This window comes from Acinetobacter sp. YH12233, assembly GCF_013417725.1.
Lineage (GTDB): Bacteria > Pseudomonadota > Gammaproteobacteria > Pseudomonadales > Moraxellaceae > Acinetobacter.
In genome coordinates this window covers 1-57,671 of record NZ_VPDK01000014.1, presented here as the reverse complement: position 1 = coordinate 57,671, position 57,671 = coordinate 1, and the positions used below count along the sequence as shown (strand labels likewise).

At 42.5% G+C, this 57,671-nt stretch carries 48 protein-coding genes and 8 tRNA genes (1 of these 56 running past the window's edge); 22 read left to right on the top strand and 34 right to left on the bottom strand.

Annotation, left to right across the window (positions count from 1 at the left end):
- A protein-coding gene (locus FTV12_RS08250; protein WP_180014575.1) for a nitroreductase crosses the window boundary here: on the top strand, positions 1-285 show its 3' portion. The gene continues 423 nt to the left of window position 1, outside the view; only the last 285 of its 708 coding nucleotides appear in the window; its start codon lies beyond the left edge, outside the window; the stop codon is at positions 283-285.
- 79 nt (positions 286-364) lie between these two features.
- Here FTV12_RS08250 and FTV12_RS08245 read toward each other — a convergent pair whose 3' ends face one another.
- A complete protein-coding gene (locus FTV12_RS08245; protein WP_159123380.1) occupies positions 365-1,576 on the bottom strand; it encodes a multidrug effflux MFS transporter in 1,212 nt (403 codons plus the stop codon).
- 145 nt (positions 1,577-1,721) lie between these two features.
- Between FTV12_RS08245 and yccS the strand changes: the two genes are divergently transcribed.
- The 4 genes from yccS to FTV12_RS08225 all read left to right on the top strand — a co-directional run bounded on the left by yccS (position 1,722) and on the right by FTV12_RS08225 (position 8,321).
- Positions 1,722-3,896 carry a YccS family putative transporter gene (yccS, locus tag FTV12_RS08240; RefSeq protein WP_180011980.1) on the top strand — a complete coding sequence of 725 codons (2,175 nt, stop codon included), beginning with the start codon at positions 1,722-1,724 and terminating at the stop codon, positions 3,894-3,896.
- An 85-nt stretch (positions 3,897-3,981) separates the two neighbouring features.
- Entirely contained in the window at positions 3,982-4,542 is a 561-nt protein-coding gene (locus FTV12_RS08235; protein ID WP_004784963.1) for a YcxB family protein, read from the top strand.
- 184 nt (positions 4,543-4,726) lie between these two features.
- Complete coding sequence (locus FTV12_RS08230) at positions 4,727-7,429, top strand: sulfite reductase flavoprotein subunit alpha (RefSeq protein ID WP_180011982.1); 2,703 nt, start codon at positions 4,727-4,729, stop codon at positions 7,427-7,429.
- Positions 7,430-7,526: 97 nt separating this feature from the next.
- Entirely contained in the window at positions 7,527-8,321 is a 795-nt protein-coding gene (locus tag FTV12_RS08225; protein ID WP_180012021.1) for a YdcF family protein, read from the top strand.
- A 17-nt stretch (positions 8,322-8,338) separates the two neighbouring features.
- Here the strand turns inward: FTV12_RS08225 and FTV12_RS08220 are convergent, their stop codons facing one another.
- The 11 genes from FTV12_RS08220 to FTV12_RS08170 all read right to left on the bottom strand — a co-directional run bounded on the left by FTV12_RS08220 (position 8,339) and on the right by FTV12_RS08170 (position 11,202).
- Entirely contained in the window at positions 8,339-8,800 is a 462-nt protein-coding gene (locus FTV12_RS08220) for a DUF2750 domain-containing protein (protein ID WP_004784968.1), read from the bottom strand.
- 70 nt (positions 8,801-8,870) lie between these two features.
- A tRNA-Val gene (locus tag FTV12_RS08215) sits at positions 8,871-8,946 on the bottom strand.
- A 97-nt stretch (positions 8,947-9,043) separates the two neighbouring features.
- A tRNA-Asp gene (locus tag FTV12_RS08210) sits at positions 9,044-9,120 on the bottom strand.
- Positions 9,121-9,143: 23 nt separating this feature from the next.
- Positions 9,144-9,219: transfer RNA gene (locus tag FTV12_RS08205), tRNA-Val, on the bottom strand.
- A 30-nt stretch (positions 9,220-9,249) separates the two neighbouring features.
- Positions 9,250-9,326, bottom strand: a tRNA-Asp gene (locus FTV12_RS08200).
- 13 nt (positions 9,327-9,339) lie between these two features.
- Positions 9,340-9,415, bottom strand: a tRNA-Val gene (locus FTV12_RS08195).
- 21 nt (positions 9,416-9,436) lie between these two features.
- A tRNA-Asp gene (locus FTV12_RS08190) sits at positions 9,437-9,513 on the bottom strand.
- Positions 9,514-9,562: 49 nt separating this feature from the next.
- Positions 9,563-9,639 (bottom strand) — tRNA-Asp (locus tag FTV12_RS08185).
- A 30-nt stretch (positions 9,640-9,669) separates the two neighbouring features.
- Positions 9,670-9,745, bottom strand: a tRNA-Val gene (locus tag FTV12_RS08180).
- 510 nt (positions 9,746-10,255) lie between these two features.
- Positions 10,256-10,768 (bottom strand): cell wall-recycling L,D-carboxypeptidase ElsL, encoded by a 513-nt coding sequence (gene elsL, locus FTV12_RS08175; protein ID WP_159123377.1) that lies wholly within the window; start codon positions 10,766-10,768, stop codon positions 10,256-10,258.
- Positions 10,765-11,202 (bottom strand): YbaN family protein, encoded by a 438-nt coding sequence (locus FTV12_RS08170; protein WP_125278257.1) that lies wholly within the window; start codon positions 11,200-11,202, stop codon positions 10,765-10,767. The genes elsL and FTV12_RS08170 overlap by 4 nt, the downstream gene beginning before the upstream one ends.
- An 88-nt stretch (positions 11,203-11,290) precedes the next feature.
- Here FTV12_RS08170 and FTV12_RS08165 point away from each other — a divergent pair, with 88 nt between their 5' ends.
- The 3 genes from FTV12_RS08165 (at position 11,291) to dapE (ending at position 13,691) form a co-directional block, all read left to right on the top strand.
- A complete protein-coding gene (locus FTV12_RS08165; protein WP_004784973.1) occupies positions 11,291-12,166 on the top strand; it encodes a DUF1853 family protein in 876 nt (291 codons plus the stop codon).
- Between the two features lie 115 nt (positions 12,167-12,281).
- Positions 12,282-12,431: an entericidin A/B family lipoprotein gene (locus FTV12_RS08160; RefSeq protein ID WP_004784975.1), complete on the top strand. Its 150-nt coding sequence runs from the start codon at positions 12,282-12,284 to the stop codon at positions 12,429-12,431.
- Between the two features lie 123 nt (positions 12,432-12,554).
- The gene (gene dapE / locus FTV12_RS08155) at positions 12,555-13,691 is read left to right on the top strand and encodes a succinyl-diaminopimelate desuccinylase (protein ID WP_004784977.1); all 1,137 of its coding nucleotides are present in this window, start codon (positions 12,555-12,557) and stop codon (positions 13,689-13,691) included.
- Positions 13,692-13,751: 60 nt separating this feature from the next.
- On the opposite strand, the gene FTV12_RS08150 is transcribed toward dapE, so the two are convergent.
- The 6 genes from FTV12_RS08150 to pilG form a co-directional block, all read right to left on the bottom strand.
- Positions 13,752-14,210 (bottom strand): hypothetical protein, encoded by a 459-nt coding sequence (locus FTV12_RS08150; RefSeq protein ID WP_004784978.1) that lies wholly within the window; start codon positions 14,208-14,210, stop codon positions 13,752-13,754.
- Complete coding sequence (locus FTV12_RS08145) at positions 14,211-18,728, bottom strand: Hpt domain-containing protein (RefSeq protein ID WP_180033848.1); 4,518 nt, start codon at positions 18,726-18,728, stop codon at positions 14,211-14,213. It lies immediately after the preceding gene.
- A gap of 168 nt (positions 18,729-18,896) precedes the next feature.
- Positions 18,897-20,966: a methyl-accepting chemotaxis protein gene (locus FTV12_RS08140; protein WP_004784982.1), complete on the bottom strand. Its 2,070-nt coding sequence runs from the start codon at positions 20,964-20,966 to the stop codon at positions 18,897-18,899.
- 46 nt (positions 20,967-21,012) lie between these two features.
- On the bottom strand, positions 21,013-21,549 hold the full coding sequence (locus FTV12_RS08135) for a chemotaxis protein CheW (protein WP_159123371.1): 537 nt from the start codon (positions 21,547-21,549) through the stop codon (positions 21,013-21,015).
- Positions 21,550-21,554: 5 nt separating this feature from the next.
- On the bottom strand, positions 21,555-21,923 hold the full coding sequence (locus FTV12_RS08130) for a response regulator (RefSeq protein WP_004784985.1): 369 nt from the start codon (positions 21,921-21,923) through the stop codon (positions 21,555-21,557).
- A gap of 25 nt (positions 21,924-21,948) precedes the next feature.
- On the bottom strand, positions 21,949-22,332 hold the full coding sequence (pilG, locus tag FTV12_RS08125; protein WP_180011986.1) for a twitching motility response regulator PilG: 384 nt from the start codon (positions 22,330-22,332) through the stop codon (positions 21,949-21,951).
- Between the two features lie 283 nt (positions 22,333-22,615).
- Here pilG and FTV12_RS08120 point away from each other — a divergent pair, with 283 nt between their 5' ends.
- From FTV12_RS08120 to FTV12_RS08105, 4 genes are all read left to right on the top strand, one after another.
- Positions 22,616-23,260 (top strand): hypothetical protein, encoded by a 645-nt coding sequence (locus FTV12_RS08120; protein WP_159123370.1) that lies wholly within the window; start codon positions 22,616-22,618, stop codon positions 23,258-23,260.
- A 51-nt stretch (positions 23,261-23,311) separates the two neighbouring features.
- Entirely contained in the window at positions 23,312-24,439 is a 1,128-nt protein-coding gene (locus FTV12_RS08115; protein ID WP_166139290.1) for an efflux RND transporter periplasmic adaptor subunit, read from the top strand.
- Positions 24,440-24,457: 18 nt separating this feature from the next.
- Complete coding sequence (locus FTV12_RS08110) at positions 24,458-27,565, top strand: efflux RND transporter permease subunit (RefSeq protein WP_180016892.1); 3,108 nt, start codon at positions 24,458-24,460, stop codon at positions 27,563-27,565.
- Positions 27,566-27,662: 97 nt separating this feature from the next.
- On the top strand, positions 27,663-29,381 hold the full coding sequence (locus FTV12_RS08105) for a proline--tRNA ligase (protein WP_180011990.1): 1,719 nt from the start codon (positions 27,663-27,665) through the stop codon (positions 29,379-29,381).
- A 57-nt stretch (positions 29,382-29,438) separates the two neighbouring features.
- On the opposite strand, the gene FTV12_RS08100 is transcribed toward FTV12_RS08105, so the two are convergent.
- The 6 genes from FTV12_RS08100 to FTV12_RS08075 all read right to left on the bottom strand — a co-directional run bounded on the left by FTV12_RS08100 (position 29,439) and on the right by FTV12_RS08075 (position 37,332).
- Positions 29,439-30,854 carry a hypothetical protein gene (locus tag FTV12_RS08100; RefSeq protein WP_166139297.1) on the bottom strand — a complete coding sequence of 472 codons (1,416 nt, stop codon included), beginning with the start codon at positions 30,852-30,854 and terminating at the stop codon, positions 29,439-29,441.
- A gap of 16 nt (positions 30,855-30,870) precedes the next feature.
- Positions 30,871-33,045 (bottom strand): DUF6160 family protein, encoded by a 2,175-nt coding sequence (locus FTV12_RS08095; RefSeq protein WP_159123365.1) that lies wholly within the window; start codon positions 33,043-33,045, stop codon positions 30,871-30,873.
- A gap of 29 nt (positions 33,046-33,074) precedes the next feature.
- On the bottom strand, positions 33,075-33,791 hold the full coding sequence (locus FTV12_RS08090; protein ID WP_166139299.1) for a hypothetical protein: 717 nt from the start codon (positions 33,789-33,791) through the stop codon (positions 33,075-33,077).
- Between the two features lie 12 nt (positions 33,792-33,803).
- Positions 33,804-35,813 (bottom strand): hypothetical protein, encoded by a 2,010-nt coding sequence (locus FTV12_RS08085; RefSeq protein ID WP_180011992.1) that lies wholly within the window; start codon positions 35,811-35,813, stop codon positions 33,804-33,806.
- 233 nt (positions 35,814-36,046) lie between these two features.
- Positions 36,047-36,616 (bottom strand): dCTP deaminase, encoded by a 570-nt coding sequence (gene dcd, locus FTV12_RS08080; protein ID WP_004785008.1) that lies wholly within the window; start codon positions 36,614-36,616, stop codon positions 36,047-36,049.
- 122 nt (positions 36,617-36,738) lie between these two features.
- Entirely contained in the window at positions 36,739-37,332 is a 594-nt protein-coding gene (locus FTV12_RS08075; RefSeq protein ID WP_034701986.1) for a LysE family translocator, read from the bottom strand.
- A 648-nt stretch (positions 37,333-37,980) separates the two neighbouring features.
- Here FTV12_RS08075 and FTV12_RS08070 point away from each other — a divergent pair.
- Genes FTV12_RS08070 through FTV12_RS08060 form a run of 3 tightly spaced genes read left to right on the top strand, consistent with a single transcriptional unit; the run spans position 37,981 to position 41,482 of the window.
- The gene (locus FTV12_RS08070) at positions 37,981-38,985 is read left to right on the top strand and encodes a TAXI family TRAP transporter solute-binding subunit (protein WP_159124389.1); all 1,005 of its coding nucleotides are present in this window, start codon (positions 37,981-37,983) and stop codon (positions 38,983-38,985) included.
- Positions 38,985-39,470: a DUF1850 domain-containing protein gene (locus FTV12_RS08065; RefSeq protein ID WP_180011994.1), complete on the top strand. Its 486-nt coding sequence runs from the start codon at positions 38,985-38,987 to the stop codon at positions 39,468-39,470. Before FTV12_RS08070 ends, FTV12_RS08065 begins: the two co-directional genes overlap by 1 nt.
- Positions 39,467-41,482, top strand: coding sequence for a TRAP transporter permease (locus tag FTV12_RS08060; RefSeq protein ID WP_166139308.1), 2,016 nt, complete (start codon positions 39,467-39,469; stop codon positions 41,480-41,482). The genes FTV12_RS08065 and FTV12_RS08060 overlap by 4 nt, the downstream gene beginning before the upstream one ends.
- Positions 41,483-41,522: 40 nt before the next feature.
- Here FTV12_RS08060 and apbC read toward each other — a convergent pair whose 3' ends face one another.
- Together apbC and FTV12_RS08050 are read right to left on the bottom strand one after the other, a co-directional pair.
- Positions 41,523-42,782: an iron-sulfur cluster carrier protein ApbC gene (apbC, locus tag FTV12_RS08055; protein ID WP_180011996.1), complete on the bottom strand. Its 1,260-nt coding sequence runs from the start codon at positions 42,780-42,782 to the stop codon at positions 41,523-41,525.
- Positions 42,783-43,071: 289 nt separating this feature from the next.
- Positions 43,072-43,875 (bottom strand): hypothetical protein, encoded by an 804-nt coding sequence (locus tag FTV12_RS08050; protein ID WP_180011998.1) that lies wholly within the window; start codon positions 43,873-43,875, stop codon positions 43,072-43,074.
- A 314-nt stretch (positions 43,876-44,189) separates the two neighbouring features.
- Between FTV12_RS08050 and metG the strand changes: the two genes are divergently transcribed.
- A complete protein-coding gene (gene metG, locus FTV12_RS08045) occupies positions 44,190-46,250 on the top strand; it encodes a methionine--tRNA ligase (RefSeq protein ID WP_166139312.1) in 2,061 nt (686 codons plus the stop codon).
- A 196-nt stretch (positions 46,251-46,446) separates the two neighbouring features.
- Complete coding sequence (locus FTV12_RS08040; RefSeq protein ID WP_034581100.1) at positions 46,447-46,803, top strand: hypothetical protein; 357 nt, start codon at positions 46,447-46,449, stop codon at positions 46,801-46,803.
- 65 nt (positions 46,804-46,868) lie between these two features.
- Here FTV12_RS08040 and FTV12_RS16670 read toward each other — a convergent pair whose 3' ends face one another.
- Positions 46,869-46,985 carry a hypothetical protein gene (locus tag FTV12_RS16670; protein WP_373683639.1) on the bottom strand — a complete coding sequence of 39 codons (117 nt, stop codon included), beginning with the start codon at positions 46,983-46,985 and terminating at the stop codon, positions 46,869-46,871.
- Positions 46,986-47,250: 265 nt separating this feature from the next.
- On the opposite strand from FTV12_RS16670, the gene FTV12_RS08035 reads away from it, so the two are divergent.
- Together FTV12_RS08035 and FTV12_RS08030 are read left to right on the top strand one after the other, a co-directional pair.
- Positions 47,251-48,231, top strand: coding sequence for an MBL fold metallo-hydrolase (locus FTV12_RS08035; protein WP_180012001.1), 981 nt, complete (start codon positions 47,251-47,253; stop codon positions 48,229-48,231).
- Between the two features lie 449 nt (positions 48,232-48,680).
- Entirely contained in the window at positions 48,681-49,868 is a 1,188-nt protein-coding gene (locus FTV12_RS08030; RefSeq protein ID WP_180012003.1) for an ammonium transporter, read from the top strand.
- Between the two features lie 63 nt (positions 49,869-49,931).
- Here FTV12_RS08030 and FTV12_RS08025 read toward each other — a convergent pair whose 3' ends face one another.
- Both FTV12_RS08025 and FTV12_RS08020 read right to left on the bottom strand, forming a co-directional pair.
- Positions 49,932-50,555, bottom strand: coding sequence for a LysE family translocator (locus FTV12_RS08025; RefSeq protein ID WP_004785033.1), 624 nt, complete (start codon positions 50,553-50,555; stop codon positions 49,932-49,934).
- Positions 50,556-50,657: 102 nt separating this feature from the next.
- Positions 50,658-50,843: an NF038215 family lipoprotein gene (locus tag FTV12_RS08020; protein WP_180012005.1), complete on the bottom strand. Its 186-nt coding sequence runs from the start codon at positions 50,841-50,843 to the stop codon at positions 50,658-50,660.
- A 178-nt stretch (positions 50,844-51,021) separates the two neighbouring features.
- On the opposite strand from FTV12_RS08020, the gene FTV12_RS08015 reads away from it, so the two are divergent.
- The gene (locus FTV12_RS08015; RefSeq protein ID WP_180012008.1) at positions 51,022-51,882 is read left to right on the top strand and encodes a 1-aminocyclopropane-1-carboxylate deaminase/D-cysteine desulfhydrase; all 861 of its coding nucleotides are present in this window, start codon (positions 51,022-51,024) and stop codon (positions 51,880-51,882) included.
- 24 nt (positions 51,883-51,906) lie between these two features.
- Here the strand turns inward: FTV12_RS08015 and FTV12_RS08010 are convergent, their stop codons facing one another.
- A complete protein-coding gene (locus tag FTV12_RS08010; RefSeq protein WP_004785040.1) occupies positions 51,907-52,230 on the bottom strand; it encodes a hypothetical protein in 324 nt (107 codons plus the stop codon).
- Between the two features lie 188 nt (positions 52,231-52,418).
- On the opposite strand from FTV12_RS08010, the gene FTV12_RS08005 reads away from it, so the two are divergent.
- Positions 52,419-53,618 carry an NAD(P)/FAD-dependent oxidoreductase gene (locus tag FTV12_RS08005; protein WP_180012010.1) on the top strand — a complete coding sequence of 400 codons (1,200 nt, stop codon included), beginning with the start codon at positions 52,419-52,421 and terminating at the stop codon, positions 53,616-53,618.
- Positions 53,619-53,652: 34 nt separating this feature from the next.
- Here the strand turns inward: FTV12_RS08005 and FTV12_RS08000 are convergent, their stop codons facing one another.
- The 4 genes from FTV12_RS08000 to FTV12_RS07985 all read right to left on the bottom strand — a co-directional run bounded on the left by FTV12_RS08000 (position 53,653) and on the right by FTV12_RS07985 (position 56,557).
- The gene (locus tag FTV12_RS08000; protein WP_180012012.1) at positions 53,653-53,805 is read right to left on the bottom strand and encodes a hypothetical protein; all 153 of its coding nucleotides are present in this window, start codon (positions 53,803-53,805) and stop codon (positions 53,653-53,655) included.
- Positions 53,806-53,934: 129 nt separating this feature from the next.
- The gene (locus FTV12_RS07995; protein ID WP_180012014.1) at positions 53,935-54,102 is read right to left on the bottom strand and encodes a hypothetical protein; all 168 of its coding nucleotides are present in this window, start codon (positions 54,100-54,102) and stop codon (positions 53,935-53,937) included.
- Positions 54,103-54,169: 67 nt separating this feature from the next.
- Positions 54,170-56,005, bottom strand: coding sequence for a mechanosensitive ion channel (locus FTV12_RS07990; RefSeq protein WP_180012016.1), 1,836 nt, complete (start codon positions 56,003-56,005; stop codon positions 54,170-54,172).
- 198 nt (positions 56,006-56,203) lie between these two features.
- Entirely contained in the window at positions 56,204-56,557 is a 354-nt protein-coding gene (locus FTV12_RS07985; RefSeq protein ID WP_034702043.1) for a hypothetical protein, read from the bottom strand.
- Positions 56,558-56,964: 407 nt separating this feature from the next.
- On the opposite strand from FTV12_RS07985, the gene FTV12_RS07980 reads away from it, so the two are divergent.
- Positions 56,965-57,387, top strand: coding sequence for a hypothetical protein (locus tag FTV12_RS07980; protein WP_005237048.1), 423 nt, complete (start codon positions 56,965-56,967; stop codon positions 57,385-57,387).
- Positions 57,388-57,671: the final 284 nt, after the last annotated feature.

The window sequence follows — 57,671 nt, the reverse complement described above, 5'->3', positions numbered from 1 at the left end:
CTATTCTTCACCTTACATAAAGATTTGGGCGTAGGTTCAAAAATGGATATTTCCATGATGATTCAAAACGTGATGCTGGCTGCCAAGGCACGTGGTCTGGATACCTGTCCGCAGGCTGCCTGGAATCATTTTCATAGCATTGTGCTAGATGTACTGGGAGCAGGTGAAGATGAAGAGCTGGTCTGTGGCATGTCACTAGGCTATGCAGATCCAGACCATATCGTAAATACCTTTATCACCCCACGTGTCCCGGTAGAGGAATTTGCCGTTTTTGTAGATGAATAAGATTTGATAAGCCATGATCCAAGCATCAACTTTGAGCTGCTTGGATTGTCTGACAGAGATATAGAGTTCTTGCAGCTCCTTATTTCTGTTTAACTCTAGGCAGTTCTAATTTCAATACAGATCTAAAGGCTATAACTACAAAGATCGCCATTACCAAGGCCATATTGAATAAAGCATCCCACAGCATAAAGTTCAGCAAAACCCCACCCAACAAACCGCAGGCAAATTGCATACTGCCCATGATCGCACTGGCGGTTCCCGCACGCGCGCCCTGCTCTGCCATGGCCAGCGCCATCGCATTCGGTCCCACAAAACCAATCGAGGCCACAACGACAAATAAGGCCGCCATAACTAGGACAACAGATTCAATATTCAGATAGCCTAAAACCAGTAAAGCCAGGACACCGATTCCCTGTAAAGAAGCACCTAGTTTTAAACGACTTAATACTGAAAGATATTGAGCCAGATGCTTATTCAGGGTCGAGAACAGCATGATTCCAACGGCATTCCCCCCGAAAGCATAAGCAAACTGCTGTTCAGTGAGATGATAATGATCCATCAGAATGGCTGAAGAAGCGCTGATATAGCAGAACATCACCGCCCCAGAAAAACAGCCCACCAGCATCGGTCGTCTGAAACTTTCATCCTGAAAAATGGTTCGGTATAAACTCAATACCTGTTGCAAATTCAGTTTAAGACGGCGTTCCGGGGGCAAGGTTTCCTGAAAGAAAAAATGCACACAGACCAGACTAAACAAACCACAGCCCATCAGCACCAAGAAAATAATATTCCACTCAAAGAACATCAGTACCCATGCGCCGAGACTTGGCGCAATAATCGGTGCAATGGTCGTTACAATCATCATGCTGGCAAAGGCCTGGGCAGCCGCCTGCATATCCAGCCGATCACGAATGGTTGCTCGGGCAACCACGACTCCTACACATCCTCCTAAGGCTTGTAATACCCGTGCTGCAATCAGGCTCCATTCATTCTGTGCAAACATACATAACAGGCTGGCCAGAATATACAGACTCAATCCAAAATAAAGCGGTGGCTTACGTCCAATCCGGTCACTGATCGGGCCATATAGCAACTGCCCAACCGCCAGTCCAAGGAAATAAGCTGGCAGACTATTGGAGACCATCTGGGTACTGACACCAAAATCCGCTGCCATTTCTGGCAAGGCAGAGAGATACATATCAATGGATAAAGGACCAAGTGCAGTCAGTGAAGCCAGCAAAATAATCCAGGACATGGCATAAGGTCGTGGTGCTGTCGTATTGGAGTTCATGTAATTAAAGATTTTAATGCGCAGTAGGCAGACAAATTAACATAGCGCATAGTATGATTTACATGGAAATTAAAAGTTATAAATATACTTTTTCTCATATGTATATTCAGCTTTGCAGCAAAGACTGCAAGAGAAAGGATCACCGTTGAAATCTTGGCTCAATCGTCTTAAGCACGCGACTTATAACACGACCCTGATGTATAACCTGCGTATGCTGATCGCTTTTGCAGGCACTGCCTTTGTTCCCTATTTCATGGGACAGCAGTTAATGACTATTCCACTCACCCTTGGAGTGGTGGCCGCAGGTTTAAGCGATATTGATGACCGCTTTTCCGTACGTATCCTGAATCTGTTCTATACCTATTTAGGCTTCTTCATTACCGCAGTGGCAGTCTATCTGTTATTTCCTTATCCGCTGCTGTTTGCTTCTGCCCTCATTGTTTCTTGTATTGTCCTGATTCTGCTTGGCTCTCTCGGCCGGCGTTATGCCACGATTTCCTATGGCTGTCTGGTGATTTCTGTCTATTCCATGCTGGGGGTTGAACTTTTTGATGGATGGTATCAGCAGGCAAGCTTGCTGCTGATTGGTGCGGTCTGGTATGGCTTTTTGTCGACCCTGAGCTTTCTACTGTTTCCTGCGCGACGTGCACAGGATAATCTGGCCAAATGCTATGCCTCATTGGGTGATTTCCTGTATGCCAAATCGAATCTGTTCGATGTCGATATGACGGCAAAAAGTTATCAGCAAAGCATGATCGAGCTGTCACTGGAAAATGGCAAACTGATTTCAATTTTTAATGAAATGAAGACTGTCCTTCTGACCCGCCTGAAAGGTGACCGGGGTCAGAAAGATACTCGTCGTAGCCTGCAATACTATTTTGTAGCGCAAGATATTCACGAGCGTGCCGATTCTGCGCATATTGATTATCAGAAACTGGCCAAGATTTTTGAACACAGCGACGTTTTGTTCCGTTTTCAGCGCATCCTGTCGATTCAGGGCAAAGCCTGTAAAGACCTGAGTGAAAGCATTCAGCAGCGCAAAACCTATAAACATAATAAACGCTTCAAACATGCCTTTGAAAACCTGAGATTGTCCCTGGAAAAATTGCGTACAGAACAGCAGTATGATCAGGTCTGGATCAATGCCCTATTTGCTTTATTCCAGAATCTGAAATCCATTGATGCGCAGTTACGCAACCTGGAAACTGAACGTAATATCAAATTTGATCGTGCTAAACATATTGAAAACCAGCTCAAAGATGACGACCTGAAAGGCTGGGAAGATATCAAGATTCGGGTCAAGCAGCATTTGACGCCTGAATCCGTGTTGTTCCGTCATGCTATTCGCCTGTCGATTGTGCTGCTGATCAGTTATATCATTGTCCAGCTGACCGATATTCAATATGGCTACTGGATTCTACTAACTGCGCTTTTTGTCAGCCAACCTAACTTCAATGCCACCAAACGCCGCTTACGTTTACGCATCGTAGGAACATTGGCAGGTATTCTTTTGGGATATGCCATTTTGTACTTCATTCCTTCCGTTGAAGGGCAATTATTACTGTTAATTTTGAGTGGAATTCTGTTCTTTGAATTACGTAGTAAACAGTATGCACAGGCCACTGCCTTCATTACCATTCTGGCCCTGATCAACTTTAACTTGGACGGTATGGGCTTTGCCGCAGCTATCCCCCGTATGATTGATACCCTGATTGGCTGTGCGATTGCCTGGTTTGGCGTGAGCTTTATCTTCCCGGATTGGAAATTCCGTCGCTTGCCGCGCAGCATTAGCCGTAGCCTGCAGGCAGAATGTGACTACTTGAGTGAAGTGATTGAACAGTATAAATCTGGACGGAATAATGGTCTGACCTATCGCGTAGTACGTCGTGCAGCCCATAATACGGATGCTGAAGTGGCTTCCCTGATCTCGACTTTGGCCACCGAACCTGATTTTGATCCTGTGCAAAAATCACAGGCTTTCGAGTTCCTGTGCCTGAATCATACTTTTATCAGTTATATTGCCGCGCTGGGTGCGCATCGTGAAAAAATTCAGGATCAGGATGTGCTGGACTTGCTGGATCAAGCCCTAGAAAATATTCGTGGTGCCCTGCTCTATGATGAAGTCCCTGACCTAAGCACCCAGAATATGATCCAGAATATCCGTCAGCGTCTGTCACAACAGCAGGAAGAAGACCAGAAACCATTGATCATTTTGCAGCAACTGTCTTTAATGTTTAGTATCTTGAAGCAATTGAGTCAGTTAAAGCAAAGTTTAAGTCACGAACGTGATGAACAGGCCACTGAATTGGCTTCATTATAATTTGGCCGATTTTGGAACAATATACTCACTGAATCAGCACAATTAATGCTAAACTTTTTACAGTTTTAAATCTGTTAATTTCATTATGACCGCGAAAAATTTATACGCTTATACCTTACAGCCTGTGAACTATGAAATTTCAGAAGCTGAGCAGCGTCATGCTCAGCTGATGATCTGGCGTAGTACCAATAAAATTGGCATGAAAGCCTGGCTGATCATGGGTGCTATTGTTGCCTTATCTATTTTGGGAATTATCCTGATCAAGAACTACTCGACTGTCATCTGCTGGGTGGCGATTGTCTGTGTAGTATTGTATTACCTGATCCGTACTTTCGGTCTGGAATGGTATGTTAAACGCAAGATGAATGAATTTCCGGTACAGGAAATTAAAGGCATCCGTCTGGGCGTGCAACCGCATGGTATCGTGATGCGCCAAAAAATGGGCATGCAGGAAGGTGTAGGTGCTATTGGCTGGAAAGACATCTATGAATGGTATAACACGCCGGAATTCATGCTGATCAATTTTAAAGTCAAAGGTCAGCAAGGTGCTTATATCCTGCCTAAACGTTTAGACAGTAAAAACTTCTCTTTCGCGACCATTCGCAAGCATCTGCAAGAAGAAGTGGGCGCACCAAAAGAAATCTAAGATATATCCCGGTTTTGAAAGACCTCCTGTTTCGACATGGAGGTTTTTTTACGTCTACCTTTTATCCAACTCATCGACACAAATGATAATGAGAATAAATATTATCATCATAATCTATAATTTGTTCTAATTCTTCAGTTATAATTTGCCTACTTTTACACATACCACCATAAATCTGACCATCATGTTTAAAAAGACATTTTTCCAAATCCACTGGTTTCTGGGGATTACTGCAGGTTTGATTCTCTCAATTATGGGAGTCACGGGTGCTATTTATTCTTATGAGCCGCAAATCTTAAAATGGATGAATAGCGACAGTTATACTGTACAGGTTCAAGAGCGAGACAAGCTTAGCCCTGCCCAACTGTATCAACATTTCCAGACCCAAAACCCTGAAATGAAAATTAACAGTATTACCGTGGCACAGGATCCAAGTGCATCCAGTACGGTCAATATTGTAAAAGAGGGAGCACGTCGTGGTTATAACATGATGGTCAACCCCTATACGGCTGAAGTCTTACCTGAAATTAAAGGCCGTGAATTCTTCCAGTTTGTACAGCAACTACATCGTAATTTGACTGTAGGACCCGTCGGTAAGCAGATTACCGGTGCCTGTACCCTGATGCTGATCTTTTTCGTCTTGTCTGGCCTGTATTTACGCTGGCCAAAACGTCATTCGATCAAGCAATGGCTGGCAGTGAAGCCGCAACTGAAAGGCCGTAACTTTATCTGGGATCTGCATGCAGTGGTGGGTACCTGGGTGGTAATTTTCTACCTGATTCTGGCTTGTACCGGTCTTACCTGGTCTTATGGCTGGTGGCGTGATGGTATGTATAAAGTTCTGGGCGTAGAACGTCCACAACCAGAAATGCAGGCCAATGGCGGTCGCGGCGAAGGTGGGCCACGTGGTGAACGCGGACAACGTGGCGATGGTGAAATGCGAGGTGAAGGTCGCCAAGGTGGTGAACGTGGACCTCGCGGTGAAGGTGAAATGCGTGCCGAAGGTCGTCCAGATGGCGAACGTGGACCTCGTGGTGAACGCGGACAACGTGGTGAAAGCCTTGAAGAAGCTGGCATGAGTCCAGAAAGTATTTTACGTGCGCTGGATCAGAGCTGGACTGGCTTCAGAACTCAATTCGCAGGTAAATATTCGACTGTGACATTTAACCTGCCGAAAAAACCGGATGGTGAAATGCAGTTGAGTTTTGTTGACCCTGTGGCACAACATGAACGTGCCCGCAACAATGCGACTTATAATTATCGCAGTGCTGAATTTACCGAAGTCCAGCTCTATGAAGATAAAAAGCTCAATGAAAAAATCATGAGCAGTATGTTACCTGTGCACCGTGGCAGCTTTTTTGGTCCTATTTACCAGTTCCTGGTCATGATTGCTGCATTATTAATGCCATTGTTCTTCGTGACCGGCTGGATGCTCTATCTGAAACGTCGTAAGCAGAAAAAACTTACTCTGGCTGCACGCCAAGGGGCAACTGCCCTGCCTCTGGATCCAAATGCCAAGCCTTGGCTGATTGCGTATGCTTCACAAACGGGTGTCTCTGAACAACTGGCATGGCGCACAGCTACTGCCTTACAGGAAGCACGTCAACCTGTCAGCGTTAAAGCAGTACAGCAACTAAGCCTTGAAGATCTGCAACAGGCAGAACAGGTTCTATTTGTAGCCAGTACTTATGGCACAGGTGAAGCACCTGACCTAGCCTCCTCTTTTGAAAAGAAAATTTTGTCTGCCAAAGCGGATCTTAATCATCTCAATTATGCAGTTTTGGCTCTAGGCTCCCAGGAATATCCTGATACCTATTGCAGCTTTGGTCATCGGATCGACCAGTGGTTACAACAGAGTGGTGCCAAGCAGCTCTTCAAGACCATTGAAGTGGATAATGCCAATAATGAGCATATCCAGCAATGGACCAATGCCCTTGCCCATGTGACCCAGTTTGAATTGCAGGATATGGGTATCGATAAAACCTTCGATCAATGGACTTTGAGCAAACGTGAATTGCTGAATCCAGACAGTCTTGGTGCGCCTGCGTTCAATATTGAACTGGTTCCACAGCATGAAGCCGTCTGGCAGGCAGGTGATATTGCCGAAATCCAGCCAGGAAACAGCCCTGAACGTATCCGTGCATTTATAGAGAAATACCGTATTGCCGCGGGTACACAAGTGCCTTCTCTGAAGCAAAGTATCGAACAGGCACTTTGGAATCGTGATTTGACTCAGGTTGATCCTTTTGATTCAGTAGATGAGCTGTTACAGCAATTACCAACTCTTGCTACACGTGAATATTCAATCGCCAGTATTCCAAGTCAGCAAGTGCTACGTCTGGTCGTGCGTCAGCAATCTGATGCACAAGGCCAGTTAGGTCTGGGCTCAGGCTGGTTAACACAGCATACTGCCCTAAATTCACCGATTGCCCTGCGTATTCGCAAGAATCAATCTTTCCATCTGATTGCAGATAACCGTCCGATTATCTGTATTGGTAATGGTACGGGGATCGCAGGTTTGATGAGCTTGCTGAGTGCGCGTAACCGTCAGGACTATACTCAGAACTGGCTCATCTTTGGTGAACGTCAGCGTGCCCATGATTTCTTCTTTGAAGAAACCATTCAGGCCTGGCTGCAAATGGGTACATTAAAACGACTGGACCTTGCTTTCTCTCGTGACCAGCAGGAAAAAGTTTATGTGCATCATAAATTGCGTGAGCAAGCTGAAGAATTGAAACTCTGGGTCGCTCAAGGCGCCGTGATTTATGTGTGTGGTAGCATTAATGGCATGGCCAGCGATGTCGATCAGGCTCTGATTGAAATTCTCGGTGAAAGCACAGTGGATCAATTACGTCTGGATGGTCGTTATCGTCGTGATGTATATTAAGATCAGCTGATCTATAAAAGACCGGGCTTCATGCCCGGTTTTTTATTAATAAGATAGAAGAAAAGATAAAAAGATTAATAAAAATATGAGTATCCAAATATCCAGCCAACTTAAACGAAGTCTCAGCCTGATCTTTGGTTTGATCCTTGGCATAAACAGCCTCTGGTTAATAAGTCAGGGACAAAGACATTTCGGTGTTCTTTTGCCAATTTTCATTAGCGTAGCACTGATCCTGTATGCTCTGCTCTTTTCAGGCATTCAACGCTGGAAACAGCATTCCAGATTTAGAATCTGGTTCTGGAATAGCCTCTGGGCCGGATTTCTACTATGGATGATCAGTGTCGTAATCTTCTTTGCTTATATCCAGATGTCTATTCGTACAAATGAATCTACACAACCTCCTGCCGCTATTCTGGTTTTAGGCAGCGGGATTACGAATGGACAGCCCTCACCCATCTTAAAAAGCCGTCTGGATACCGCGGCAAAATATGCAGCACACTATCCAGATACTTTAGTGATTATGACAGGTGGGCGTAATTATCGGGAAAGGCAAAGTGAAGCTGAAGTCATGCAGCACTATATTAACACTACCTATCCAGAACTCATCAACCCCATTCAACTTGAAGATCGAAGCAGAAGTACTGCTCAAAACCTGATGTATTCTCAAGTAATATTGGAACAACAAAATATAAGTCAAAATGATCCGATTGCGATTGCAACCAGTGATTTTCATAGTCCCCGTGCACGCGCCATTGCCAGACACCAAGGTTATCCGCAAGTGATTAGTTTGAGTGCCAGCACTCCTCTTTATCTGCGCTATAACTCCTGGTTAAGAGAATATTTTGCCTTTTTGAGTGGCTGGTTGCTCAATGAATATTCACTATCTGAATAAGTGACTTAAGCATTAAATTAATTTAAACGGATATGCCTTGGCGAAGGAATCGCTGGATTTTTGAATAGTTCAGGTTTCTGTACATAGACCTGATACAGGTAATTTTTAAGATCCAGCAAAAGTTTTTCAGGCGCGACCAGAATATTCTGCCCTTCCGGTGTCAGATCCAATGACACAATAGTGCTTTCCTGACGTAAGAAAGGAATGACCTTTTCAACAAAATCTTTGAGGGTAATTTCCTGAATCTGGTAATTGGCCCAGTTATCTTTAATGAGTAGTCTGGCCAGACCTTTGCTTTGCCAGGTCGCGAAAGCACGCTGTCCTGTCGGCGTGGCACATAAAGCCCAGCCCTCTTGGTAAAGTGCAAAAATGCCACCTTGGGCAACAATAGCTTCAATAAAATTTTTATAAACTTGTAGCGGATCGTAGGCGGTATTTTGCGATTTGATCGCTGCCTTGCGCTGATATGGATTTCTCATAGTCTGAAATCTTCAAATTATTATAGACTTCGAATTCTATGAAATATTCAGGATTTAGGCAAGAAAGATATGGTGGGCGCTGACGGGATCGAACCGCCGACATTCTGCTTGTAAGGCAGACGCTCTACCAACTGAGCTAAGCGCCCTGAAGAATAAAATAGCAGTGCTATTTTATGATGCAAGACAAGCGAAGCGCGTAGTCTTGAATTTTGAAACACATTTTCCACATCAGGGAATGAAAAATGGCGCAGCGGACGGGACTCGAACCCGCGACCCCCGGCGTGACAGGCCGGTATTCTAACCAACTGAACTACCGCTGCATCGCGTATATCTTTAGAAGATATGGTGGGCGCTGACGGGATCGAACCGCCGACATTCTGCTTGTAAGGCAGACGCTCTACCAACTGAGCTAAGCGCCCTTAAAGGGTCAAACTGTTTGATTCTTAGGATGGCGCAGCGGACGGGACTCGAACCCGCGACCCCCGGCGTGACAGGCCGGTATTCTAACCAACTGAACTACCGCTGCATCACAAAAAATCTGGTGGGCGCTGACGGGATCGAACCGCCGACATTCTGCTTGTAAGGCAGACGCTCTACCAACTGAGCTAAGCGCCCTCAAAAGGTCTATCATGTAAATGGCGCAGCGGACGGGACTCGAACCCGCGACCCCCGGCGTGACAGGCCGGTATTCTAACCAACTGAACTACCGCTGCACTTACACAATGTCGCTATTGTGGCAAACGATTTATCAAGAACTTAAAGTGGCGCAGCGGACGGGACTCGAACCCGCGACCCCCGGCGTGACAGGCCGGTATTCTAACCAACTGAACTACCGCTGCACTATAAGTGTCTCAACTTTGAAAGAAGCTTGGTGGGCGCTGACGGGATCGAACCGCCGACATTCTGCTTGTAAGGCAGACGCTCTACCAACTGAGCTAAGCGCCCTTTCAAATCGACTTCATCGCTTGATGAGGTGCATTATAGAGAATCTTCACAGACTGTCAAACGCTTTTCTGACTGTTTTCTGCTTTTTCGGTGTGAGTGATTAAAAAATAGGTTGATTGTTAAAAAAAACAACACTTTTTGTTTATTTTTTAAGTCTATACCGATTTTTTAAAGATACTCTGTGAAACTAAAAGCCGGATTTTTACGGTTTTACTCATGAAAATTGAGACCAGAACATGCAACAGACTTCAGTATTGCTGAAAGATTATACAAAGCCCAACTCACTGCAACGTTGTGATCCTGTAATCTTTATTTTAAGAGCTTGCAGCCCTCTAAAAACAAATCGATGACTTTTATTGGCGGGCTATAAATCCTGTTTCTAACTCTATTTGTCTATAAAAGTAGAGTACATAGATGATCGATGACCTCATCTACTTTCCCTTATTTAAATAGAAGATATTTCAATTAATTTTAAATCATCCACAAATTTTCTTATGTCATTTAAGTCATTTAAACAGTCAGATTCAAAGGCTGTTCTGAAATATAGACCAGTGCATCTTCATTCACCAGTTCAAACAGCTCGGCCACATCCGTATTCCGCATGCGGATACAGCCATGTGACATTGCAATACCCATCGGCTCAGAATCAGGCGTACCATGAATATAGATATAACGTTGGTAAGTATCACAACCCTCGCCCTGGTTAAAACCTTCTTCAAGCCCACTTAGCCATAAGATCCGGCTGAGAATCCAGTCTCGCTGCGGGAATTGCTGTGCCAGTTCTGCATTATAAATTTCACCTGTCGCTTGACGGGCAATAAACACACTATTTAAAGGTGTCTGCTGGCCAAACTTTTCAGCGACTTTATGCCATCCACGAGGCGTCTTGCCACTATTTTCTGCTTCACCTATGCCATTCTTACCCGTAGAAATCAGGTACTGCTTATTATATTTTGGCAAATATAGTTTTTGTTGGGCGAGATCAATCAGGATTTCTGCCTGATCCAGCTGCAAATGGCTCATGACTTCTCTTTCTCTGTCTTGATAGTTTCTAGTTCTACTTTCTTTGTGGCCATGTGTTCTGGATGGATTATGTCCTGAACTGGTTCGGGTCGACGCCATAACCAGATCGCCACAATCAGCATGGTCACATCAGTAAAGATTTTGACTGCCAGCGGTGCTGTCGTAAATAACATGATAATGCCACTGATGAACATCATGATACTGGCCAGCCATTTGGCCTTGCGTGGCACAGTACCATTGGCACGCCAGGCTCTTAAAGTCGGACCATATTTTGGATGATTCAGCAGCCATGCATCCATCTGTGGCCAGCCTTTGGATGCCGCCCAAGCCGCCAGAATTAAAAATACTGTAGTTGGCATGCCGGGCAAGATTGCGCCGATAAAACCCAGTACGACAAATAGTACGACCAGGCTTCGCCAAAACAATATTTTCATAAATCGGTCCTACCCACAAAATTAGGGGTAGTATAAAGTGTTTTTAAAATCTGTCCGTTGTATTTGTGCACTTTTCACAGGATGTGCTATGCCCTTTTCCAGTCTAAATCATCATCTTGTAGAAGCATGGCAATATTATCAGCATCCTTTGGTGCGGCAACTGGCATTTGCTGTCGGTAGTCCAAACCTTCTGTCTCAAATTCCAGACGAACTTGAAGTCGTCCATGCTTTTGACTTACATGATTCTGAGACTTGGCAACATCACCTGCAAAATTATCATCCACGTCTGAAATATCTGGACCGGCATCCAGAAGAGCTGGAGCAATTCGTGCAGCAGCTTAAAAGCACCCGGCTGGGTTTGCGCTTTGAAATGCTTGTCTGGTTCTGGCTGCTGGATGATGCCTATCATCCTTATAAGCTTTTAGGTCATAGCATTCAGAAAATTGACGGCGCTAAAACACTGGGTGAACTGGATTTTCTGTTATTCAATACAGAGGCTGGTCTGACTGAACATTGGGAAGTGGCGCTGAAATACTACCTCGCAGAAGCCGATTTTAGCCTGCCAAACTGGTATGGCCTAAACCGCACCGATACTTTAATCCGTAAAATGAAGCATTTTACCCAGAAACAGTTTCAGTTTGATGAGGCTCTGGATCAGCAGATTGAGCAGCGTTTCTGCATGTTAAAAGGCCAGCTTTATCTTCCAGTACATCGTGCAGATCAGACCTTACCTGACTGGGTCAATACCCAACGTCGCATAGGCTTATGGGGTCAGCAGATTCCCGACCCAGCGGCTAACTTCTATCGTTTACAACGTCATGAATGGATTTATCCTAATGCGCAGATCAGCAGTTCAAGTCCCTATTGGTGGACAAATGGACTTTATAAAAAGGCTGATCAAGAGGATTTTTATATGTATCGCAGCCCGCTTCTACTACCCTTTCCTGCGCATAAACCCTTTTAAAACATTACATTTATTAACCGAAGCACTATGAAAACCACATATTTTTTATGTCGTATATTTTCTAATCTTAGTTCCACATCATAATAATTTTATTATCGATAATACGGAGATGATGATGAAAAAAATTCTTGCTGCTTCATTGGTAATGGCTTTTGTTTTAACTGGCTGTAACACTGTCAAAGGTGTGGGTAAAGACGTTTCTAAAGCAGGCGAAGCTGTAACAGGCACTGCAGAAAAAACTTCTGAAGAAATCCGTCAAAACTAAACTCTTTCTAGCTTCTCCACAAACCCTATCTCAGATAGGGTTTTTTTATGCAGAACATTCACATTACAGGCCATATTCGCCTATCATAGAGCCGACAAATTTATCGACTTATGAATCCATCGTATGACATCTTCCGCGACTCTTGATTTAAGCCTGCAATTATTACGTCAGCCTTCTGTGACCCCTATTGATCATGACTGCCAGAATATCATGGCAGAACGTTTGAAGAAGGTGGGTTTCAATATTGAATCAATGCGCTTTGAAGATGTTGATAATATTTGGGCGCGTAAAGGTACTGAAGGCCCGGTTTTCTGTTTTGCTGGCCATACCGATGTTGTGCCAACCGGCAACCTGGATGCCTGGAACTCTGACCCATTTGCGCCAGAAATTCGTGACGGCAAGCTATATGGCCGTGGTAGTGCCGACATGAAAACCGCCTTGGCTGCGATGGTTGTAGCCACTGAACGTTTTGTCGAAAAATATCCGAATCATAAAGGTTCAATTGCCTATCTGATCACTTCAGATGAAGAAGGTCCATCGATCAATGGTACGGTAAAAGTGATTGAAACTCTGGAAGCCCGTAACGAGAAAATTACCTGGTGTCTGGTAGGTGAACCATCAAGTACCAACAAACTGGGTGATATTGTCAAAAATGGCCGTCGTGGTTCATTGAATGCCAACTTGACTGTAAAAGGCAAACAAGGTCATGTAGCTTATCCGCATCTTGCAGTGAATCCAATTCATACAGCATCTAAAGCCATTGCCGAACTCTGCGAAACAGTCTGGGATAATGGCAATGAATACTTCCCTGCGACGTCTTTCCAGATTTCAAATATCAATGCCGGTACCGGTGCAACCAACGTTGTTCCAGGTACGATGAACCTGCTCTGCAACTGGCGTTATTCAACTGAAGTGACTGCTGAAGAACTAAAAGCACGTATGCTTGAAATTCTGGATCGTCATGGTGTGGACTATGATATTTCATGGACTTTATCTGGCCTGCCATTCCTGACACCAGTAGGTGAGCTGGTGAATGCCGCTAAAGATGCCATTTTAACTGTGACTGGTACTGAAACTGAATTATCAACTTCAGGCGGCACCTCAGATGGTCGTTTTATTGCGCCTACCGGTGCACAAGTCCTAGAACTCGGTGTACTGAATGCCACAATCCATCAAATTAATGAGCATGTCGATATTGCAGACCTTGAACCACTGGCTGAAATTTATGAGCAGATTCTGGTGAACCTGTTAGCCAATTAATCACCAGATGTAAAAAAAGGAACTCAGAAGAGTTCCTTTTTTTATGTGCTTTGTAATGAATTACAAGCCAATTGAAGACTGAATATAACCCATTTGCGGGATGTGAAATAACTGATCCCCCATACGCACATACTGGAATACTGCGGGGTCAGTCACTTGCTGATCAGCATCGACGACTTCAGAAATACGCAGACGAATGGTTTTCGGCATTTCATTACACATCAGGGCAAAACGCTGATGCACCTCATCTCCTTCAATCACCAGCGCCACACCACTTTTACGTGTAGGATCATTAACTGCATAAACCGGTAATTGCGCATCATGCCACTCAACCACTTTAACCTGGGTATCACTATCCAGTGCAGACAGGACAATATTTTGTGGTAACAGCATTGGATCTTTGCCGTGACAGTCAATAATATAAGCATCAATAAATCCGGTAGATACCGTAATTAAATGCTGAAGTTCCTGCTGACTTATCTGATCAGCCATTTTGGCATTAGTCGTATTCTGACTCATTTATGACCCCTGTTTTTCAGCAATTAACTGTTGAATATTCGCCAGTAATTCAGCTTCCTGGAACGGTTTGCCCATGTAGTGGGTTACGCCCAGACTGAAAGCACGTTCACGGTGTTTTTCACCAGTACGTGAAGTAATCATGATGATTGGCAGTTCACGGTGAATATCGTGGTGACGAACCAGGTTCGTGACCTCAAAACCATCCATACGCGGCATTTCAATATCCAGCAGCATCAGATCCGGACGGACATTTTCAAGCTGCTCAATCGCATCTACACCATCTTTGGCGGTGACTATATCATAGCCCTGACGCTCAAGTAGACGCGAGGTCACCTTACGTACAGTCACCGAGTCATCCACGATCATTACCAGACGGCGAGCATTGCCAGAACGTGAACCATCGCGTTGATCCTGCATGTGTTTCACACGCTGCGTACCATGGATCTGACGGGCAATATTCTGACCATCCAGAATCAGACAAACCTGACCATCACCAAGAATCGTCGCACCAGTGACTACACCAATATTGGCGAACTGATGGCCGATTGGTTTCACCACGATCTGTGCACGTGAACCTACTAACTGATCCACAAGTAAGGCAATGGTTTGACCACTGTTGCCTTTAATCAGCAATACTGGCAGTGAATGCGCTACGTTGTTCAGACGAGGAATTGGCTGATTCGATACGAACTCAGACAGGTAACGCAATTTGTAATTGACGCCATCAATCTTGAAGAAATCGTCTTTACTGTTGAAGTAAGTTTCCAGAGTAGATGGTGCAATACGTACAATACGGTCGATTTGCGCCAGAGAAACGGCGTATTGCTGATCGCCCACTTTTACCATCAAGGCATCGCTGACCGCTACAGTCGTCGGTACGCGAATGGTGAAGGTTGTGCCTTTGCCAACTTCAGAGCTGACAGATACGTGACCACCCAGAGACTTGATCTCGCTTTGTACTACATCCAGACCCACACCACGACCTGAAATCTGGGTTACAGATTTAGCAGTACTGAAGCCTGGGTGGAAAATGAATTGCAGTAGCTCTTCCGAATCCAGTGTCTGATCTTCTTTGATCAGGCCTTGGCTGAGTGCTTTTTCACGAATCTTCTCAGCATCAATACCTTTACCATCATCACTAAATGAGACGATGACATCTGTACCCTGACGGCTGATATTTAACAGGATTGAACCGACTTCCGGTTTGTTCAAGGCAATACGATCTGCTGTATCTTCCAAACCATGGTCAATCGCATTACGCAGCATATGCTCGAATGGCGTTACCAGACGCTCCAGAATATTACGGTCTAATTCACCTTCACTATTCTGAATAATCAGTTCGGCTGGACGGTTCAAGGTCGTAGAAGTCTGACGTACGATACGCTGTAAACGTGGCAACATCCGGTCAAACGGTACCAGACGGGTACGCATCAGGCTTTCCTGAATCTCGGCCTGAATCCGTGATTGTTGCAATAACAAACCTTCAGTTTCACGAATCTTGTCGGATAAGGTGCTCTTGAAGTCAACCAAGTCCGAAGCAGATTCCGCTAGCGACTTGGACAACTGGTTCAGGGACGAATATTGGTCCATTTCCAGCGGGTCAAAGTCTGCATAACGCGAGTTTTCTGAACCGTGTTTGGCAATAATCTGTGATTCCAGCTCACCTTCCATTCGGCGCAACTGGTCCGCCAGACGTTTGATTGCCAGTTCCATTTCGTTCAGGGTATTGCCAAGTTGGCCTAAGTCCATCTCGATACGCGAACGGTTAATTGCATTCTCGCCTGACAGGTCGATCATCTTCTCAACCAGATCAGCAGAGATACGGATCATCTCATGGCTGGTATCGGTATTACCGGTATCGATCCACTCACCCATCATACGTGGTGGCTCAGTACCATCACCTTCGACAAACTCGAAGCTATTTTCTGTGACCAGCGTTTCTGTTTTAGCCAGACGTTCTGGCAGCTGCGCAGTAACATCCACATACGCAATCTTTTTCAGGCTGCTTTGGATCTGTTCAAAATTGCTATAGTCACGCTGGAAGATCGCTTGTCTTAACCAGGCCAGTGTTTTTTGCAGCAAGCCATCATAAGCATTCGAGTTAAAGTGATATACCGCAAACTGCTCGAAAGTGGTTTCCAGTTCATACGCAATGCTGGCCACCTTTTCGTTTTCAACCATGCGCGCACCACCCTTGATACTGTGGGCAGCACGTTGTAATTGAAGCAATAAGCTACGGTCACTACGCTGATCAAACCATTGGTTCAGCAGTTTTTCAGTATTGTCGAGAATCTCTTCTGACTCTTCAAGGAAAGTCTCTTCAACAATTGACTTCAGTTCATCTTCTTCAGAGCGCTCTTCTGCTACAATTTCAACTGGCTCAGTCAAAGTTTCTGTTTCAGTCAGCTCAACTTGTTCATCTTCTAAGTTTAGGGCCGGTTCTAGATCTGAACTTGTATCTTCTAATGCAATCTCTTCCGATGCTTCATCCGCTGTTTGTTCGGAATCAGCACTAGCTTCTACATATTCAAATTCGACAACAGGAATCGATGTTTCTACCGGAGCTGCAACAGCTTGACCAGCCACCAATGCCTGAATATTTTGCAGAATCGAAATTGCTTCAACAGCCGGATAATCGATACCTTCATCACGGATCGACTGGATACGGTCAGAAACGTTATCTTGCACCAGACGAATGATTTGAATCAGCGCTGGAGTAACAGCGATCTGCTGACGGATGATTCGCTCATAAATACTTTCTAGTTCGTGCGAAATCGAACCGATATGAGAAGCGGTAATCATGTTTGCACCACCTTTTAAGGTGTGCAAGTGACGCATCAGGTTATTCAGTGAAGTCGTATCATCCTGCTTTTTACTCCAGGTATTCAGATCTTCATCAATACCTACCAGTAATTCATCCGCTTCTTCCAGGAAGATATTCAGTAGATCCTCATCGAAATCACGCTGAGTTTCTGCGCTGTCGATGTATTGGCGGTCAGAGGCAATACGCTGGCTTAAAGCAGCGAAGTCAATGCTGGCTGTGGTTGCAGCTTCAGGAATAGAAATTTCTTCTGATACTTGTTCAGCAGGAACATTGTCTTCAGCAAAGATTTCCAGGTCCTGCTGTACAAATGCAGCCAGTTCACTCAAGGTTTTTTGCGTATCATCATTCAGAATGACACGCTGGCCTGCTGCCAGGGTATCGAATAAATGAATGAATTCCTGATGTGCCTGGGCAAACAGCTCATAAGCATAATCACTATTCAGCAGTACCGGTTTTTCCAGCAAGGCATCATAAGCAGATTTTAAATCTGTCGTAAACTCATGAATACCCAGTGCGGCACGGTTATCTGTATGTGCAAGCAGCTCGGCAGCCTGCTCGCTTAAAGCCTGAATATATTCCGGATAATCGACTTTAGCCCGTTTATCGAATTCAAATTCGGCATCCAGCAACAGGTCAATCTCCAGTTCAACCAGCTTGGTCACCAGACCTTGGGTTTCAACTGTTTCCGTTTCAGTGGCTGCGAAGCCATAATCATTCCAGACACGCTCAAAAGTCGCATACACTGCTGCCAGTTTGCTGCTATCACCCTGACGTAACAAATGCAGATAGTCGCTGACAAATTCAGCATACTGAATTAATACAGCAGTTTCTTTTGAGGTGGATGCAATTTCATCCTGAAGCAGTGTTTTAAACAGATGTTCTACTTTAGAGCTGGCCTCGAAGATTTCTTCGATCTGTGCCATGGACGAACTGCCGCGCAAAGTATGAATAGCACGAATCAATGCATTATAATCCTGCACTTTTTCATTTTCGCTACGCAGGAACTTGGCAATCGTTTCGAGATGCTCTTCCGCTTCCTCGATAAAGATCGCCACGGTTTCTTCTACATCACTACGTGCAGCATCTTCACTATCAGCTTCTTCAAGCTCAAATTCTGTTGTGCTTATTTCTATTGCTGCAGTTGTATCTTGATCTTCAGCCGAATCACCTAGCTCAAGACCTGTGATCTGACCCTCGGCAGTCAGACTGTCTGCTAGTTGCAAGAGTTCTTCTAAAGCCGGTTCAGGTGTTATTTGTTGTTGTAATTGCTGACCTAAAAGCACGACTGGGCGTAGGTCAACATCGAGTTCCTGCACCTGTTTGAATTTTGGATATAAAATAAACTGGTAAATATTCAGTACAGCTTTGGCATACTGTTGAATTGTAGGCGTTAACTGGATTGAGCCTGAAAGTACCCGATTTAAGGTATCTTCCACTGCCCAAGCAATTTCACCCGCAGATTTAGCCCCCACCATACGGCCTGAACCTTTCAGGGTATGAAAATGGCGGCGAATGGTTTTCAGGTTTTCCTGATGAGCCGGATCACTCAACCATTCTGGAAATAAAGCATTTAACTCAACGAAAATCTCTTCGATTTCCTCGACAAAAATTTCAAGAATTTCTGCATCTTGATCAAGATAACTGTCTTCAGGAAGCGTTGTCGTTTCAACTAAATTTTTTAATATTTCTTTCATAGCTAATGCTTCTTACGTTGTGCCGCCAAGAAGGGCGCTCAAACTTAATTGTGACCGTCACGCGAGACCTAACCTTATGTAGTCAAGTCCATCTTGTCGAGGCTTTATCTGTATTTCTGAATGTGCCTCAACCTAGGTTAAGGCACACTCCCCTCATACTTTCTGACTTTATTCTGGTAGTTTAAAGTCAGATACAGATTCACGTAATGCATCGGCCATGTTCGCCAATTCAGATACCGAACGTGCTGTATCGAAGGTTGCACTCGTAGTTTGTGAAGTAATTTCCTGTACGACATTCATCGTGGTCGCAATATGACCCGCAGATGCAGACTGAAGTTTCGCAGCATCGGAAATGTTCGCAATCAGTTTTGCCAGGTTATTCGATACCGTTTGAATCTCATCCAGTGCCACACCAGCGTCTTTAGACAGGTTCGCACCACGTACAACTTCGGCTGTGGTTTGTTCCATTGAAATTACGGCTTCGTTGGTATCCGTTTGAATGGTTTTTACCAAGCCTTCAATCTGTTTGGTTGCAGAGGCAGAACGTTCCGCAAGACGCTGGACCTCATCCGCTACCACGGCGAAACCACGACCAGCTTCACCCGCCATCGACGCCTGAATCGCTGCGTTCAATGCCAAGATGTTGGTTTGGTCGGCAATATCGTTAATCAGGGCTACGATGTTACCAATTTCTTGTGAAGATTCACCCAGACGTTTAATACGTTTAGAGGTTTCCTGAATCTGTTCACGAATCGTATCCATACCTTCAATAGAACGGTGTACAACGTCTGCACCATTTGCAGCAATTTGTACTGAACGTTCCGCAACGACTGCAGATTCTTCCGCGTTGGCAGATACCTGGTCAATGGACATTGCCATTTCGTTAATCGCAGCAGATGCACCCGCAATCTCTTGTGCCTGGTGTTCAGATGCTTCAGCTAACTGGTTGGTAATGCTTTGAGTTGTCGCTGTATATTGCGCAACTTCCTGAGAAGTTTCGGTAATACGAGATACCAAGTCACGCAACTGGTCGATCGCGAAGTTAATCGAGTCGGCGATCGCACCGGTAAAGTCTTCCGATACTGTTGCATATGAACGTAAGTCACCATCCGCAAGGTCGGCAATCTCGTCTAGTAAACGTAAAATCGCATTCTGGTTACGGTCATATTCTTCTTGAAGACGGGTTACACGCTGTTTATCCGATGCACCACGTAGGGTTAACAGGCGGAATACACAGAGTAGGAAGCCGATCAATAACAGAATTAACAGTACCGCTGGAACGATTGTTTTCAGACCAGAGTTACCAGACAGTTTGTTTAGGTTATCGAGCAGGGCATCCGATTGCGAGAAAATTGACGCAGATGCCTGACGTACTTTTACGATTTGCGCAGAGTTTTTCAGGATTGTCGCAGATGCTGATTCAAGTACATCATCATATTCTGCTTTAATGCCTTCAAGAGACTCGCGCAGGTTTGGATCAGTAATACGTTGTACACCCAGTTCAGCAGAACCGTTTAACTGTGCATTTAAGTATGAACCGAAAGTTTCGGTATCGGCACTGAAGTCGTCCGCTGATTCACGTGAACCGTCGTTACCGGTCAATACCAAGCTGATCGAACGTAAAATACGTTCCGCAATAAATACCTGGTTTTTCGCAATGACCACCTGGTTAGACGGCATGTCTTGACGCGCCATCTGGTCGACCATCAAGTTATATTCGGCCTGAATTCCCGGGATCGCTTCACCAATCGCAATGTTGGTGTCATATAACTGGTTAATGATTTTTTGTTGCGATGCAATCAGGTCAATACTAGAAGATACTTCTGTCCACTGTTTATCTACTGCTTGCAGCGCTTCATTATTGGAATGGATATTTTTTACAGTCTCAAGGTTTTCAGCAAAAGCTTTTTGAGAATCTGTCAGATTTTTCATCGCCTCAGGTGTACCAGAAGCCGTTGCTTCAGTTGCCTGACGTGAAATGGTTTGTGAAAGCAGACGTAAATCACCCAGACTTTGTGTCAGCTGGTTGGCACGTGGCACACTGTAGAAAAGATACAATAAAGTGATGGTTGCCGCTAACAGACAGCCGGCTGCACCATAAATAAACGGTTTAGACTTTTCACTATCACCAAATACACGTGACAACTGATCTGTTTGTGATTGAATCTTGGATAAAAAAGTATTGCCACTTTTGCGGCTACCTTCACCTGTATTTTTCTTTTTAAGTTTAAAGCCCATGCAGCCTCTCCCCGATTTACGTCTTTATTACTTTCGTGCGCGACGTTTAATTTATAAATTTTATAGATGCGTTCATAAATTTTGGATTTTGCAACAGACGACTGAATAAGAACACATGCCATTGCTGGTTATGCTGGTGGAAAAATCCCTGACAGTATTCTTGTAAGTTATTATCCAATTCAGTTGTTTTAGAAAAAAAACTTTTCTTATTAAAATGTTGTATACCCAAAACTTGATCAACAACCAAACCGACATATTGGTCATTATGGTGAATACATAATACTTTTTGAGTCGGTGAAAACTGGCTACTCTGTCCTGATACATATTGAGTCAAATCAGAAACTGATAATAACCTTCCCCGAATATTGGCCAACCCTAAAACCCATGATTGAGTATTAGGAACTGGCGTATATTTTGGAGGATAGATCACTTCGGATACTTCCCCCAGCGGGGCAACAAAATATTGCCCCATCATCTCAAAAGCAATGCCTGACCATCGGTTGACTTCATTTTCATTAGAAACGTAGTTTTTATTTCCCCGTTTCGCAATGCGAAGCAATTCGATAAATCCATTTGCTGCCATAGAGCTTATCCTGCGTTGAGGTGGTGCTTAATCACTTCAATCAACTGTTTTTCATCTACCGGTTTTGTAAGATAATCTGCGGCGCCCTGACGTTTACCCCAAACGCGGTCAGTGGCCTGATCTTTGGTACTTACAATCACAATCGGAATATGCTTGGTGGTTGCACCACGTGCAATTTGACGTGTTGCCTGGAAGCCATTCACGCCTGGCATGACCACATCCATCAATACCAGATCTGGCAACTCAGCCTGAGCCATGGTTACCCCATCTGCACCATTGGATGCTTCAATCACCTCAAAGCCATGTTTAGAAAGAATCTCTCTAAAACGGAATGTTTCTGTCGGTGAGTCATCTACGATTAAGATACGCGCCATGCCAATTCCCCTAAAAAATCAATTATTAAGCACTAATATGGTTACGGATTGCGTTAAGCAATTCATCTTTACTGAAAGGTTTAGTCAAGTATTCGTCCGAACCAACAACACGACCTTTGGCCTGATCAAATAAGCCATCTTTACTCGAAAGCATAATCACAGGAATATTCTGATAATTTTGAGAATTTTTAATCAATGCACAAGTTTGATAACCATCTAGACGAGGCATCATGATGTCTACAAATACGATATCCGGATTGGTTTCTGCGATTTTTGACAAAGCTTCAAAACCATCTACCGCAGTCACGACTTCATATCCTTCGCGCTGTAGAAGAGTTTCTGCTGTACGACGAATGGTCTTTGAGTCATCAATGACCATAACTTTTAGATTTTGGAATTTATCGTCCATTTTGACCCTTCCCATTTTAGAAACGATGCGCCATAAGGCTCATAGGATTATTTTATTACGATCGATAAACATTTTTAACACAAATCCACTTGTATTATCAATGAACATTTTCTACACAAGTGTGCATAAATGGCGGATTTTCATTAACCATTTCACATTTTTATTTTGTCATTGCTTTTTTTTTGACTGATGGTAGTTTTTAATTCGTGAATTTGAGTCTAATATAGCATTATTATTACTTTAAAATAAGTAATTTAGTCAACTTTCAATTGGGGAGCCAATGATGAGTCAGTTTTCAGAAAAACTTGCTTTCATTGATAAAAATAAAATGACTGGCCGATTCATATTTGCAGTGACACTTTTTCTTCAGGTCACCATTTCTTATGCCTCAACTAACCAGCCACCAAAAGCCACCTGGTACCGCTATTATGATAATAAAGGTGTGGCCAATATCAGCACTAACGTTACCCCCAACCATATCCGCTATGGATATGAGGCACTTGACCAGAATATGCAGGTCATTAAACGTGCACGTCCTTATAATGTCGATAAAGATATTAAACAGGCGCCGCAACGTGCCCAGCAGGCTCAGCGCATTGCAGAAGACCAGAAACTGAAACGTGCCTATACCAATAGCCATGTTGCTCTACAAAAAAAGAATGAAAGTCTGAGCCAACTTAAAAAACAGATTGCCTTTCAGCAAGAGCAGATGAAACAGTTGCAGCAAGACCGGGTTATGTTTTTACGCCAAGAACGTGAATATTTACGTAAAGGCAATAATCCCCCGGCATCTTTGAAAGCCAACCTTGAAAACAACCAGAAAAACCTGATTTCTCAAAAAGAAAATATTCAATCTTTACAAACTCGCTATCGAAATATGGAAGCGGAATACGACAGAATTATTGCCCGTTTAAAAGCACTTGAATAAACACAAATAACTTGTTGTTGCTTTAAACGACCACAAGTGAAAAGGATTAATATGCCATTTGCACAGCATTTTCATATTTCAAAGACCCCTTCTTCGCGCTCTGTATTGATGGTGAGTGCACTTTGCTTAAGTCTTTTTCTAAGCGGCTGCAATAAAAATGAATCTACACCGCAAGCCGAAAGTCCCAAAACAATTGAACTAATTCTTCAGGATCTGGTAGCTGTAAAAACAGGTACTTCAATCCAGAAATCCGCATTTACCGGCACTATTCGCGCAGTCAACCAAAGCAGTATTCAAGCGCAGGTTTCGGCCACTGCCACCAGTGTTAATGCTCAGGTCGGTGACAATGTAGCTAAAGGTCAGGTACTGGTTCGCTTAAATAATCAGGACAATGCCGCACGTCTGGCTCAGGCCCGTGCCAATCTGGCATCTACCCAGGCACAGGCCAATCAGGCGCGTAACATGATGCAGCGCAAAAAGCGCCTGCTCGACCAAGGCTTTATTTCTAAAGTTGAATATGAGCAAAGTCAGGTTGACTATCAGGCCCAGGTTGAAAATGTCCGCGCACAGCAAGCCAATGTCGATATTGCCGTAAAAGCCGATCGTGATGGCATTATCACCAGCCCGATTAGTGGCGTGATCACCCAGCGTCAGGTTGAGCCCGGTCAAACCGTGGCGATCGGACAAACCCTGTTTGAAATCGTAAATCCAAATCAACTGGAAATTCAGGCCCGTGTCCCGAGTGAGATGCAGTCCAGTCTGCGTTTAGGTAGCAAAATTGAATACCAGATTCAGGGCAATCCAAACACATTTACCGCTGCTATTAGCCGGGTATCTCCAATTGCTGATCAGGCTAGTCGCCAGATTGAATTCTTCGCCAGACCAAATGAAAGTATTCCCTCTTTAAGTATTGGCTCTTTTGTTGAAGGCAATATTCTGAGTTCTCAACAAGTTTCTGGTCAGATTATTCCCCTCGATACCATTCAGGATATCCAGAATAAACCTTATGTCTGGGTTATTCGCCAGAACAAAATTATTAAAGTGAATGTTCAGGTTCTGGAACAGCGCTATAACCAGAATACTGCAGTGATCCAGGGTCTGGAAACAGGTGATCAGGTCAGTCGCATTCCATTTACCGAGGCAGATCTCAACAAGCCAGTGACAGTGCGTTCCAACTAATCAGACAGGATCATTAATATGTGGTTTACCCGAATTAGTGTGAAGTATCCCGTCTTCACTATTATGATGATGTTCTGTTTGATGGTACTTGGACTGGCTTCCTGGCAGCGCATGGGTGTGGAAGAATTTCCGGATGTCGATTTCCCCTTTGTCGTAATTTATACGAATTATCCAGGTGCTTCTCCAGAAACTGTTGAATCGGAAATTACCAAAAAACTCGAAGACCAGATCAATACTATTTCCGGTTTAAAACAGGTGATTTCACAATCCAGTGAAGGCCTGTCGATGATTACGGCCGAATTCAATCTGGAAGTGCCTTCAACCACGGCAGCACAGGATGTCCGTGACAAAATTGCTTCAGTCACCGCTGAATTCCGTGATGAAATTCAGGAGCCAGTCGTCGAGCGTTATGATCCGACTGCCAATGCAATCATGTCGATCGTATTTGAATCTGACAATATGGGCTTAAAAGCACTAAGCTCCTATCTGGATCAGCGCATTGTTCCACAACTACGGACTGTTCCGGGTGTAGGTACAGTCAACCTGCTCGGTGATGCACAGCGCCAGATTCGTATTCAGGTTGAACCACAGAAACTGCAAGCTTTTGGCATTGGCGTGGATAGCGTCATTAATACTCTGAAATCTGAAAATATCGAAGTTCCGGGCGGTACATTAAAATCTGGCAACTCGGAACTGGTGATTGAGATCAATTCCAAAGTCCTGCATCCCCTCGCCTTTGGCGATCTGGTCATTGCCAATAAAAATGGTGCACCGATCTTTCTGAAACAGGTCGCAGAAATTGAAGATAGTCAGGCAGAACTTGAAACTGGTGCATTTCTGGATGGCAAGGCTGCAGTGGCTGTCGACATTCTGCGTAGCTCTGATTCTAATGTTATTGAAGTAGTAGACAGTACCTACAAAACTCTTGAAAGCATTAAAGCCCAATTGCCACAAGGAACCACCTTAAAAGTTGTGGTGGATTCTTCAAAAAGTATCCGCGGCACCATTGGTGATGTTGCGCGTACCATTATTGAGGGTGCGGTTCTTGCTGTGCTGATTGTTCTATTATTTTTAGGTTCTTTCCGCTCAACGGTCATTACTGGCCTCACTTTACCGATTGCATTGCTCGGAACTTTGACCTTTATCTGGGCTTTTGGTTTCAGCATCAATATGATGACCTTATTGGCCCTGTCTTTAAGTATCGGTTTGCTGATTGATGATGCAATTGTAGTACGGGAAAATATCGTACGGCATACCGATATGGGTAAAGACCATGTCACTGCCGCGCTGGACGGCACCAAAGAAATTGGCCTTGCCGTTCTGGCAACAACACTGACCATTGTCGCGGTATTCTTGCCTGTTGCCTTTATGGGCGGAATCATTGGCCGTTTCTTCTATCAGTTCGGTGTAACGGTGAGTACCGCCGTTCTGATTTCCATGTTTGTTAGCTTCACTCTAGATCCAATGCTATCTGCGCATTGGGCAGAAAAGAAAAAAGATCCCAATAAAAAGCCAGGTCGAATTAAACGTTTCTTTAACTGGATTTCAGGCAAATTAGACAATTTAAGTCATGTCTATGAAAAGCTATTGAAACTAGCTTTACGCTTTAGATTCATTACTATTGTAATTGCAGTGGCGTCTTTGTTTGGCGCTCTAGCCCTGTCGAAACTGATTGGTACCGAGTTCGTACCTGTCCCGGATAAGGGTGAAATCCGGATCAAGTTTGAAACTCCAGTCGATGCTTCACTGGAATATTCACAAGCCAAACTGCAGCAGGTCGATAAAATTGTACGTCAGCATCCTGATGTACGTGCAACTTACGGCGTAATTAATGGTGTGACCGATCGCGGTAAAAACCATGTCAGCTTACGTGTCACTGTGACTCCGCGGACTGAACGCGAGAAAAGCTTGAATGATCTCAATAATGAATTCCGTCAACGTTTACAATCTGTGGGCGGCATTACCATTACCTCAGTCGCTTCCGCGGATGAAACCGTATCGGGTGGCCAAAAGCCGATTATGATTTCAATCAAAGGCCCTGATTTGAATGAACTACAGAAGATTTCCGATCGCTTTATGGTCGAGATGGCTAAAATTGATGGCATTGTCGATCTTGAATCCTCACTGAAAGAGCCAAAACCGACCTTAGGTGTACAGATCAATCGCGTTCTGGCCAGTGATCTTGGTTTGTCAGTCAATCAAATTGCCAATGTGGTTCGCCCACTGATTGCCGGCGATGATGTCACCACCTGGCAGGATGAAAAAGGTGAAACTTATGATGTTAACTTACGCCTGACCGAAGACCGACGTACCTTGCCAAGTGATCTGCAAAATATGTATATCACTTCATCTAAAATGGATGGCAATAATCAGCCGATTTTGATCCCGCTTTCTAGCGTCGCGAATTTTGAAGAAAAACTGGGAGCTTCTCAGATTAATCGTCGAGATCTGGCGCGTGAGGTGCTGGTTGAAGCAAATACCTCTGGACGCCCTGCAGGTGACATCGGTACTGACATTAGCAGACTTCAGGATAGTTTCGACATGCCGCCGGGTTATAGTTTTGATACCCAAGGCGCCAATGCAGACATGGCAGAATCCGCAGGTTATGCGCTCACTGCGATTACCCTGTCGATTGTATTTATTTATATCGTATTGGGTTCACAGTTCAACAGCTTTATTCACCCTGCTGCCATTATGGCTTCATTACCCTTGTCATTAATTGGTGTATTCCTGGCGCTATTCCTGTTTAATTCGACCATGAACCTGTTTTCAATTATCGGTATTATTATGCTGATGGGCCTGGTGACCAAAAATGCGATTCTGCTTATCGACTTCATCAAGAAAGCCATGGATCGGGGTGAAGCCCGTTATGATGCGATTCTGAATGCCGGCAAAACCCGTTTACGTCCAATTCTGATGACCACCAGTGCCATGGTCATGGGAATGGTGCCGCTCGCTCTGGGCTTAGGTGAAGGTGGTGAACAAAGTGCACCGATGGCACATGCCGTGATCGGCGGGGTAATTACCTCCACCCTGCTGACATTGGTCGTGGTTCCAGTGATTTTCACTTACCTGGATGACTTTAAGAATTTTATGCTGCGCCAAGCCCGTAAAATCATGGCATAATTTAAACCATCACAATGAGGTGACATTCACGAATGTTCACCTCATTTTTTATTGTATAATCTCTGCTTTAACGCTTAATTTTTTTAGGACAGTTTCCATGCGCGCGAGTCGCTTTTTATTTGCAACGTTGAGAGAAACCCCGAACGATGCTGAAGTTATTTCACATCAGCTGATGCTTCGTGCCGGTATGATTCGTAAGTTGGCTTCAGGTTTGTACACCTGGCTGCCGATGGGCGTTCGCGTATTAAATAAAGTTGCAGCGATCGTTCGCGAAGAGATGAATAACGCGGGTTCACTCGAAGTCTTGATGCCTGTGACCCAACCAGCTTCTCTTTGGGAAGAATCTGGTCGTTATGTGCAATACGGTCCTGAACTATTACGTTTTAAAGATCGTCATACCAATGACTTTGTGCTTGGCCCAACACATGAAGAAGTGATCACTGATCTGGCACGTAATGAGCTAAAAAGTTACAAACAACTGCCTGCAAACTTCTACCAGGTTCAAACCAAGTTCCGTGACGAAATTCGTCCTCGTTTTGGCGTAATGCGCTCACGTGAATTCATCATGAAAGATGCCTATTCTTTCCATGCGGATCAGGAATCTCTGCAAGAAACTTACGACAAAATGTACGAAGCGTACTGCAAGATCTTTACCCGTTTAGGTCTGGATTTCCGTCCAGTACAAGCGGATACCGGTTCAATTGGTGGCTCAGGTTCACACGAATTCCACGTCTTGGCTTCAAGTGGTGAAGATGATATCGCCTTCTCAACTGAATCTGATTATGCGGCTAACATCGAAATGGCTGAAGCGATTCTGGTGGGCGATCGTGCTGCTCCAACTCAAGAACTGAAAGTGGTTGATACCCCAAATCAAAAAACGATTGCTGATGTATCAAGCTTCCTTGGCACTGACCCTGCACATTCAGTGAAGGCATTACTGGTTCAAGGCGTTGCAGCTGAAGAAGGTAAAGCAGCTCCTGTCGTTGCCCTGTTCCTTCGTGGTGATCATGAACTGAATGAAATTAAAGCCGAAAAGCATCCAAAAATTGCTGCGCCTTTGGCTTTTGCTACTGAAGCTCAACTTGCTGAACTAGGTTTGACTGCTGGTTTTGTAGGTCCGCAAGGTTTAGTAGAGAAAGGCCTAACAGTGATTGTTGACCGTGCTGCTTCTGTACTTTCTGACTTTGTTGCAGGTGCAAACGAAGCAGACAAGCACTCAACTGGCGTGAACTGGGAACGTGATGCGCAGTTTAGCGAAGTTTATGACCTGCGTAATGTGGTTGAAGGCGATCCTTCTCCAGATGGTAAAGGTACACTTCAAATCAAACGTGGTATCGAAGTAGGTCATATCTTCCAGTTAGGCAAAAAATACTCTGAAGCTTTAGGCTGTAAAGTCTTAGGTGAAGATGGCAAACCATTCACTGTAACCATGGGTTGTTATGGTATCGGTGTGACACGTGTCGTAGCATCTGCAATTGAACAGAATTACGATGAAAAAGGTATCATCTGGCCGGCTGCGATCGCTCCATTTGAAGTGGCAATTGTGCCAATGAATGCGCATAAATCACCTCGCACTTTAGAAGCAGCTGAAAGCTTATATGCAGAACTGCAAGCTGCTGGTTTTGACGTATTGCTTGATGACCGTAACGAGCGTCCAGGTGTGAAATTCTCTGATCTTGAATTGACTGGTATTCCACATCGCATTGTGATTGGTGAAAAAGGTCTGGATGCAGGTACTTTTGAATATAAAGGTCGCCGTGATGCAGAATCAGTAAATCTTTCGAAAGAAGAACTACTGGCAAAAATTGCGAAATAATATTTTCTAACGAACACAAAAAATCCCGCCTAGAGCGGGATTTTTTATGTCTCTAACTTAGCAGAACTTATGCCCGCCAAAGCAGTTTGAGGTCACATTCTGGTTCTGTAGCAGCTTGTCCATTAAGGTTAAAGTTGCAGGAGTACCATCTACATAGTTAGTAAATTTACCTACATCAATATTCAATTTACGTACCACCGCGACATTCGCCAGAGACCCTAAAGCCTCGCCCACACTGACATCAATCAAGTTTTCAGGACGTAAAAGAAATTCAGAAATAGCAGTTGCTACCTGAGGTAACACGAATGAAATATCAACTTCATCTGTAGTTTTTAATACACCCAGTTGAATCGGGTCTTTAAAAGATAGCCACCAACCTGGTTTGGCAATATCAGCCGCGTCCGCACCTTGCCAATGCACATTCTGACTCTGTAAAGACAAATAACCGCCTGTACCATTTAATGGAATATTATGGATCATATTCAGAGCTTGGACAAAGGTGATGTCCATATTCAGGTTATCCAGACTTGAACCAGCACCCATTTGAAAGAAAGAATGTGTTCCTAAATTAAGAAATCCAATTAATGGATCAAACTCTACATACAGCTTATCTTTTGAAAAATCTGGTGTACCAATCACATCACTTGGCAAAGTTGAACCCGTTAAAGCCTTTGCTAATGGAATCGAAGCAATAGTAGAACGGATATTACTTACAGTCGCTGACTTTAAGCGTTGCCCAGTCACGACAGTTTCTGGCATAGTAAAGTCTACCCGCATGGAAGGCACTGTAATCCCGGTATGGCCATCAGCACCTGGCTTACTGGTAAAAGTACGTGTTTGTCCTAAAGCCTTTAGATTCCCTGAGATTTTTTCATCATTTGCAATACCAAAGGTTCCCGCTTTTGTAACAGACTCACCAGTGGTTTGCGCCATTTTCATATAACCACTAAAACTTTTGAGGCCATCATTCGGATTTTCGATGTTGTCAGTCCCCATGGTTAAGAGTCCGACAATTTTATCTGCACCTAGACGAAAACCGACCACTTCACGGGTAGAAGCACTTCCACCATTTTTAATTGCAAACTCAACAAAGGGATTACTCACACTGGCACTGGTATTAGCACGGTCACCTGAAAAGACAGGGTTACCCTTATCATCAAGACTGGTATTTAAGCCACTCAATGCCAAGTTAGAAATATCAATATCACAGCCATTAGTATTCCCAATACTGTTATTCGTTCCACCACAACCGAGCTGCAAAGTTTTGATATTAATGTTCAGTTCCATTAAAGCTTCAATACTTAGCTTATGGAAGTTAATCCCTTGTGATGAATCATAAGCATTTTCCAAATTTAATAAGGCCTGTGCATCAACTGCCGATAAAGCCTCATCGTCTAAGGCTGTCATTGCCATCGCCTGTTGACTAAGGCCCATTAAAGTGACAATCAAGCTATTCAATATTATTTTTTTCATGAAATCATCCCTTATTTCAGCGCGGTGTAATGCCAAGCGTACTGCGCATGGTTCCGCCTGTGAGTGCAATTGTTGCTATATTCTGCATATTGCCATTTGTGGTCATGGCCATGTTGGTTCTAAACGGCTCGATAATCTTCTGATCTTTATTAAATTTAATTTGATTATCTAAAGTAACAGTATCTTCACTCACGCCTATTTTGGTGATTAATCCTAAATTCCCTTCCATACGATTAAAGTTAATCGCAGAAGTATGAACTGCACCTGTGCTATCTACATCTTCATTAATCAGACTAAAATAACTACCAAGATTATTAACATCACCTTTTTCTGTAGAAGTTAATGTTCGGAACTTAAAGTTTGCATCCAACGATAAATAATTTTCGCCTGCTACATCCAGTCCCGGAATAATCATTAACTCACCACTACCATCAAGCATCATGGCAATTGTTGTTAATACATCATCGCGTTTAGAAAAGTTGTCATCAGGAACAAACTGATCACATTTATTGCCTGATACACAGTTATATTTAGATCCCGGTAATTGGCCAATTGCCACTTCAGCTTTAGCTGCGATCAGCAATTTATCAGCTTTTACATAGATGCCTTCATCTTCATAACCAATCACCCCTTTGGATTCAATAAAGGCATCAATATTTCGAAGGCCAGCATAATAGTTTCGCGCATGGCCATTCTCTACACCACCATCAATTAAAAGAATTGAAGTTGTACTTGGTGCTCCAGTTTTGGCATCCTTTCCATAACCTTCAGTTGATGCCATCACGTTATAGGCAATACCATTCTTGTCACCGTCATATTTTGTACCCGACAAAGCAACATTGGCATTCAGGTTGTAAATTGGAATACCAATTCCCCAAGAACCACTATTCCCGGAAATAATACCAGTATCATTAGAAATAAAATTTGCTTTGGCTGCAATCGACTGGAAATCCATACCCCGTATGGCGATTAGTGCAAAATCCTGATTAGCAGACGTACTGCTTAAAGTTTGCTGCAAAATCGGATTACTTTGTCTAAGTGTTGACTTAATATTGTCATTAACTAAAAATTCTAGGCTCTGCGCCTGAATTGTATTGATATAAATATCGCCAAAATCGATATATGCATTATTTTTTCCAGTTAATGAACGTAATTCATTAAACTGAACTGCATAGCTTCCTTTACCCGTATGACCAATTTCCAAAGTCGTTGGTTTTAAACCCTGTGCTGCTGCCACTTCCTGATTGGTAAAATCAGCTGATAAACCAAGATGCAAGCCGCCTTCACCTGCGTTATAGCTTGAAACACTGCGATCTTGTCGCGTCAGCACACCACCAACTTTATTACTTATATCAAAAGAGTTCAGTTTTGACTGATCAGCACCTAACGACAAACGTGCATTACTCACTGCACCCGAAATACCATAGCGCATGATATTTTTTAAATCGCCATCTCCATTCTGATAGCGTAAATCAAAGTTTAATCCAGCTGTTTGCGCACCAGTTGTTCCTACAGCCACTGGTTTTAAATTAATTAGATGGTCTTGTGTGCCACTTTTACTGGCGAGTACGACGCCTTGTATCGGGTCTATATACATATAGCCCGTACCAGCGAAGTTAAAATTAAAGTTATCTAGAACTAAGCTATTTGTACCTAAAGTATGTTTGATCGTGGCATCTTGCAAATTGAAATCGATAGTAGCTGTTTCATTCTTATTGAATAAACCTGCTGTCGTATGAAGCACCATTTTAAATGGACTATCAATCGCAAGACCTAATTTGCCCAAATTTTGATTGTTTTCGACACAGCTTGTTCCAACACAATCCTTACTCACAAGTTTAAAATCTGCATTGGCACTAAAGGGAGCTACGCTTGCTTCTAGACGGATCCCTGCACCAGCATCGGTCGCACCGACATCAAACTTAAGCTGGCTTAAAATCGCATTTTGATCTTTGCCTAAGATTTCTACTTTATGCAATCCCAGTCCCATCTTGGTATTTACATCAGCATTCGGGTCATACCAATTGAGCTGTTCAACTTCTACTTTTGATACCTCGTGTGTAATCGTAATACCGTCTTGACCAGTGATATGACCCAATTCTTGTTCTTCAATCAGCTCTAGTGCATAACTATGCTGTGCTAAACAGACACATGCCGTTAATAATTTAATTTGTGATTTTATTTTTTTCATTCTTTCATCCCTATACTGCATCCATGCAGTTAGCAACGGCTTTGTGCACTCCCAGCTGAGCAGTTAAAGCCAAATATTTTTAAGTTTCCTGACATGTGCATGTTGCCGTGCATATTGAGACCCATAAACCCCTTCTCACGCCCCCGGTCAAATTCCGGAACATCTGCTGAGGCAGTGGTATATGTACCGTCCGCTTTATAAACACGATTGGTGAAGGTCGTATACCTCTCTGAATTGGCATAGCCTTCTTTATCGCCCTCACCGGTTCCGGTTTCAATAGCCAAAGTATTAAAACCCAAGTTTCTGATTTTTAAAGGTTTATCATCATAAAAAGTGATTTTCATGGCTGTTTGAGGATCGCCTGCCACATTAGTAATTGTAGTGCCATCGATAGAAAACTTATCAATTTGCAGGGTGCCTTGTATGCCTTTAAATACCAGCCATTTTTTATTGCCTTGAGCATCAACATGATTGTTCGGAGAAATAGCCAAGCGACAAAACAAGGTGTTAATTCCACAATCTGTTGTTGGCTTGTAATACACCTCTAACTTATTAGCGACCGTTTCAGAAATTTGAGATTTCGTTAAATCAGTAGCGTATTGATGGTTGAGTGACAAGGTCCAGCTTAAATCTGCTCCGCCTTGACCCGTTTCCGCTGTCATTTGCTGCGGATCAAGACTGACCAAGCCGGCTTGTGTCGCAAAAGAAATCCCAAGAACTGTAGCAAGCATTAACTTTTTCAACATTGCCCTATTCCTTTATAGACCTGTAGTTTTTATTTTTAGATGTTGAATCAACACACCATCAATCACTGCTGAACCAAAATTCCTCATTGAGTTATCAGTAGCCCCCCTAAATACCACACCAGTAGCATTATTATCATCTTTTGCCTTCAGCATATTAGTATTGGCAATACGTTCAACAGAACCAATGGCGATACTACTGTGAGTTGCATCGCGTCCTTGATACAAGGCAATGCTATCTGAAGCTTGAGCTTTAATTTCAGTACCACACGTATATACATTACATGTAGAGCCTAAAAGTGCTTCTGATCCTAAAAAACCACCTTTTCCATCTGGATAACGCTGATAAATCCGGTTGTAAATATCTGGAATTTTAGGAATACGTGTCACTTCCAAAATAATATTATTTCCTTCCGAACCCACAACAAAAGGCTGATACATACTTCCTAGTACCAAATTGATATTCGGGCTATATAAATACAATCCCTCGGTATCATGAAATATAGGAGCTGCAGAGCCATTTAAAGCAGGAGTCGGACCATCTCCATCAAGATTATTCTCTTTTGCTGCACTACTAATACGAATCCCTTTACTGTTCAAATTGTTTGAATCACTGGTCAAAGTAGAGGGATCATCATTAGTATTGAGTCGGATCAGACTCGCCAGGCCCAAGGTTTGACTATATGCAAGATCAGGCGATGTAAGGGTTTGAAATAATCGGACTTGCGAACCGTTCATGCTCAAGCCATTAGCAATAAACTGTGCACGAAAACGTTCAGAAATATCTAAGCCTGAAGTAGGTGCTCCAGTAGCATAATCTACGGTATTACTTGAATTTAAAGAACGTGAGAAAATATCAGTCCAAAAACCAAGCTTAATATTATTATCTGCTTCATTTGCAGCAACTGTTGCAAGAGGTGCTTCTAAAGCTAGATAGCCCACTTCTTTTCCCGTATCCGTAAACTGTTTTACTGTTTCGGCTCCGGCATGAAATAACCAAGGATTGCTGGCTGTTCCCCAATTAAACCCCTGATTGCTATAGCGGCTACTGAGTGAATTATCACTTTTTGATAAAGCTAAACCATAGATAAATACATCAGCCTTCGTACGTAGCGTACTGACTGAGGCACCCATTGCAGCTTCTTTGGCCGCTGTTGTTGCGCTCGCTTTAACCGCCTGCTCCATAGCAGTCACTGCATTTTTTGCCTGAATCAGTGCATACCTATCAGCTTCAATTGCTAATTTTTCTTGTGTCGCATTCTCTACAACTGTAGTAACTCTTGAATCAATAGCATTGGTTCGGGTACCCGCTTGTTGAGTCCAAGTATTATTTAATGGAGTGGTTACCTTGTTTCCATATAACAATTCGATCATTTCATAGGTATTTTTTAATGCATATTCGACAGATTTATCTTTTTGCCATGCAGTTAAAGTATGAGATGTTGTTCCGTCACTTTTTAATCCTGTAATAATTGTACCGTCATAATAATCCTCATAACGCTGCTGATAATATTGCTGCATTAATGTCGAATTACGATATTCTTCCACAATACCACTACGCGCACTTGCACCAATTTCATTACGGATTGCAGTTAAAGTCGCATTATAGTTTTGAGTTTTATAGGTACTAACACTATTGTCATAAGTCGTTTGATAAAGATTGGCATTTGCACTGATACCATTTAAATAGCTACTTGCATACACTCGATCATAGACTTTGTTATAGGCACGCTCACCTAACTGAGCATAGTTCTCTCCAGTCGGAATAATACGAATAAAGCCAGTGTCTGCCTGACCTGGATTGGCAATACCTCGTGCATAGCTTGAACCACTGGAAGCATCATTCGGTGCCTGAAAAACCATTTTAAAGTCATCAAGTACCAGGGCAACACCTTCACCGGTAGTATCAGAAAGAGAAGAATCAGTTAATTCCTGCATTGCATGTGCAGATGGCAATAATCCTAAACCGATCATCATTGCCAAATAGCTTTTACGAAATTGAAATTTAGCTTTTATTTGAGCCATCTCGACCTATCCTTCTTATCTGATGCTCCGCATCTTTATCCTTCAGCTTCCCAGCCTTCAATTTTTGATTTTTATGATGCTTGGCACATCTTTTTTATATATTCATTCTTCATTATGCTTATTTTTAGCAGGATTACCAAAGCCAAAAGACTAAAAACCCCGAGTTTCCGATGAATGAAACAGCAAAAAAATAAGCGAGGCATTAGCCTCGCTTATTAAATGCTTTAAAACTATTAAGCTTTAGGCAAAGTAACGCCTGTCTGCCCTTGGTATTTACCACCACGATCTTTATAGGAGGTTTCACAAACTTCGTCTGATTCGAAGAACAGCATTTGAGCCACACCCTCACCCGCATAAATACGTGCAGGCAGGTTAGTTGTATTTGAAAACTCCAGCGTGACATGACCTTCCCACTCAGGTTCAAGTGGAGTCACATTCACGATAATGCCGCAACGTGCATAAGTCGATTTACCCAAGCAAACGGTCAGTACATTTCGTGGAATACGGAAGTATTCTACTGTACGCGCTAAAGCAAATGAGTTGGGTGGAATGATACAAACATCCGATTCAATATCGATAAAGCTTTTTTCGTCAAAGTTTTTCGGATCGACAATTGCAGAGTGAACATTGGTGAATACTTTAAACTCACGCGCACATCGCACGTCATAGCCATAGCTTGAAACACCATAAGAAATCAGCTTTTGACCATTTTCATCCAGACGAATCTGGTTTTCTGCATACGGTTCAATCATGCCGTGTTTTTCGCTCATTTCGCGAATCCAACGATCAGACTTAATTGCCATTGATATAATCCAAAAATCTTAAAAATAAGTAATTGCGACGTACTTTAACTGAAATTGACACCAATGAAAATAAGCGAAATTCTGACAGCTAAATTTCAGGAAATTTAGCTGCTTTTTCAGGTTTAAAGACTGAGGAGTGCTGAATAGGATAAAGGTACAGAAAAGCTCATTAAAATAATGGAAGCGGTCTTTTGTAAGTTCTTTTGATTCAGCCAGCGATTGTTTTTTCTGGCCAATAAGCTACCTAAAAAAGTCCAGAAAAATGCGATAGGAATAAGTAATGCCAAGAATGCCAGCATATAAGTCACATAATATTGACTGCTTTTCCACACAATGACCGGGAAAATAGCCGAAGCAAATAATAATGCCTTAGGATTCAGCAAAGTCGCCAAAAATAGTTCCCGTGCCCGAATCGAAATACATTGAAAATTTTCACCAAGTTCTGCGGTACGCCATAATTTTAAAGCTAAAAATAGAATGTAAGCAGCACTACAGAGTTTGAGGATATGAGGTAATTCCGGTAAATAGACCGAGATTTTACCAATCAAAAAGCCCCAGAATGTAATTGCGATGAGATAGCCGAAAGCTTCTGCGGGAATAAGGCGAAAAGTTTTTCTAAATCCAACTTGAATACCTGACGATGCCAATAAAGTATTGGTTGGGCCCGGTGTTAATAGAATGGCTGCCACTAAACCAATAAATAACCATGAAATCATAGTTTGACCTCGCTCTTAGGTATTAAGCATAAAATAATCCGGTCAAATCTGCCAAAAAATAATTGTAAGAGAACATATTAAAAATTTTTATATTTTCTTATTTTTTAATTAATTTCATATAATTAGATAGAAATACAAGAAATTTTCTTTTCAGTCAATTTTGTCAATTTATAAAGCTATAAGCTCATCATAAAATTGCTATAAAAGTAGAAGTTTCAATAGAGTATTCGGACTTAAAATTCCTGAAATACTAGTCTCTATACCATGAATGGAAAACTATCCAAAACTTTGAAATCATTATTTCCGGTAACCTTTGATTGAATTTTAACTAACTAAAATCCCTGCTCTTGCGTATGAACTTTGGACACCTCTCTAGAAAAATTTGGTGATGGGAGCAACTTTTACCTAACTCCTAATGATTAAATTTCCACTCTCCATTTAAGATGTCTATCTTGCTCAATTTGTTCAACATATTGATAAAGCAAAATTTCGAAAAAAATGTTATTAAAGGTATTCAGACAAAATAATTGCTGTTAAATTGTACAAGGACAACAATTGATAATTCACATTTTTTAACATCCAGACGGTTTAGTATATTGTTGTTTTAATTATATTTTAAGAACTACAGAATAATATCAGGAGTCATATATGAATAAATGGATCAAACTTTCAGTCATGAGTTTAGCGCTATCAGGTGTAGTTGCTTGCTCGAATGATAATGCACAAAATAAATCAGATAATCAGGCTGCATCTGGCGAGAGCGTAGCTGCAGATAAACTGCAAACCCGATTTGTCAATATTGCGACAGGCGGTGCCTCAGGCCCTTATAATGTCATCGGAACAGGATTGGCTGAAATCTATAACAAGACCTACGGCGTAAGTTCCAAAACCCAGACCACAGGGGCTTCTGTCGAAAATCTAAATTTATTAAAACAGAACAAAGTTGAAATGGCCTTTGTCATGAGCGACAGCTTAACTGAAGCAATTAATGGTCAAGGCAGTTTTAGTTCTAAAATTGACAACGTGCAGCAGATCGCTGCGCTTTATCCAAACTATGTACAGATTGTCACTTCAAAACGTTCTGGTATCAAAAATATTGAAGATCTCAAAGGCAAACGTATTGCAGTGGGCGCCCAGAATTCAGGTGTAGAAGTGAATGCCCGTACTCTATTGAACGGTTTTGGTATCACTTATAAGGATGTCAAAGTAGATTACTTAGGTTATGCCGAAGCAGCTGATGCCTTGAAAGGCGGTAAACTGGATGCAGCCTTCCTGACCAGTGGTCTTCCAAACTCTTCACTGATGGAGCTGCAACAGGGCTTTGATCTACAACTGGTGAGTATTAATCCAGATAAAGTGAAAGCGATTGCCAAAGATCAGGCGTATTTCCTGCCAATGACCATTCCTAAAGGGACCTATGGCAATGCTGAAGATATTCCTACAGCTGCGATCATGAATGCGCTGGTGGTTCGCTCAGATTTGTCTACCGATGATGTATATAAGCTAACCAAGACGTTCTTCTCCAGCTTGGATCAACTCGCCAATTCACATCAGGCTGCTAAAGAAATCACTTTAGAAGGTGCACAAAAAGGTCTGGTTGCTCAACTGCATCCGGGCGCGCAAAAATTCTATGATGAGAATAAAGCGAACTGATGAAATGGATACAAGGTGCAGCGATTGCTGCACTTTTTAGTTTGGCTGCTTTTTTTATTAGCTGTGTTTGGATGACATTTCCGTATATTTTTGTGGAAGTGAAAGAGCAAAATTTTCAGTGCAAAATTGACCAGAAATCCTTTCAGCTCAGCTGGATGCATTCGGTAGAAAGAACACAGTGGAAAGAACGTTATCTTCTAGACAAGGACCATTTCATTCTGACAGATACTCAGTTCATTTCATTTGGTGCGGGTACACCTGATCAAGGTACTATTACTCGACAGGATGATGGCAACATCCATATGCAAATCAACCGAGAGATGAAAGAACTCAACTGGGTCATTTCACGCAGAATGCAGGGACAAATTGAGAGTGCTGATCGGATCTGGAATATTTATCAGGATTTTCCCGACTACAGCACGGTACAACTTTCTATAAGAAAAGACAGCCTATGGAAAAAAAGAGGTTTAAATGATTGCCTATGAATCCACAAGAAACAAGAAATGTGACCGAAGCACTGGATGATCAACAGCAACAAGAATTATTAGAAAAATTTGACCGTGAATCTGTCACTCGCAATCCGATCAACAAATCGGTTCGCTGGTTTATTGCTGCCTTGGCAATATCCTATTCGTTATTTCATCTTTATATTACTTTTAATCCCTTACCCGAACTGATTCAACGTGCAGCCCATGTATCCATTGGTCTGGCGCTGATTTTCTTGTTGTATCCAGCACGTCAGGCCAGTAGCCGGCAAAAGGTAGCATGGACGGACTGGATTTGGGTGATCGCCTCTTTTGCTTCTTTCTTTTATTTATTTAAAGAGTATCAAGCGATTATGACCACTCGGGGAGGCATTCCCAATACGCTGGACATTGTCTTCTCGATTATGACAGTAGTATTGGTGGTTGAGGCTGCTCGAAGGGTAATGGGCTGGATGTTGCCGATCTTAGGACTGATTTTCTTAAGCTATCCATTTGTCAGTCATTTTGAATGGATGCCGGATCGCTTGCTCACTCGCCCCTATACATTCAGTGATATTTTCGGACAAATGTATCTGAAGACTGAAGGTTTATATTCTTCAGCCATTGGTGCTTCAGTCACCTTTATTTTCCTGTTTATCCTGTTTGGTGCCTTTCTGGCGAAATCAGGAATGGGAAAATTATTTAATGATCTCGCCATGGCACTTGCGGGACATAAGCAAGGTGGACCAGCCAAGGTCGCGGTGATTTCCAGCGGTTTTATGGGCAGTATCAACGGGACGGCGGTTGCCAATGTCGTAGGAACAGGTTCATTTACCATTCCTTTAATGAAGAAAATTGGCTATCACAAAAACTTTGCCGGTGCAGTGGAAGCCAGTGCTTCTGTCGGCGGGCAGATCTTGCCGCCAGTAATGGGTGCCAGTGCCTTCATCATGGCAGAAACCACGGGTGTCAGTTATGGCACGATTGCCTTAGCTGCGGTATTACCTGCCCTGCTGTATTATCTCGGTGTGATGGCACAAGTCCATTTCAGAGCTGGTCGGGATCATCTGAAAGGCGTTCCCAAAGCTGACCTACCACGAGTCAAAGAAGTCCTGAAAGAACGAGGACATTTATTATTTCCAATCGTTGCTTTGGTATTCTTTTTATTCCAGTCGATTCCAGTGAGTTATGCCGCTGTTTATACAATTTTGTTGACCATTGTGGTGGCAGCATTCAGAAAATCTACCCGTATGGGACCTAAGGAAATTCTGGAGGCTTTAGCTGATGGCGCCAAGCAGTCACTTTCAGTGATGGCTGCCTGTGCGGTCGTGGGTATCATTATTGGTGTGGTGAGTTTGACTAGCTTTGGTTCTGTCATGACTTCTTCAATCATGAGTATTGGTGCTGGCAGTCTGTTCCTCACCCTGTTCTTCACCATGATTGCATCGATGATTCTGGGCATGGGTCTACCATCGATTCCTGCCTATATCATTACCGCGACGATGGCAGCACCTGCTTTGGCCAACTTTGATATTCCAATCCTAGTCGCACATATGTTTGTGTTTTATTTTGGCCTGTTTGCCAATATTACCCCACCAGTTGCCTTAGCCGCCTTTGCTGGTGCCGGGATTGCAGGTGGTGACCCAATGCGGACTGGATTCCTGGCCTTGCGCCTATCCCTAGCCGGATTTATTGTGCCCTTCCTGTTTGTCTATAACCCGGCGATGCTGATGATTGATACAACAGATATTGCCGTGAATGCCAAAGAATTTGCCTTACCGGCATGGAATGTCATTTTAAGCATTACCGTAACATCCATTGTCGGCATTCTGGCACTTGGCGCTGCAGTAGAAGGCTACTTTAAAACCGCGATGAATTGGTTCTGGCGCATCTTCCTAGGGGTTGGCGCTCTCATGATGATTGTGCCTGAGACCATGACCGATATTATCGGCACCATCATGGTGATTATTGCAATTGGCTTTAATATCATTCAGGCAAGAAAAGAAAATACAGCTACGACTAAAACCTCATAAAAAAAAGAGAGCTTAAGCTCTCTTTTTTTATTATAGAATCTTAGAAAATACGAGTTTTATCTTTTTCTGCTTTTGGCAATTTTGCTGCAATTTTCTGAGCAATGGCCATATAACTTTCAGCAGCATCATCTCCAGCAATCACTGAAGGCTTACCGGCATCGGCATTTTCACGAATCACTGCATTCAAAGGCAAGCGGCCGAGCAATGGAATATTGTATTGCTCTGACAGTTTATCACCGCCGCCTGTACCAAAGATCTGTTCTTCATGACCGCAGTTCGAGCAGATATGGGTCGACATATTTTCGACTACACCCATCACTGGAATCTGCACACGGTTAAACAGTTCAATACCTTTAGTTGCATCCAGCAATGCCACATTTTGCGGTGTGGTCACAATCACTGCACCCGTTACCGGAATACGCTGAGCGAGCGTTAACTGGATATCACCTGTACCTGGTGGCATATCAATCATCAATACATCCAGATCTGGCCATAAAGTTTGATTGAATAGCTGCATCAAGGCACCTGTTGCTTTCGGACCGCGCCAAGCAACTGGCGTATTATTATCACCCGTTAGGTGGCCAATCGACAGCACTGCCATACCATAGGCATCGAGTGGGACAAACTGCTCGGCTTCGATCATCGGGGTTTTGCCGGCATTGCCGAGCATCGTCGGAATACTTGGACCATAAATATCCGCATCCAGTACACCCACTTTCAAACCTAATTTTTGCAAAGCCAAAGCCAGATTCACAGTTGTGGTTGATTTACCTACACCGCCCTTACCTGAAGAGACCAGAATGACATTCTGAATGCGTGGATGCTTCGGCACATCACGTTGCTGTGGAGCAGCTTTCTGGATCGGCGGATTATTTGGGTCAGCTTCTGCTTGAGCTGCATGACCTGAAGCATCAACCACAGGTGGCAGATTCGATTTTGGAGCAGCAGTTTGCGGCTGGCTGGAACAGCTCTCGCCTTCTGCATGATGATGTCCACAACCGCCTTCTTTTTTATGACCCGTCTTTTGCTGAATCACATGCAGGTTCAGTTCTTTAATACCGCATTTCTCTAGCGCATCCGCCAGTTCATCATGAATCTGCTGTAACTGCTCTTTTTCTTCCGGATAGGTATTAATGGTGATCTGTAGTATCTCACCTTGCACATTGACCTGAGTAATCCGGTCTTTCAGCGCATTGCTAGAATTTGGCAAGATATAGTTTTGCAGTACGTTCTGCACAGCTTCTTCGTTCACCTCCTTGGAAGGCGAAAAAACCGATTTAAGCGAAGAAAGCCAGGACATAGGTTACTCCAAAAATATAGATAGACATCTGAATAGCTTAGTTTAACGAGGTTTTAGTCTCAGGTTAAGCAATCTGTATTCAGAAGCCTGAAAGACAAATATAATTTCCAACTATTTTACTTGGTTTTAAAGAGTTACAGGGAAGAAAATTTATAAAGTCAGCATTACATCTTATTTATTGTTTTATATTATTGATATTTTAAAATTTTAAATAAAATTAACTAGATAGTATCCATTAAAAAGCCACTTCATTCAAAAATTAAATGAAGTGGCTTTCAACATGAAATGATTATTTATGATTTTTATCTTGATCGGTCTTGTTTTGCCCAGATTGATCAGCCTTATCCTGATCCTTTTTAGCATCATCTTTATTATTGGTCTGATCTGAATTTTGATCCTTATCCGTAGCATCCTTAGAAGAAGAATCCTGATCCTGCTTTTTAGAATCACCTGACTGAGGCTGGTCATCGCCTTTCATTTTAGTCATGGTTTCAGCCGCCATCTGTTTCAACTCATTCAGTTTCGTAGCAGCTTCATTCACCAACTCACTAATTTTGACCTTAGTATCTTCAAACTTGTGTAGCGCTTCATCTTTTAAATTTGCCATGCGATCCTGGTCAGCCTGATTTGCTGATTTATCTCCAGAACTTTGATCCTGTGCCTTTTTCGAATCATCTGAACCTTGCTCGCCGTTTTTCTGGCTGTCTGATTTGCCATTTTTTAACTCATTCAGAATCTTTTCGCCTTTTTGCAACAGCTCTTCACCAATTGCGATGGCTTTCGCTTTTAAGTCATCCATTTTGGTACTTTCAGCTTTTTTATCTGATTCATCACCATGATTAGATTGGTCATTTTTAGACGCATCTTTTTGCTCTGATTGCTGATTATCTGATGCTTTAGAGTCTTGCTGTTTATCAGAATTTTCATCAGCACCATTTTTTTGGGCTTCTAGGACTTCTTCATGCTTCTGCTTATGCTGTTTATCAATCTTGTTCTGCTTCTGCTCTTGTTCAATCTTGTCATGCAGTTCTCGTGCATGTTGTTCTTTATCTTGATTCTGTTTTGAAGTACTTGTCTGGTTATTCTGAGTCATGAGTACCCTCCTAAGGCGTCATAATAAAAATGATCAGCCAAATTTTTAGCACAAAGCATGCAATGACGTGGGTGAATTAAGCAAACTGCAACAAAGCCTGTACATGTTGTTGCTATTGCTTGCAGGAAGTAGCATCAACTTATCTCAATCGAATTTTTAAGGGTCAATTACCTGTCTATAGCCTGTTTTTGTATTCTGAATATTCGGCCTGATTTATTCCTTGTGCTTCTGTAAAAGCATTTCTTTGTAATCCCTTCTGCATCATGTAAAATTATGGCCCATTGCATAATGAATACGAATGAGAGAGTGAATCCGTGCGTAAAATCCTAGTCACCAATGCCCTTCCTTACGCCAATGGCCCGATTCATATGGGTCACTTACTCGGCTATATCCAGGCTGATATATGGGTACGTGCGATGCGCGCGATGGGTCATGACGTGACGTATGTCTGTGCGGATGATGCTCATGGTACAGCGATCATGCTGCGTGCTGAGGCAAATGGCATTTCACCTGAAGCACAGATTGCCAATGTGCAAAAAGAACATATTCGTGACTTTGACGGTTTCGGTGTGCATTTCGATCATTATGACTCTACCCACAGTGATACTAACCGCGCCCGTGCTTCAGAAATCTATATCAAAAACCGTGAAGCCGGTAATATTGCAGTTCGCCCTGTAACCCAGTTATTTGACCCTGAAAAAGGCATGTTCCTGTCAGACCGTTTCATTAAGGGTACATGCCCAAAATGTAAGGCGGAAGATCAATACGGCGATTCATGTGAAGTTTGCGGTACAACTTACAACGCGACTGAATTATTAAATCCAAAATCGACTTTAAGCGGCGCGACTCCTGTTGAGAAATCTTCGGACCATTACTTCTTTAAACTGCCAAATTTTGGTGAATACCTGCAAAAATGGACCCGTGACGAAGGCCGTCTACCCGTATCTATCGCCAACAAATTAGATGAATGGTTTGACAATGGCTTGAACGACTGGGACATCTCACGTGATGCACCGTATTTCGGCTTTGAAATTCCTGATGCGCCAAACAAATATTTCTATGTGTGGGTGGATGCGCCAATCGGCTATATGTCGAGCTTCGAGAATTACATCAAAACTAAACGTCCTGATTTAAGCTTCGATGATTTCTGGAAAAAAGATTCTAAAAATGAAGTCTATCACTTCATTGGTAAAGACATCGTTTACTTCCATGCCCTGTTCTGGCCTGCAATGCTGGAAGGTGCAGACTACCGTACACCAACCGGTTTATTCGTGAATGGCTTCCTGACTGTAAATGGTCAGAAGATGTCTAAATCTCGCGGTACCTTCATTAAAGCTGAAACTTATTTACAGCATTTGAACCCTGAATACCTGCGTTATTACTTTGCTTCTAAACTTTCTGACAAGGTTGAAGATTCTGACCTGAATCTGGATGACTTCGTTCAGAAAGTGAATTCGGACCTAGTGGGTAAAGTAGTGAATATCGCCAGCCGTTGTGCAAAATTCATCAATACCAAGTTTGACAACAAGCTAAGTGCAACTTGTGCCGAGCCTGAACTGGTTCAAAGCTTTATTGATGCTGGCGATTCAATTGCCAAAGCTTATGAAACCCGTGAATTCTCGGCAGCGATCCGTGAAATCATGGCACTTGCAGATAAAGCCAACCAATACATTGATGAGAAAAAACCTTGGGCTTTAGCGAAAATTGAAGGCGAAGAACAACAGGTTCACGATGTGTGTTCTGTCGGTATTAACCTATTCCGTCAATTGGCTGTGTATTTAGCTCCAGTGTTACCAACATTGGCTGCTCAGGTTCAGGCCTTCCTAAAACTAGCTTCTTTCGACTTTGCTTCACGTACAGAAATCTTAACAGGTCATGAAATTGCATTGTTCCAGCCATTGATGCAACGTGTTGATCCGAAAGCTGTGGCTGCGATGGTCGATGCATCTAAAGATTCTTTAGCTGCACCTGCTGCTGAACCAGCAAAAGCTGAGAAGAAAAAAGAGAAAGCCAAAGAGAAGAAAGCTGAGCCTAAAGTCGGTGAAGCTGAAATCATCACCATTGATGACTTCATCAAAGTTGACCTGCGTGTAGCGGAAGTTCTGGATGCTGCAACGGTTGAAGGTTCTGACAAGCTTTTACAACTCACGTTAAATGTCGGTGAAGCTGAACCACGTAATGTCTTCAGCGGTATCCGTGAGTTTTATAAACCGGAAGACCTGAAAGGTAAACTGGTGGTGATGGTTGCGAACCTTGCTCCACGTAAAATGCGTTTTGGTATTTCAAACGGTATGGTACTTGCGGCTGGTAATGGCGAAGGCGTTTGGGTGATTTCACCTGAATCTGGTGCTAAACCGGGTGATAAAGTTTCTTAAGATTTAGGTCTTAGATAGAAGAAAAGCCTCTACTGATGTAGGGGCTTTTTACTTAGTCTAATAAAATAATACTCAGCCAATAAAAGTTCTTCATCTTTAATTTTTTTACCATTTATACAATATATTTTCTTGTTTTTAAAAAATATATCTATAGAATTTAAACGCTTTTTTATTTTTAGAATTATTCGGGGTAAACATGAAAAAATTACTAGTTTCAGCTTTAGCAGCATCAACAATTGTATTCACAGGATGTTCAGTTCGTATGGCTGATATGACTGTAGCTTCAACGAAAAACTTCAACCTAAACTCAACTCAGTTCGTTAAAGGCGAACGCGTTAAAGGCGAAGATAAAGTTCCAGTAATTTTATTCCCTTTAGGTATTCCTAATTTCAAAACAGCAGTAGATCGTGCAATTGAAAAAGATCGTTGTGCAGTAGCACTTTCTGATGTAGTCATCACTCAACTAAATCAAGCATTTCTTGTAGGCCAAATTGGCTATCGCGTAGAAGGCACTCAAATTATTGACCGTTCTCAGCCTGAATGCAGTAAATAATTGCTTATTAAAAAAGCCTCTATCTTTAGAGGCTTTTTTAGGTCGATCTATAAATCAGATAGCACTTATTTATCAAGGAAAAATTCCCAGATGACATAGCCAATGCCGAAGCCCAGCAATGAATATAAGGTAATAATGAAAAATACAAATGCTGCATTATTTTTCTTTTTCCAAAAACTCATAGTGATACCCAAGGCTGTTTGCAATGCCCCATGTTAACGGGCTTTTTTATAAAAGTGAAATTTATCTAAGTAATTTATTTATAAAAATATTTTTAGAAAAAAACTTTTATTTTCTTAAAAAATCAATATACAGATTCAAACTGAATGCCTAGTACAGATATTCAATTCCTCTTCTCTCTTTTAAAAAAGGTAAATATTTTTATATTCTATTTTCATGCTTTACATGCTAATACATAGCATAAACTTCACAACCATAAGAATTGCCATGAATATTTTAAAGACCTCCCTCCTCACCTCTCTACTTTCATTTTCTGTTTTGGGTGTAAGTGTGAGTCAGGCTGCTGAACCTGCAACAATTGCTTTACAAAAACAAGTCGCCGGCTACTATCATCACCAAATTGGTAATACTCAGATTACTGCCCTGCTGGATGGCACAAACTACTTAAATCCATCGATGTTTAAAGGCCTAAATGATGCAGAAAAAACTGAGATTTTGAAGAAATATCATGCCGATCAAGCCAAAGGCATACAGACTTCAGTCAATGCTTTCCTGATTAATACAGGCAATCAACTGCTCATGGTGGATAGCGGTGCTGCAAGCTGCTTTGGTGCACACTTAGGGTCAATTTATAACAACCTCAAGGCATCAGGTTATCAGCCTGCTCAAGTGAGTGGTATTTTCCTGACTCATCTCCACCCTGATCATGTTTGTGGCATTTCAAATAACGGCGCAGCAAATTATCCAAATGCCACCTTACATATTTCTAAAACCGAATATGACTACTGGCTAAGTCCAAATACCGTTAAAAAACTACCGAAAGACCAGCAGGAGGGTTTCTTAGGCACCGTAGAGAAAATTAAAGCAGCCCTTGCACCCTATGAAAAAGCTAAAAAAGTGAAAGTCTTTTCTGATAAATCTTTAGCCTTTGGTGGGATCGAGTTTAAGCCATCCTTTGGTCATACCCCAGGGCATTACAGCTTTAAACTCAAAGCAGATGGTCAAGAAGTCGTATTTGTCGGTGACATCGTCCATTCACATACCTTGCAATTCGACAAACCTGAAACAGCCATAGAATTCGATGTTGATCCTAAAACTGCGGTGCAAACCCGTTTAAAGCATTTTGCTGAATATGCCAAGCAAGGCCAGACCATTGCAGCACCACATTTACCATTCCCAGGGATCGGTCATATTTACTCAAAAGATGGAAAGAGCTATCAATGGATTCCCGTACATTTTAAAGATTAATTGAATACTTCAGATTTTAGCTCCGGATGAAACCCTAATTTGTTAGGGTTTTATTTATTGGAAATATAGCTAATCAATAGCCTATATGACTTCTAAAATTTAAAACCATGATCTACTTTTGCAATTCAAAATCATCTTTCACTTATTTTTTTTAAATTTTTTCTTAAAAATCCTTTTACTTTTCATGTGCACCTTTAACACACATTTTTAACATGCCATTTTCCCGTGATAAAGCTAAATATCTAAAAAACAAAATATAAATTTAAATTTTATCTTTTCTTATGATGTCTTAGTTTGGTGCATAAAATTCTATTGTGCTTTATATCGAGTCTTGTCAGTTTCAAGAAATTCATTATCAAAATTTCCCTTGTTAGTAACTCTTTTCGAATCAGTTTGCCTCTATATACTGGATTTCTTTTGTGATTCTATGCACTAAATTGGAACGCACAATGCAAAATATAGACTTATTATTTCTCCTTCTCGGTGCAGTTCTAGTGCTCGCTATGCATGCAGGATTTGCGTTTTTAGAACTAGGGACAGTTCGCCATAAGAATCAGGTCAATGCCTTAAGTAAAATTCTCACTGACTTTTCCCTCTCCGCCATCGCTTACTTTCTGGTGGGCTACTATATTGCCTATGGTCAGCATTTTTTCCACGATGCTTCTACTCTAGCAGCCGATCATGGTTATAACCTGATGCGCTGTTTCTTCCTGCTAACCTTTGCCGCAGCTATTCCTGCGATTATCTCGGGAGGCATTGCTGAACGGGCCAAAATGCGTTCGCAGGCTTTAGCGACTTTATTTCTGGTGGCTCTGATTTATCCATTTTTTGAAGGGATGATCTGGAATGGCAACTTTGGTTTTCAGGACTGGTTGGCAGATACCTTTGGTGCCAGCTTCCACGATTTCGCCGGCTCTGTGGTCGTGCATGGCATGGGAGGCTGGATTGCTCTGGCCGCGGTCGTTTTACTTGGTGCACGTAATGGACGCTATAAAAATGATGGCCGGATTACTGCACATCCCCCTTCATCTATCCCTTTCCTTGCTTTAGGCTCATGGATTCTGATTGTCGGCTGGTTTGGCTTTAATGTGATGAGTGCACAGCGCCTGGACGCCATTTCCGGACTGGTTGCAATTAACTCTTTAATGGCAATGGTCGGTGGAACTATTGCGGCAAAAGTAGCCGGTAAAGATGACCCGGGCTTCTTGCATAATGGTCCATTAGCCGGACTAGTTGCCATCTGTGCAGGTTCTGATGTGGTACATCCACTGGGTGCATTATTTATCGGAATCAGCGCAGGCGTAATTTTTGTGAAACTCTTTACCTATACCCAAAATAAACTTAAAGTTGATGATGTATTAGGGGTCTGGCCTTTGCATGGCGTATGTGGTGCTTTCGGTGGAATTGCTGTCGGTGTATTCGGTCAGCAATGGCTAGGAGGTATGGGCGGTGTTTCTATCATTTCACAATTATTCGGTACCGTACTGGCGATTGTAGTGGCTCTGGCAGGTGGATTCCTGGTTTATGGTCTGCTGAAAGTGTTGATCGGTATTCGTCTGAGTCAGGAAGAAGAATTTACCGGTGCGGATTTATCTATTCACCGGATCTCGGCAAATTCGGAAGAAAATATTTTTTAAGAACCAAATTAAAAAAGCCCCGAATCATTGGGGCTTTTTTTATGGTCTGCGATAATTGGAAAATTACTTCATCCCAAAGATCAGCTTTAATCCCAGCACGGTCATGACCGCCCCTGCTGCACGGTCAAAACCGGCTTTAAACTTCAAATATACTCGACGTGGCTTTTCAGCAGAAAGTGCAACGGCCACCAGCGAGCACCAGCCTGCATCAATAAAGAAACATAAAACCGGTAATACAAAATAAAAGTAAGTTGGAATTTCTTTTGGCAAAAGCGCAGTAAAAATACTGGCCAATACAATGGCAATTTTTGGGTTAGATAATTGAGTAATCAAACCTGTCATATAAGCACGACGTAAGGACATCTGAGTTTGACTGTCATCGCCTGCATCGATTGGTTCTTTGGCATGCTTGATAATTTTAAAAGCCAACCAGAGCAGATATAAACCACCACAAATTTTAAGCGCCAGATAGGCAGATGGCACAGCCAGCAAAAATGCCTGCAAACCTAAAACTGCAAGCAGACCAAAAATCGCCGCCCCTGTTCCGGTACCTAAAGCTGTAAATAGGCCATGCTTACGTGAGATCGCAATTGAATTTTTCGCTACATAAATAGAAGTCGGTCCTGGGCTCATTGCACCTAACATGAGGGCAAAGGCAATTGAACCTAAAATCCAAAATGATTCCACGTGACCATCCAAACTTAAAATGAATGGCTTATTTTAAGTAAAAATAATTTATTTTGCTTTAATATTTCTACACAAATGATGCAATATTTGTGCGAAATCCGGCTATTTCTTCAATTGGTCTTGAGCGGTGAGGGATGAATCAAGCATCTTATAATCATGGTCATACACCGGAACTCCGCCAATGATCATGCTTCGTGTATCAGTTTTAGGTTTATTCAGCGGATCATCACAGCCAGATAAGCCTACTAAGAACAATACACTTAAAATCGTACAGGATAGTATTTTCATTATTCTATCCTCCTCTAAGTTCCCTATAAGATTCAGATTAGCAAATTTGTTTAAATTTTCAGCATATGAATTGTGACAATCTACGAAATTTTATTCTTAGTTTAAGGAGCTCATGATTCTGCCATCCTGCTGATTCTATTTCGCTATAATTTGCTCATTCTTAGCTTATGAAAATACCATGTTTGAAAAAATCGCCCAGCATATTCCAGACCAGCGCATCTGGCTGAAAAACAGGTTTGTAACCATACGCCGTCTGGATCTGGTGCATCCACAAATATCAGGCAACAAGTTTTTTAAACTGAAATACAATTTTCTGGAAGCACAGCAACTTGGCTTTAAAAAGCTGCTGACTTTTGGGGGCGCTTATTCCAATCATATTGCCGCAACGGCATTTGCAGCACAGCAGTTTGGCTTTGAGAGTGTCGGCATTATTCGGGGTGAAGAACTGGCTCATCAGCCTTTAAACCCCACTTTAGCGTTGGCACAACAATACGGCATGCAACTGCATTTTGTGAGTCGTGAAGAATATCGACGTAAACAGGACGCTAATTATCTAACAGCGTTAGCACAAAATTTTCCTGCACATTACATCATTCCTGAAGGCGGTACTAATACATTAGCCATTCGGGGATGTCAGGAGATTCTAAAGGACGGCGATGCACAATTTGACGTGATCTGCTGTGCTGTAGGCACTGGTGGCACGATTACAGGTTTGATTGAAGCCAGCCAGCCTCATCAACAGGTATTAGGATTTTCTGCCTTAAAAGGCAACTTCCTGAATGAGGAGGTGGCTAAGCTGACCAAGAAAAGAAACTGGTCCATTCTCGATGATTATTGTTGCAGTGGTTATGCCAAAACCACTCCTGAACTGATCCAGTTTATACAGCACTTTGAAGCTGAATATGATATTCCCTTAGAGCAAATTTATACTGGAAAAATGCTGTTGGGAATTTCAAATCTGATTGAAAAAGGCTGCTTTCCACCAGAAACAAAACTGCTGATCCTGCATACTGGTGGACTACAAGGTCGAAATATTTAAATCGCTTAAAGTTCTGATCGAAACTTAAATGCCTATCGGATTATTTTCATTGAGTGCAATTAGCCCTTTGACCAGCCGATAGACGTGCCAGACAAAGACAAGAAAAATAATCACAAAACCGATTAGAATTACGGTGAGCAGACCACCCAGAATATAGCCCAGTAAGCTGAACCAGAAGGTTTTAATCTGCCAATCCACATGACTTTCTAGCCAGGTGCCTCGCATTTCATCACGTTTAATATAATTCATGATAATGGCGATTAATGGGGTTATTCCCAGGAAAAAACCCAGTAGATGAAGAATATAGCTGATCAGATTATATTGTTTGTATGCTGCCGTATCCGTCATAAATTATTCCTTTCATTGTGATTATTTTTTAGGCATGACAAAACTATGCATGAATCCGCCAGCTGCTTCAAATTATTTATGATAAATATTCGCTAACACGCTGTAATTCGGGTAGCCCCTTTCAGGAATAGACAAAGCTGAAATAAAATTGTCTATAATGCTCCCCTTTCTTCTCCCTTGAGTGTGTCATGTCTGTTCAGCAATACGATGTTTTGGTCATAGGTGCAGGTGCATCAGGTTTAATGACGGCCTATATGGCAGCACAACGTGGTCGTAAAGTCGTAGTCGTTGAAAAAGCCAATAAGGTGGGTAAGAAAATCCTGATGTCCGGTGGTGGCAAATGTAATTTCACCAACCTCTATGTCGAACCTGAAAATTTCATCTCGCACAATCCGTATTTCGTGATTTCAGCACTGACCCGCTATACCAATTGGGATTTTATTGGCATGGTCTGTGAATATGGCATCGAGTATGAAGAACGTAAACACGGACAGCTATTCACCTTAAATGGTGCCAAAGAAATTCTGGCGATGCTGCTGTCCGAATGTGACAAAACTGGTCTGGTCGAGATCAAAACCAACTGCGAAGTGAAAGCTGTCAATACTGTGGACGATCAAGGATTTCAGGTAGCCACTTCTTTAGGATATTTTGAAGTGGAATCTGTTGTGGTTGCTTCAGGTGGCCTGTCAATTCCAACCTTAGGCGGTTCAGGCATCGGCTATGAGATTGCCAAACAGTTTGGACATCATGTCTATCCAACCCGTGCCGGTCTGGTGCCGTTTACTTTCTCGGATAGTTTCAAGGAAGTCACCACCCGTCTGAGCGGTAATGCAGTTGAAGCCACGCTGTCCAATGATTTAAACAGTTTTACTGAAGCTTTACTGTTTACCCATCGTGGTCTGAGCGGCCCTAGCTCCCTACAACTGTCAAATTACTGGGATGTTGGCCAAAGCTTTAAGGTTGATTTTCTACCAAGTGTCGACCTGTTTGATTTCTTTAAATCTAAAAAACAGAGTCAGCCTAAAGTTCTGCTACGTACACTATTGACCGAATATTTACCGAAGAGCGTAGTACTAGAATTACAGAATCTGATCTGGCCTGAAGTGGCTGAAACATTCATCGGCAATATTAGTGATGACAAGCTGGAACAGATTGCCAAACGTTTAAGTGGCTTTGAACTGAAGCCTTCTGGAACTGAAGGTTACCGGACAGCTGAAGTGACTTTGGGCGGCGTAGATACAACCGAAGTTTCATCTAAAACCATGGAAAGCAAAAAGCAGAAAGGCTTGTATTTTGTGGGCGAGATACTGGATGTGACTGGTCATTTGGGAGGTTTTAACTTCCAATGGGCATGGTCATCAGCACATGCCGCATCGGAATATGTTTAATACAGAGATGATCTGGGAAGAGAAAATACTTCGCTTATTCCAGATAATCCGTTTTAAACAGGTTGAGATTGGCCGTATTTTCTAAACGGTCAATCGTCAGTTGCATTTTCTGAGCCGCTTCCTGCAGATGTAAGGGTACTTGATCTGCCATAGGTGCCATGAATTTATGCTGAAATGTTTTCCACATCTTATTGATCTCCTTTTTCTTTATATTTTTAATGCAAGAAAAATACCAAAATCATTTTAGTATTCACTTGAATATTCTATATTTTTTAAAAAAGAAATTCTATGTATAGTGACTAGGCAGTATTTCGACTTAATTAAATTCGTCTGGATCAGGTATTTTCTTATCCAGCTCTTTTTTGGCCTGCTCATCCTGTTTGCTTTTCACAAAGACAAATCGATAAGCAGCTGTAAAAAAGCCAATGGTAATGCCTGCTATCACTAAGGGTGCTAACAGATTATTCGGTTTCTTGGCATTCATTCAGATTTCCTCATAATTAAAAAAATCGACCACTCAAGCGTGGCCGATTTTGTTTAAATAGAACAGGTTAATTCGGGTCATCTTTTTTTGGATGACTATCGACATCCGGTTCTTCTTCACCTGTAGAACCAAATGGATTATTCGCTGGCGGATGAGTTGGATCAACTTGAAGAGAATCCGGTACAGCCTGATCGACATCTGGTGTTACCTGGTCTACACCTGAAGCTTCATCATCCTGTGGTGCAGTGGTCAAGGTCGCTGGCGTACTATTGGATAAATTGGTACGCATTGGCGCATTGTCATCTTGTGATTGATCTTGATTCGGCACAATATTTTCTCCTGTAGTTGAACTGCCTGCACCTGTAGTACCACTGACATCAGCACCTAAACCTGAAGTCATGATATTAGTTTCATTTTTCAAAGGATTTGGTTCTTTAGCTTCTCGTTTAGCTTTATCGATCAAATCAGTCAGTACACGTTCTGCTGGTTGACGGCCACCGAGACCAAAGGCCAAGGCAAAAGCCACTGCAACAGCACCCAGAGTTAAACCGAAGGCCAGATTCACAATCGAGTCAGCAATGCCCATGGCACGTAGACCCATCGCAATGACCAGACCCATGATCAGTACACGAACCAAGTTCGCTAACCAGCGTGAACTGTTGTATTCACCACGTTGCACAATATTGGCAACTACATTGGCCAGCCAGAAGCCGATCACCAGGATTACAGCACCTAGCAGGATGTTTGCACCGAAGTAGATGAACATCGCGATCAGGCCACTCACCTGTTCAAAGCCTAAACGGTCCGCAGCTTCAGAAACTGCAAATAGCATGGTGAACAGTACAATCAGGTAACCCACCAGACTTGATAGTTTGGTTTTGCCCAGGAAGCGTTGTAGATCCAGTTTAGCTGGAACCTCATCTACACCTGTTCCGGCAACGACTTCAGTCACCAGACGTGCTACCAGTCTAGACACCACATAAGCCAGAATCAGGATCAGTGCAGCTGCAATGATATTTGGAATGGCATTCATGATCTCATATAGCATTGCAGTTGCTGGCTGAGAAATGGCTTCAATACCCAGTGCTTCAAATGCAATGATTAATGACGTAATAATTACGACTGCGAAGATGAATGAACCAATCAGTTGAGCGACATTTGAGTTTTTGAAAATGCCGACTTTCTCAGCTTGATGTTGAATATTCAAGCTGTTGAGCAAACCTTCAACTATACCGCGAACGATTTTTGCCAGAATGTATCCGACAAATACAATAACTGCAGCAATGAAGATATTAGGCAGATAACTTACGACATCAGTTAGCATGTTCTGCACAGGTAGTAGTAAACCGTGTAGACCTAGAATCGACAAGACAATTGGCAAGAACAGCAGTAAAATCAGCCAGTAAACAATTTCACTGATATTTTGGCTAATCGGGCTGACACCGACTTCAGCACTCAGCTTTTCATCCAGCTGGGTGCGATCAAGCATTTTTTGCAAGCCGACTTTGACCAGATTCGCCACAATCCACCCGACAAAGGCCACAGCAACAGCCGCCAGCAATTGTGGAATAAAGAGCAGGAACTGCTGGATCATATTACTGAACGGTCCGCTCACTGCTGTCAGATTCAGTACGTTAAGTGCACCGATAACCGCAATAATCAGAATAATCCAGAACACAACACGAGCGATAATACTCTCGACATTAGAGCGATGTCCTGTCGCTGCATTTAAGTGTGTATTGGTCCCTAGTTTTTGCAAGATTTTTTTAACACCTGCCGAGACGAGTAATGCAATAATCCAACCTAGGACTAATATGGCAATTGCACTAAGAATTGGATGAAACTGATCCCAGTAGTACATGGCATCATAGCCACCACGTGGGCCTCTCATATAATCATTCATGTTTTCTGCCCTCTTTGTTATTACGCTATTTATCTGAATTCACGAGCTTATTTTTGAAATCTTCAGCTCTTTCCGATTGTTTATAAAGTTTGGACTTCCTGTGCTTAGCTTGCCTGGAGATACAGAGCTTTGAAAAACATCACCACCTATTGCAAAAAAGCCCTAGTCATGAACCAGAGCTTTTTTTAACAATCTCAATTATTGGGTGGCCTGTTGAGCATCAGTTGCAGTGGCTTCTGCTGTATCTTGTGACATTTCGCCTACAGTGGCTGTTGCTTCTGTCATCGCATCATCTGCAGTAGCCATTGCTTCATTGCTTTCACCGCCTGGAGTAGCCGCCGGACTACCATTATTGGCAGGGGCTTCAGTCGCTGGTACTGGTGTATTAGGCTGGGTCGCAGGCGCATCTGGCTTCACATCTGCAAACATATAGAACAGGACTGCCAGTAAAAAGATACCGACCAAAATCAGGATATAGACAGGAATGCGCTTCTTCTGCGTAATTGCTGCCTGATCATGCAAAGGTGGTTTTTTATTAAAATCATCAACCATGACCATTCTCACTCTTTCTTATTCATAAGTAGATTTTTATCATAACAAGCAGTTATCACAGCTTCTGTGACAAAAGATGGTGAGATAGTGAATGGATGTAAGTTATATGTATGAGTCTGATGAACTTGGTATTAGTTTCAAAAAAAGGCATTTTCTAGCCTGAACATACTATGGTCTTATGGTTAGAAACTCTCTTCCGAGACAATTGATACTGGCAGTTTTTAGCTGATTTATCAGGAATTGAATTATCTATAAAATAAACAATATACCACTATGATTTTATTAAATTTTAAGCACATTTTAAGTGGGCTAAAACATGCTGTAAAAATACCGTTTTTCAATATACCTGCTACTTTGCGCAAAATACGTTATAATTATCCACCTTATTTTTCATGCACCCGAGTTTTATGGCGTACCGTCAACAGAGTGTATCGCTTGATCTTGACACTGACGTCACACATCAATGTGCTTTGCACTACACTCGTGATCAGCATCTGATTGGAATCATTGAATTTAGCAAACCGAGCTTTATGCTACGCTGGCAAGATCTGGAATATTTCCGCCGCCGTACTGAAGAAATGTCGGTAATGCCTTTTCCGGACTGCATTAATGCCATGGTCATTGATGTACGGAATGTTGCGGCCTGGCTAGATAATGACGTTCCGATTATTCCATGGCGCCTACTGGAAGAAGATTGCCCGGTACGTCTAGTTGTGCCTGCGGATCGGATCGAGCATTATGCCGGTTTCTTTGAGCCGACCTGGTTAACGACCGATACAGATACTGCCATTCAGGAAATCCGTGACTTTATGGATATGTTTGTTCACTAATATGACAGTATGAAAAAAACCTCCATGACGGAGGTTTTTTTGTACCTAAAAAAATAAAAGTCCCCCTTTAACAAAGGGAGATTTAGGGGGATTCTTTTTAACTTTAAAATATTTTCAGTTTTAATCCATTTCTAATTTAAAGAAGGATGTAACTCCCGGCAGAGTAAAACTTGAAGTGCGACATAAACCACCTAATTAATTTAAAGGGTTTATGGAGTATATAAAATTGTCATACCATCATCTTAACTTTGAAGATCGTACTGCATTAATGCTTGAGTCAAGAA

Coding starts and splice junctions, on each gene's coding strand:
- FTV12_RS08245 (WP_159123380.1), bottom strand. CDS start 1,576: ATGAACTCCAATACGACAGCACCACGACCTTATGCCATGTCCTGGATT.
- FTV12_RS08235 (WP_004784963.1), top strand. CDS start 3,982: ATGACCGCGAAAAATTTATACGCTTATACCTTACAGCCTGTGAACTAT.
- FTV12_RS08230 (WP_180011982.1), top strand. CDS start 4,727: ATGTTTAAAAAGACATTTTTCCAAATCCACTGGTTTCTGGGGATTACT.
- FTV12_RS08220 (WP_004784968.1), bottom strand. CDS start 8,800: ATGAGAAATCCATATCAGCGCAAGGCAGCGATCAAATCGCAAAATACC.
- elsL (WP_159123377.1), bottom strand. CDS start 10,768: ATGAGCCATTTGCAGCTGGATCAGGCAGAAATCCTGATTGATCTCGCC.
- FTV12_RS08170 (WP_125278257.1), bottom strand. CDS start 11,202: ATGAAAATATTGTTTTGGCGAAGCCTGGTCGTACTATTTGTCGTACTG.
- FTV12_RS08165 (WP_004784973.1), top strand. CDS start 11,291: ATGCCCTTTTCCAGTCTAAATCATCATCTTGTAGAAGCATGGCAATAT.
- FTV12_RS08160 (WP_004784975.1), top strand. CDS start 12,282: ATGAAAAAAATTCTTGCTGCTTCATTGGTAATGGCTTTTGTTTTAACT.
- dapE (WP_004784977.1), top strand. CDS start 12,555: ATGACATCTTCCGCGACTCTTGATTTAAGCCTGCAATTATTACGTCAG.
- FTV12_RS08150 (WP_004784978.1), bottom strand. CDS start 14,210: ATGAGTCAGAATACGACTAATGCCAAAATGGCTGATCAGATAAGTCAG.
- FTV12_RS08145 (WP_180033848.1), bottom strand. CDS start 18,728: ATGAAAGAAATATTAAAAAATTTAGTTGAAACGACAACGCTTCCTGAA.
- FTV12_RS08140 (WP_004784982.1), bottom strand. CDS start 20,966: ATGGGCTTTAAACTTAAAAAGAAAAATACAGGTGAAGGTAGCCGCAAA.
- FTV12_RS08135 (WP_159123371.1), bottom strand. CDS start 21,549: ATGGCAGCAAATGGATTTATCGAATTGCTTCGCATTGCGAAACGGGGA.
- FTV12_RS08130 (WP_004784985.1), bottom strand. CDS start 21,923: ATGGCGCGTATCTTAATCGTAGATGACTCACCGACAGAAACATTCCGT.
- pilG (WP_180011986.1), bottom strand. CDS start 22,332: ATGGACGATAAATTCCAAAATCTAAAAGTTATGGTCATTGATGACTCA.
- FTV12_RS08120 (WP_159123370.1), top strand. CDS start 22,616: ATGAGTCAGTTTTCAGAAAAACTTGCTTTCATTGATAAAAATAAAATG.
- FTV12_RS08115 (WP_166139290.1), top strand. CDS start 23,312: ATGCCATTTGCACAGCATTTTCATATTTCAAAGACCCCTTCTTCGCGC.
- FTV12_RS08110 (WP_180016892.1), top strand. CDS start 24,458: ATGTGGTTTACCCGAATTAGTGTGAAGTATCCCGTCTTCACTATTATG.
- FTV12_RS08105 (WP_180011990.1), top strand. CDS start 27,663: ATGCGCGCGAGTCGCTTTTTATTTGCAACGTTGAGAGAAACCCCGAAC.
- FTV12_RS08100 (WP_166139297.1), bottom strand. CDS start 30,854: ATGAAAAAAATAATATTGAATAGCTTGATTGTCACTTTAATGGGCCTT.
- FTV12_RS08095 (WP_159123365.1), bottom strand. CDS start 33,045: ATGAAAAAAATAAAATCACAAATTAAATTATTAACGGCATGTGTCTGT.
- FTV12_RS08090 (WP_166139299.1), bottom strand. CDS start 33,791: ATGTTGAAAAAGTTAATGCTTGCTACAGTTCTTGGGATTTCTTTTGCG.
- FTV12_RS08085 (WP_180011992.1), bottom strand. CDS start 35,813: ATGGCTCAAATAAAAGCTAAATTTCAATTTCGTAAAAGCTATTTGGCA.
- dcd (WP_004785008.1), bottom strand. CDS start 36,616: ATGGCAATTAAGTCTGATCGTTGGATTCGCGAAATGAGCGAAAAACAC.
- FTV12_RS08075 (WP_034701986.1), bottom strand. CDS start 37,332: ATGATTTCATGGTTATTTATTGGTTTAGTGGCAGCCATTCTATTAACA.
- FTV12_RS08070 (WP_159124389.1), top strand. CDS start 37,981: ATGAATAAATGGATCAAACTTTCAGTCATGAGTTTAGCGCTATCAGGT.
- FTV12_RS08065 (WP_180011994.1), top strand. CDS start 38,985: ATGAAATGGATACAAGGTGCAGCGATTGCTGCACTTTTTAGTTTGGCT.
- FTV12_RS08060 (WP_166139308.1), top strand. CDS start 39,467: ATGAATCCACAAGAAACAAGAAATGTGACCGAAGCACTGGATGATCAA.
- apbC (WP_180011996.1), bottom strand. CDS start 42,782: ATGTCCTGGCTTTCTTCGCTTAAATCGGTTTTTTCGCCTTCCAAGGAG.
- FTV12_RS08050 (WP_180011998.1), bottom strand. CDS start 43,875: ATGACTCAGAATAACCAGACAAGTACTTCAAAACAGAATCAAGATAAA.
- FTV12_RS08040 (WP_034581100.1), top strand. CDS start 46,447: ATGAAAAAATTACTAGTTTCAGCTTTAGCAGCATCAACAATTGTATTC.
- FTV12_RS16670 (WP_373683639.1), bottom strand. CDS start 46,985: ATGAGTTTTTGGAAAAAGAAAAATAATGCAGCATTTGTATTTTTCATT.
- FTV12_RS08035 (WP_180012001.1), top strand. CDS start 47,251: ATGAATATTTTAAAGACCTCCCTCCTCACCTCTCTACTTTCATTTTCT.
- FTV12_RS08030 (WP_180012003.1), top strand. CDS start 48,681: ATGCAAAATATAGACTTATTATTTCTCCTTCTCGGTGCAGTTCTAGTG.
- FTV12_RS08020 (WP_180012005.1), bottom strand. CDS start 50,843: ATGAAAATACTATCCTGTACGATTTTAAGTGTATTGTTCTTAGTAGGC.
- FTV12_RS08015 (WP_180012008.1), top strand. CDS start 51,022: ATGTTTGAAAAAATCGCCCAGCATATTCCAGACCAGCGCATCTGGCTG.
- FTV12_RS08010 (WP_004785040.1), bottom strand. CDS start 52,230: ATGACGGATACGGCAGCATACAAACAATATAATCTGATCAGCTATATT.
- FTV12_RS08005 (WP_180012010.1), top strand. CDS start 52,419: ATGTCTGTTCAGCAATACGATGTTTTGGTCATAGGTGCAGGTGCATCA.
- FTV12_RS08000 (WP_180012012.1), bottom strand. CDS start 53,805: ATGTGGAAAACATTTCAGCATAAATTCATGGCACCTATGGCAGATCAA.
- FTV12_RS07995 (WP_180012014.1), bottom strand. CDS start 54,102: ATGAATGCCAAGAAACCGAATAATCTGTTAGCACCCTTAGTGATAGCA.
- FTV12_RS07990 (WP_180012016.1), bottom strand. CDS start 56,005: ATGAATGATTATATGAGAGGCCCACGTGGTGGCTATGATGCCATGTAC.
- FTV12_RS07985 (WP_034702043.1), bottom strand. CDS start 56,557: ATGGTTGATGATTTTAATAAAAAACCACCTTTGCATGATCAGGCAGCA.
- FTV12_RS07980 (WP_005237048.1), top strand. CDS start 56,965: ATGGCGTACCGTCAACAGAGTGTATCGCTTGATCTTGACACTGACGTC.